Below are 57,671 nucleotides of genomic sequence, written 5' to 3' on the forward strand. Positions count from 1 at the left end.
CGTCTTTTCGGGCGAGTCGTAGTTGAAGATAAAGGCGTTCAGCACCTGGTCCTTGGCGTTCTTCAACTCGGACGGAGTCGGCGGGTCGGTCTTCAGCTTGGCGATCTCGGCCAGCATCGCCTGCGTCGCCGCGACGGTGCTTTCGCTCTTGGTCGCCGCGCCGGTGATGAACATTCCCGGATGGTCGTATCCCGCGCCGAAGCTGCCGCCGACGCTATACGCCAGACCCAGCCGCGTGCGTACGCTCTGGAACACGCGCGAGCCGAAGCCGCCCGAGAAGACCTCGTTCATGACGCTGAGCGCATAGTAGTCGGGATTGCTGCGCTCCGTGCCCAGACCGGCGAGATACACATTCGATTGATCGACGTCCGCCTTGTCGACGAAGTAGACGCCGGGCCTTGCAGGTGGAATCTCGATCTGCGACTTGGGCATGGCCGTGCCGCGGGGCAGAGCGCCGAAGGCCGCGCGCAGTTTGGCCTCCATCGCCGCGCCGTCGAAGTCGCCCTCGACCGAGACGATGATGTCGTTCGGCACGACGGTCTTGTCGTGCCACGCCTGCAGGTCCTCGAGCGTCACCGCGTCGAGCGTTGCGTACTCGACCTGCCGGGCGTACGGGCTGTTCGCGCCGTAGACCAGCTTGACGGCCTCGCGTGAGGCGATGCCCGCGGCGTCGTCGTTGCGGCGGGAGATGCCCGCCGTCGCCTGCCGCTTGGCCAGCGCCAGCTTGTCGGCCTTGAATACGGGATGCAGCAGCAGGTCCATCGCCGAGCCGAAGACCGAGTCGAAGTCGCCCTTCAGGCTCGACCAGGTGAGGGAGGTGATCCCGTTGCCGCCGCTGGTCTCGATCGTCGCAGCCTTCGCGGCGAGCAGATCGTCCAGCTTGTCGCCGCTCATCGCCGCCGTACCGCTGGTGCGCCAGGTGCGGCCATACATCCGCACCAGCCCCACCTTGTTCGCGGGCTCCTCCTGCCCACCGCCCCGAATCAGGATGTTGCCGTCGATGAACGGCAGCTCATGATCCTCCTGCAGGAAGAGGACGAGGCCGTTTTCCAGCTCGATCCGTTTGGGCTGCACCGGCTTGAAGTCGTGCAGCGGGGGGATGGGAATCTTCTTCCACGGCTCGACCGCCGCCGGTCTTTGAGCCGGTTTTGCGGCTGTCTGGGCAACCGCCGTCTGCGAAAAACCACTTACCAGAACTACCGGCGCCAGCCACCACGCAAACTTCGTCATTCCGCTCCTGTCGTTGATGGTCATTGGGCGCCGCCCGTCTTGTCCGCCGGTGCTGCGTCCACATGTTCGAGAACCGCGGTCGTCCGGTTGGTCGCGATGAAGATCTTGTTCGCCACGCGCCGAATGTCGGCCTTCGTGACGGCGTCGACGCGGTCGAGCTCCTTGAACATCTGCCGCCAGTCGCCAAACTTCGTCTGGTACTCGGCAAGCTGGGTCGCCAGACCGTCGTTGTCGGCCAGACCGCGCAGCATATCGGCCTTGGTCCGGCTCTTGAACTGCGCCAGCTCGGCGTCGGTCACGTCCTCGGTCTTCAGCTTTTCCAGTTCTTTGCGGATCGCGATCCGCATCTCGTCCGTCGTGTGTCCGGGCAGGGGAATCGCCTCGAAGGCAAACAGCCCGGGATACTTGTCGCCGGGATAGTTCGTAAATCCATCCGCCTGTGCGGCGATATGCTGATCGCGCACCAGGCTGCGGTAGAGCCGCGAGGTCCGACCGTTTGAGAAGATGTCCGCAATCGCGTCGTAGACCGAGTCGTCCGGGTCGCGGTAGTCCGGCTTGTGGTAGCCCTCAAGGTAGAACGGCTGGGCCGCATCCTGAATGACGACGGTCTTCTCCGCGTTCTGCGGCGGCTCAATCGTCGTCATCGGCTCGGGCTTCGGACCGCCATTCGGGATCGCGCCGAAATATTTTTCGAGCACGGGCATGGTGGTCGACGCCTTCACATCCCCCACGACCGCGACGACGATGTTCGAAGGAACGTAATACTTCTTGTGGAAGGCGTCGGCCTCGGTCGCGCTTACCTGGCTGATCTCGCTCTCCCAGCCGGTGCCGGGACGTCCATACGGATGAGCGACATACGCCGTCGCCGCAAACTGCTCCGCCAACCGGCCGATCGGGGACGAGTCCACCCGCATCCGCCGCTCCTCCTGCACTACGTCGCGCTCCTTATAAAACTCGCGCTCGACAGGGTGCGCGATCCGGCTGCTCTCCATGTAAGCCCACAGCTCCAGCCGGTTGGAGGGCATGCTCCACTCGTACTGCGTCTCGTCCTGCGAGGTGGAGGCGTTCAGCCCCTCGGCGCCGTTCTGCTCAGCGATCTGCGGAAAAGCGTTCGGGATCACATACTTCTCGGCCTCGGCCTGCGCATCGTCGAAGGCCTGCTTCAGCTTTGCGAGCTTCGCCTGATCCTGGCCGACGCGCTTGCGGAACTCCGCATCGTAGGCCGCGTAGGCGACCTCGACCTTCGCCAGCGCGATCTTTTCTGCCGGGTAGTTGGTCGTACCGATCTCGGGCGTGCCCTTGAAGGCCATGTGCTCGAACATGTGAGCCAGGCCGCTCGCGCCGGTTGGGTCGTCCGCCGAACCCGCGTCGACGATCGTGCGGAAGCTGAACACCGGCGCCTCCGGCCGTTCGCAGACGATCAACGTCAGGCCATTCGGCAGCACCTTCACCGTCGTCCGTTTCTCGAAGCTCGCCATGTCCTGCGCCAGCAGACCCGCGGACAGCACCGTCGAGAGCGTAAAGCCTCCCAGCAACCTCACCCAGCTTCGATTCAAGCAAAAACCTCCACACACATCAGACAACATCATATCCAAGCGGCTGCCTCAGCCCGTTAGACTCCGACCAAAGGCTGAAATCTGTGCAAAACCGGTCCCTAACTCGCGATAGAGCACGAGAAACGCAATTGCACCATTTCTACAACAAAAGTAGGATCAATGCGGGTACCCCGAAATCCGCTTTTGAGTTGTAATTAAGGGTGCGCTCTGCAACGATCTCCCTAACTTCTATGAATACTAAAATGCTGGTGGTTCGTCGCGCCGCTCTCTCCGTCCACGTTGCCGTGGCCGCTCTGGTGCTTCTGGCCGGAGCCGTTTTCACCCCGGCGAGGGCCTTCGCCGAGCGCATGACGCTCACGACCAGCGCCACCCGGACCCTTGCGCTTTCGAACCTCACCGACGCCGGCGCCGTTCCCGCATCGCAACCCGTGCATGTCACGTTGGCGTTGAAGCCGGACGCAACCCGCACCGCCGCGCTCGATGCAACGCTCTCCGCGCTCATCGATCCTACCTCCACCAGCTATCACAAGTGGTTGACCCCGGCGCAGTTCGCCGCCAGCTACGGCGCCTCCGACGCGCAGATCGCCGCCGCGACCGCGTGGGCCACGGCGCAGGGTCTGACGGTCGACTCCGTCTCCGCCGGCAAGACGCAGATCGCTGTCTCGGGCTCCGCCGCACAGATCCAGTCCGCCTTCGCCGTCTCGCTGCATGTCTTCCAGACCTCCAGCAGCCTCTACTACGCGAACACCTCCGACCCGTCGCTCACGTCGGATGCCGCAGCGCTCTTCAGCTCCGTCGCCGGTCTGGACAACCTGCCGTCGGGCGTGAAGTTCAACGTCGCAGCCCAAGGTCAGACTGCGACCGCCGCAACCACCACCGCCGGCGCAATCGCCGATACGCTTGCGCTGGTCGACGCCAACACGGCCACGATTCTCACGGTCGACTCCGCGCTTTGCTCCAGCGCGCTCGTCCAGTCGCAGATCGACCAGTACCGCACGCTGCTGCGCCAGGCATCCGCGCAGGGAATCACGGTGCTCGCGACCAGCGGTTGCGGCGCACAGGGAACCGGGAGCTTTCCGGCCAGCCTGCCCGAGGCGACGGCCATCCTCGCTGCCGGCTCGCTCGCCAGCACCGCGATGCTGCCCATCGAGGCGCGTCCGAACTGGCAGTCCGCACCCGGTCTTCCGGCGGACTCGCTGCGCTATGAGCCGGACCTCACCGCATCGAGCCTCACGGCCTTCGCCCAGACCATCGCGAGCATCGTCCAGACCTCCGGTCGCCAGGGCAACATCAACGCCAACCTCTATAAGCTCGCCCCAACCGCCGGGCTTTACACCCAGGCCGACGGCGCCACCGACACGTGGGAGGCCGCGAGCGGTCTCGGCACGATCGACCTGGCGACCCTCGCCAAGGCGTACCCGCGCGGCGCCGGCGCCAGCTTCACCTCCTTTGGCGCAACGAACTACGCGCCTGTCCACGGCCAGAATACGACCTTTACCTCGACCGTCACCTCCGGCACCGGCGGCGCGACGCCCTCGGGCACGGTGTCGTTCGTCACCTCCACCGGAACGAATCTCGGCACCGTCGCGCTCATCAACGGCACCGGCTCGCTGACGATCAACACGCTCGCCGGCGGAACGTACACCATCGGCGCGCAGTACTCCGGCGACGCCACCTATATCGCCTCGTCCAGCCCGACCTCGACCATCCTGATCCAGCCCGAACCCGCGACGCTCTCGGCGACCATCGCCGGGGCGGCGACGATCGGCGGCACGCTCAGCGTCGTTGTCGTCGACACCGCCGCCTCGGGCGTCGGCCTGCCCACGGGCGTCGTCACCGCGTCGCTGCCGTCGAATGGCTCGACCTATAGCGCGACGCTTTCGCCCGCGACCACGCACAGCTCTTCCGCGACCATCACCATTCCGGCCACCACCGTCGGCACCATCACGCTGTCGATCAACTGCACCACCAGCGCCGACTTTAGCTGCTACAACCCCTACACGACGACCTTCACGGTGGCGAAGGCGACTCCGCTGCTCTCGATCAGCTACTCGCCAAGCCCCGTCGTCTCCGGCGCGCAGGTCACGCTGAACGCCAACGTGACCGCAGTGGGCACGGCGCCCGTTCCCACCGGCAACGTTCGCTTCTTCGATAACGGCACGGTCCTGAATGCGGGCGCGCTCTCGAACGGCGCGACCTCGACCACGGGCCTCATCCCCAGCACCGCCACTCACCAGATCACCGCGACCTACGACGGCGACGCGAACTACAACACGGTCTCGACCACCGGCAACTCGACCACCAGCGGGCCCATCGCGACGACCACGACACTGACCGCGTCGGCTACTACCGTCGTCGCCAATCAGGTCATCACCTTCACCGCGACCGTCAACCCGGCCAGCACCGGCTCCACCGCGCCCACCGGCCAGGTGCAGTTCTACGACGGCGCCGTGCTGCTCGGAACCGCCAGCCTGAACGGCACGAGCGCGAGCTACCAGAACAGCCAGCTCTCGGCATCGTCCGCTCACAGCATCACGGCCTACTACGTGGGCGACCAGAACTACAACGCCAGCACCTCGAACGCGGTCGCGCTGAGCCGCAGCACCACGCCGGTCGCCACGACGACAACGCTCAGCTCGTCGGCCAGCCAGGTCGTCCTCGGCCAGACCATCACCTTTACCGCGACCATCGCGCCGACCACCCAGACCACCGGCGCGCCGGCCGCGACCGGCACGGTCCAGTTCTACGACGGCACGACCTCGATCGGTTCGGCCACGGTCAACAACAACGTCGCGCTGCTCTCCACGTCGCTGCTCACCAACACGGTCAATCACAGCATCACCGCCGTTTATCTGGGGGATGGCAATTATGCCGGCAGCACCTCGCAGATCGTGGTGGTGAACAAGGGCTCAGGCCTGACTGCCACCAGCGTGCAACTGACGCTGAGCGCGACGACCGCTGTCGCGGGCACGGCAGTCGTGCTGACCGCTGCAGTCGGACCGACCGTCAACAGCACGCCGCCGTCGGGCACGGTCAACTTCCTCGTCGGCGGTTCGACCATCTGCTCGGCCGTCCTTACCGCCGGCTCCACGAGCTGCTCGGTGACGACGCTGCCCTCCGGTTCGGATATCATCACGGCGTCTTACCTCGGCGACACAAACTACTCCGCCAGCGTCAGCGGCGCGTCGACCATCACGGTCACCGGCTCGACCAGCACCGGTACGGCCAAGACCACCACCACCCTGACCGCCAACCCGACCACGAGTTCGTTGGGAGCACCGATCACCCTGACCGCGGCGGTCGTCCCGACCAGCGGCGCCACCACCCCCGTCGTCACCGGAACCGTGCAATTCATCGCGCCGACCACTGGCGCAACCGTCTGCACGGCAGCGGTCGCCTCGGGCATCGCGACCTGCTCGGTCACCACCTTTACGCTCGGTACGAACTCCGTCCAGGCGACCTACCTCGGCGACGTCAACTATGCGTCCAGCACCAGTTCGGCCATCAGCGTCACCATCTCGGCGACGAGTACCACGACCGCATCGTTGATCGCGCAGTTCGTCCCGAATGTGCCCGTCCTGCCCGGCGCCACCTCGACCATCACCGCATCGGTCGTCGCGCCCACCGGCACGATTCCCGCCGGCACTGTCACGGCGACGATCACCGGCGGCAACGGAACGGTCTTCTCCTCGGCAGCCATCGCTACAACCACCAGCGTTGGCACGGTTTACATTCCCGTCGTCGCGCCGACGACCGTCGGAAGCTACACGGTTGTCGTCGCCTGCGCCACGACGAACGTCACCTGCGCGACCACGGTCAGCCTGCCGCTGGTCGTCAGCGCGACCGCCAAGATCGGCACCGCCACGGTCCTGACGGCGACGGCCTCGACCACCACCACCGGCGCCTACACGCTGTCGAGCGTCACGACCGCGCAGTCCACCGGCTCGGCGGCGCTCTCTGGCTCCGTGGCGTTTTATGACGGCACCACGCTGCTAGGCTCCGGCACGATCAGCAACGGCGCGGCGACCTTCACGGGCGCTCTCGTCACTGGCACGAGCCACAGCCTCACCGCCGTCTACTCCGGCGACACGATCTACGCCAGCAGCACCTCTCCGATCGTCACGGTTGGCAGCGGCGCCGGCACGACGGTCGCGACGATTACCCTCACCTCGAATGTTCAGACCTCGGTCTCGGGTCTCAACGTCGTCCTCACCGCGCAGGTCTCGGGCACGGCAACCACCACTGCGGGCGCAGTCGTTGCGACCGGCAAGGTCAGCTTCTACGACACCTTCGGCGGCGTCACCACGCTGATCGGAACCAGCACCCTGACGGCCTCGGGCGTAAGCATTGCGACCGCGTCGGTCTCGACAACCGGCCTCAAAGCCGGAACGCATGTCATCTACGCGGTCTATGCCGGCGACACGAACTTCGCCTCCGCCACCTCGAACTCGCTTACCCTGGCGGAGACGGACTACAACGCCATCTTCACCCCGGCGACGCTGACCCTGGCGCAGGGAACCACCGGCACCGTGGTCGTCAACACCTCGGCGATCGGCGGATACACCGGCAACGTCAGCTTTACCTGCATCCCGCCGGTCGGCGCCTCCATCGGCTGCTCGTTCAGCTCGCCGACGGTCGGCATCGGCAGCAGCACCATTCTGACCATCGCCACGGTGAAGTCGTCGGCCCAGGTCAGTGAGCATGCGGCCAACACCGGCGGACGGGGCTGGAATCTGGCGGCGGGCATCGCCTGCGCACTGGTCTTCTGCGGTCTGTTCCCGCGGCGTCGTCGCATCCTGCCCACGCTGCTGCTGGCGCTGGTCGCGGCCGGGCTGGTCGGGACAGTCGGCTGCGTCAACGGAACCTTCCCGCAATCGCCGAACACGACAGGTGGAACCACGACCGGCGGAACGCCGATCGGCACCGCGGTCCTCACCATCAACTCGGTCGGCTCGGATGGCACGAACGAGGTCGCACACACCTACTACTACCAGGTCACGGTGCAGTAGCGCGATCCGGTCTATACTTCGAAGGTCGGAACACAGCAGGCTGGGCACATCTCGAAAGGGAAGGCCCAGCCTCTTTTCCTGCCCAGATCGCGCCATTCTCTGGCTCTGCCGCAACTGCAACTTTTTCCTGCCGTTGTGGTCTAACCGTGTGGACTGCAAAGCTGCGAATTCCTTTCTCTTCCGATGACCTCGCAGACGTGCACCCGAAACCGAAACAAGTCAGGACTCCCCATGCGCAGGCAAACTCTCGTCGGTTCCGTCTTCAGTTCGATCCTGTCGGCCTCCATCCTCATCCCATCCCTCCACGCCGCCGTGCAGCCCCGGATCAACACCGCCGTGAACGACCAGGCGCGCGTCTCGCTTGCGGACACCGTCGCGCCCCGCGCCAAGGCGGCTACCGATCTGGGCGCCGCGCCGGCGAACCAGGTGCTATCGTCCGTCACGCTGCGCTTCAGCATGACCGCCGCGCAGTCCGCCGCGCTCGATCAGCTTCTTGCCGATCAGCAGAATCCGAGCTCGCCACGATACCGCCAGTGGCTGACGCCGGAGCAGTTCGCCGCGCAGTTCGGACTCGCCGCGTCGGACCTCGCCCAGGTGAAGACCTGGCTCGCCTCGAAGGGCCTCACCATCACCTCGACCGCGCGCAGTGGAACCTTCGTCACCGTCAGCGGCTCTGTCGCGCAGATCAACGCCGCCTTCGGCACGCAGCTCCATAGCCTCTCGCTCAAGGGCGAGACGCACTTCGGCAACCTCTCCGAACCCACGCTGCCAGCCGCTATCGCGGGCGTCGTCGGCGGCATCACGGGGCTCAACGACTTCAAGTTGAAGTCGCGTGCCCGCATCCAGCATCCGGCGGCCGATCCGGCGAAGCCGCTCTTTACGTCGTCCATCAGCGGCAGCCACTTCATCGCGCCCGGCGACTTCTACACCATCTACGACGTGAACCCGCTGCTCAACTCCAGCATCAATGGCAAGGGAATCACCATCGCCGTCATGGGCCAGACCGACATCAGCCTGACCGACGCGGCCGCCTTCCGTTCCGCCTCCGGCCTCACCGCCAACGCGCCCACCGTTAAGCTCTACGGCACGGACCCCGGCACCAGCTCGGACGATATCGACGAGGCCATGCTCGACGTCGAGTGGTCCGGCGCCGTCGCACCCGCCGCGTCGATCCTCTTCGTCAACTCCACCGACGTCATCGGCATCTCGATGACGCAGGCCATCGACAACGCCCTGGCGCCGATCATCACCGTCAGCTACGGCGACTGCGAGGCCAACTGGGGTTCGAGCTACCTGAATATTTATAATCAGCTCTTCAAGCAGGCGAACGTCCAGGGCCAGACCATCGTCGGTCCGGCCGGAGACTCGGGCGCGACGGACTGCGACTATGACGCCACCACCGCGGTCAACGGACTGGCCGTCGACTTTCCCGCCAGCTCGCCCTATGTCACCGGTCTCGGCGGCACCATGTTCAACGAAGGCTCCGCTACCGGCGCGACCTCTTATTGGAGCGGCACGAATGGAACCACCGGCGGATCGGCCACGGGCTATATTCCGGAGGCGGTCTGGAACGAGACGGCAGCCGACACCGTTCTGCTCGGCTACACCTCCACCTTCGCAGCCGGGGGCGGCGGCGCCAGCGCCTTCTTCACCAAGCCCGCCTACCAGGTCGGCACAGGCGTTCCAAGCGACTCCTCCCGCGACGTGCCGGATGTCTCGCTGAACGCTGCCGCCAGCCACGACGGCTACCTCTTCTGCTCGCAGGGCCTCTGCACCAACGGATTCCGCAACGCGGCCGGCAATCTCGACGTCGTCGGTGGAACCTCGGTCGCGACGCCGTCCTTCGCCGCGCTTCTGGCTCTCGTCGAGCAGAAGACCGCCACGAAGATCGCCAACGCCAACCCGTACATCTACGCCCTCGCCAACAGCACCTACTATGGCAACGTCTTCCACGACGTCACCGTGGGGAACAACTCCAACCCCTGCACCGCCGGCACCGTCAACTGCCCGGGTGGCGGTTCCATTGGCTATAACGCCACCGCCGGCTACGACCTGGCCACGGGCTGGGGTAGCGTCGATGCGACCAACCTGGTCAACTACTGGTCGCAGATCGTTCCCATCGGCACCAGTACGACGGGCGCGAATCTCTCCACCGTCACCCTTACTGAGTCGGCGTTCAACGTGGTCGCCGGCGTCGCCATCAGCCTGAACGCGACCGTCGCCGCTGCATCGTCCGGCACAACGCCCACCGGCACGGTGCAGTTCCTGGTCGATAACGTCGCCACGGGTTCGGCGGTCACGCTGGCCTCGGGCATTGCGACCTACACGCTCGCGACCGCCTCGCTGACCACCGGCCTGCACAACGTCACCGCGGCATACTCCGGCGATACGAACTACACCGGTTCGAAGGCCACGACGCAGATCGACATCACCAGCGCCACCGCCGCGGACTTCACGCTCTCGCCCACGGCCGCGACCATCACGGTCAAGAGCGGGGCCACGGCGACACCGCTTGCCATTACCGTCGCTCCGCTCCACGGCTTTACGGGCTCGGTCGCCTTCACGGCCAGCTCCACCTCCAGCACGCTCTACGCCACGTATGCCTTCTCCACCACGCCGGTCGTCATCTCCTCGACCGCCAACGGCACGACCAACTTCACCTTGTACGCCTACGCAAGCTCCAGCACGACCGGTCAGGCGAAGTTCGGGCCGGTGCAGTCGGCGTCCAACGCCCCGGCGATGCCGGCATGGTATGCGGCAGGCTCCGGTATCTCGGTCGCCGGTCTGCTGCTGCTCACCCTGCCGCGCCGCCGCAAGTGGAGCGCTCTTCTGCTGGCCGTACTCTCGGTCGGCGTACTGGGCGCATCCGGCTGCTCAAGCGGCACCATCCTTTCGAGCGGCGGTTCGACGGGCGGCACGACCACCAGCACGGTCAACACCACTCCCGGAACGTACAACGTCACCGTTACCGCTTATTGCACCCCAACCGGCGGAACGCCCATCGCGCACGACATCAACATTACCTTCGTCGTCCAATAACCGGCCCGGCAAAGCCGGCCACAGCCTGGAGGCCATACCCTGAAAGGGGTGTGGCCTCTTTCTTCGTTTGCTGTTCTGCTTGTCGGTAAGAGTTTCACCCGGGCGGAACCAGGCGAATCCATGTTCACCACACCGAACATGCCGTCTCTCATCCGCCTTATCCACAAACCTTTCCAAGGTTTGCAACCACAACAGTGCAGTACAACCCTACAGTTAATCGTGATCTAATTCTTGCAAAGGTCCAGGCCCCCGCTCATGGCAGTATCGGGTTCGAAATCAGTGCGTAGTCTTCTGGCGTTCATCGTAGTCATGGCGAGCTGCCGGATGCCGCAGGCTCAGGCCCCGAAGCTCCTTTCCAGCCAGGTGGCGACCCGTCCCGCACAGCGCATCGTCTCTCCGATCGATGAGTCCCGCCTGACTACCCTTGCCGGCAACGTCGTTCCGCTGCCCCAGGGTGCGGACGATCTTGGATCCGCCGCACCGGCGACGCCCGTCCGCCGGCTTCAGCTTCTGCTCGCCCGCGGCGCAGATCAGGACGCCGCGCTCACGCAGTTGCTCGACCGCCAGCAGGACAGCCGTTCCACCCTGTATCGCCAGTGGTTGACCCCGAAGCAGTTCGGCGCCAGCTTCGGTCCGTCGGACGCCGATCTCGCCATCGTAACCGCATGGCTCGCCGGACACGGCTTCACCGGCATCCAGCCGAACGCCGGACGAACCCTCATCGAGTTCTCGGGCACTGTCGCAGCCGTCCAGAACGCCTTTCACACCACGCTCCATACCCTCGACCTAGGCGGCGAACTGCACTATGCGAACGTCACCGATCCTGCCATTCCGAGCGCGCTGGCGCCGGTCGTAAGAGGAATCGCGTCACTCAATAATCTGCCGCGTCACGCCGGCGCGCATCTGGCCGGAGATTTCCGCCGCGACAACGCCACCGGTGCGGTCTCGACGCGGAGGGCTGCGCAGGCGGCGAATCCGAACCTTACCATCAACTCCAACAACACGACCTACTACACCATCACGCCGTACGACTTCGCCGCCATCTACGACGTGCTGCCGCTCTGGAGCGCGGGCGTCACCGGTTCGGGACAGACCATCGCGGTTGTCGGCGATACGGACATCAACCCGGCCGATTTCGTCGCCTTCCGCACGCTCTTCAACCTGCCTCTTGGCTCGACCAATACCTCGACCGGCACGCAGTACCTCAACATCATCTACAACGGCCCCAATCCCGGCGTGAAGTCCGACGAGGCCCAGGGCGACATGGACACCCAGTGGGCGGCGGCCGTCGCCAAGGGCGCCGTCATCGACTACGTCGTCTCCGAGAGCACCGAGACGAGCCTTGGCACGGATCTTTCCGCGGCCTACATCGTCGACAACAATCTAGCCGGCATCCTGAGTTACAGCTACAGCCAGTGCGAACTCTCGCTCGGCACAGCCGGCAACCAGTTCTACAAGGCACTCTGGCAGCAGGCCGCGGCGCAGGGAATCACGGTGCTGCTCTCGGCCGGCGACTCCGGCTCGGCCGCCTGCGACACCAACCTCGGGCCGCCCGCAACGCACGGTCTCGCCGTGAACGGCATGGCCAGCACGGCGTACAACGTCGCTGTCGGCGGCACGGACTTCAACGCGCCTTTCGGCCTGTCGTCCTACTTCAACGCAACCAACGACGCCAACCAGGCATCCGCCAAGGGCTATATCCCGGAGACGACCTGGAACGACAGTTGCACGAACGCCTCAGGCCCCGGCTGCAACACATCCGCGGCCGTAACCGCCGGACTGCTGAAGGTCAGCGGCGGCGGCGGGGGCGCCAGCTCCTGCATCTCGTCGGACGGCAAGACGGTCGCCTCCTGCACGGGCGGCTACGCCAAGCCAGCGTGGCAGGCCGGCACGGGCGTCCCGGCCGATGGTGTACGCGATCTGCCCGATGTCTCGCTCTTCTCCTCGCAGGGGCAGAACGGCACCTTCTACGTCGTCTGCCAGCAGAGCCGCAACACGGACGGCAAAGCCTGCAATCTCGCCGCGCCCTACTCCGACTTCGCCGGCTATGGCGGCACCTCCATCTCCACGCCTGCCTTTGCGGGCATGTTGGCGATGGTCTCGCAGCAGACCGGGCTGCGCCTCGGCAATGCCAACTACGTCCTCTATAACCTCGCCGCGCAACAGACGAGCACATGCGCGACCGCGGGAAGCTGCGTCTTCCACGACATCGCCTCCGGCACGAACGCGATGCCGTGCGTCGCCGGCTCGACCAACTGCACCGGCGCCGGCGCCTACGGCTCGCTCAGCGGCTACAGCGCGGGCGTGGGATACGACCAGGCCACGGGCCTTGGCAGCGTCGACGCGGCAAACCTCGTCCACCAGTGGTCGAGCGCCAGCTTCAGTTCGACCAGCGCCGTTCTTACACTCACGCCGCAGACTGCCATCCACGGGGCGGCGATCCAGGCGACGGTGGACGTCACCGCCGCCAGCGGCACGCCCACGGGCGATGTCTCGCTCAACGCCGACTCGGCGAACGGCTCGCTAAACTCCGGCTCGCTCACCGCTGGCGTCTACACCGCGTCGGTGCGCAATCTGCCGGGCGGAACCTACGGCGTCGACGCGCACTACTCCGGAGACGGAACCTACGCGGCCTCCGATTCGAACTTCGTCTCGGTCACGATCAGCCCGGAGAGCAGCACGACCACGCTCGCGGCAATCGTCTACGACGGGATCACCGGAGGCACGACGACCGGCGTCTCCACGGCTCCCTACGGCACGGTCTTCTACCTGCGCAGCGGCGTGGCGGGACTCTCCGGGCAAGGCATCGCCACCGGCAATGTGCTGCTCAACGACAACGGCATCACCCTCGACAGTGGCACCTACCGGTTGAACTCCTTCGGCTACACCGAGGCGCAGCTCAACTCGCTTGCGCCCGGCGTACACGCCTTCAGTGCCTCGTACACGGGCGACGCCAGCTTCAACCCCAGCAGCGCGCCGGGCATCTCGGTCACCGTCACCCGTGCGCCGACGACGCTCACCGTTGCCGCCACGCCCGCCACGGTCTCGGCGGGCGCCACCTTCACTCTGGCCGCAACGGTTGCGACCCAGAGCCTCGGTTACCTCAGCCCATCCGGATTGCTCACCTTCACGACCGGCGGAAAGACGCTCGGAACCAGCCGGCTGATCTCCGGCTCCGATCCCACCACCTTCGACGACCTCGCCACCGCAACGCTCACGATCCCAGCCAGCGCGCTCGCCCTTGGCGCGAATTCGATCACGGCCGGCTTCCCGGGCGATACGAACTACCTGCCGTCAGCCTCGAACGCCGCGACCGTCACCGTTACGCCGACGACGCTCGCCGCAACCGTGACCGCCGCGACGGCCACGCCCCAGACGGTGCAGCCCGGCGGCACGGTGACCTTCGCCGCGACCGTGCAGCCCGCCAGCACCGGCACGATCCAGTTCATCGTCGACGGCCAGAACGTCGGCGCGCCCGTCGCGATGGCGAACAGCTCGGCCCAGTTGACGGAGAGCATCGCCGCGCTGAGCACCCTGCTCTCCGCCACGGGAACGCCGCTGACCGCCGGCCAGCATACCCTCACCGCCGTCTACTCCGGCAGCCAGACCGAGAAGTCGAGCGTCTCCGCGCCCTTCAACTTCGGCATTGTGACGCCCGGTTCGTCCAGCCTGCCCGTCATCACGGTCAATCCATCGCACGCGGTGCAGGGGACCTTCGTCACGGTGCAGACGCAGATTACGCCCAGCTCGCCTGTCGCCACCGGCACGGCGCGTCTCGTGCTGGACGGCGGACTCTATGGCAGCGCCTTCCCGCTGGTCAACGGCGCGGTCGCACTGCCGCTCGTGACCACGACGCTACAGACCGGTACGCACGTCATCAGCGTCTATTACTCCGGCGATACGACCTATTCGCCCTCGTACGCCGCGAACGCCACGCTGGTCATCACCGCTCCGGGCAACACGCCCTCCAGCGTCACGCTCACGGGCGTCCCGGCGGCGATCCAGACCGGTAGCAGCTTCATCTTCCAGGCGAACATCGCCCCCTCGACGCCCACGCCCACCGGCATCCTGCAGCTCATCGTCGACGGCGGCAACCCCGGCACGCCCATCGCACTGACCGGCGCGAGCAACTCCGTCGCATTCCATACCGCCGGCCTCGCGCTCGGCACGCATACCCTTGCGGTCTTCTACTCGGGAGACAGCACCTACGGCTTCTCGACCTCGGCTACCGCAACCTTCAATGTGGTGCAGGCCGTGGCGGGCGCGGACTTTACCCTCACGCCAGCGATGCAGACACTGACGGCGAACCGTCTGGAGGCCACCGACCCAAGTGTCGTCCTCACAGCCACTTCGAATCTTCTCTTCAACGCCAACATTACGTTCTCCTGCGCCGGCCTGCCTTCGCATACCGAGTGCGCGTTCGCGCCGACGACCGCGACGCTCGGCAGCAGCACAGCGCTTTCGACCATCCTGACCTTCGAGCTGAACGATCACTTTGTAGCCATGTCCACACCCGCGCCGGGACTCCCGTGGCTACCGGTAAGCGGCGGGGCCGTGCTCTCGGCGCTGCTGGTCGCAGTCGTGCCGCGTCGCCGTCGCCTGGGAACGCTGCTCGCCCTGATCGTCACGGCTACGGCGCTCACCTCGGCGACCGGCTGCGGCAGTGGCTACCGCGACTTCACTACACCGGCGGGAACGTACAACGTGACCGTTCAAGCCACCGGCGGCGGAGTCACGCATAGTTCCACGGTTACCTTGATCGTTCAGTAGGTCGTGAGCTGTCGGCTCAGCAACTGTAAGCCGACAGCTCACGAAGAACTCACCCGCGCGTGCTCAATCCGCCGCTGAAGACTTCTCCACGCCCAGCCCCATCAGGTAGTCCTGCGAGCTGAACGCAGGCCCGTTGCGCGGCGCGCGGATGTACTCGCCGTCCGGCTGCAGCAGACGCGCCTTCGCATTGTCCTTCAGGTATGAGCCCAGAATCTCCTCGCGCAGACGCTTCACGAGAGCCGCGTCGCGGACGGGGAAGAGCACCTCGCAGCGTTCGTACAGGTTGCGCGGCATCCAGTCGGCGGAGCCGCAGTACATATCCGTCTCGCCCCCGTTTTCGAACTGGAAGATGCGGCTGTGTTCGAGGAACCGGCCCACGACCGAGCGCACGCGAATCCGCTCGCTCAGCCCCTTCACCCCCGGCCGCAGCGAGCACATGCCGCGCACGATCAGGTCGATCTCCACCCCGGCCTGCGAGGCCGCGTAGAGCGCCTCCACCGTCTTGCGGTCGAGCAGGCCGTTCATCTTGGCGACGATTCCGGCCTTGCGGCCCGCGCGGGCGTGGTCGGCCTCGCGGGCGATCAGCGCGAGCAGCGAGTCGGCCAGCGTCAGCGGCGCGACCAGCAGCGGCGGAAAGACCTCTTCTTCGGACTCCGCCGTCAGGTAGTTGAAGACCGCCTGCACCGCGCGCGTGATCTCCGTTCGGCAGGTCAGCAGGCTGATGTCCGTATAAAAGCGCGCCGTCACGGGGTTGTAGTTGCCCGTGCCCAGGTGCGCGTAGCGCCGGACCGTGCCGTCGGGGTCGCGCCGCACGAGCAGCGAGAGCTTGCAGTGCGTCTTCAGTCCGAAGATGCCATGAAAGACGCCGACGCCGGCGTCTTCCAGCTCGCGCGCCCAGCGAATGTTCGAGTCCTCGTCGAAGCGAGCCATCAGCTCGACGACGACGGTCACATCCTTGCTCTGCGCCGCCTCGATCAGCGACCGGAAGATCGGCGAGTCCTTGCTGGTGCGGTAGAGCGTCTGCTTCATGGTGATGACATGTTCGTCGAGCGCGCCAGCCTCGATGAAGTCCTCGACCGTCGAGTAGCTGTCGAACGGATGATGCAGCAACACATCGTGTCTGCGAATCTCGGCGAAGAGGTCTTCGGACTTCGGCGACAGGCGATAGGGCTTGCCCGAGAAGCTGGGGTACTTCAACTCCGGCAGCTTCACCAGCGAGTAGAGATTCATCAGCCGCGAGAGATTCACCGGGCCATCTGTCTGGAAGACCTGCGCCTCGTCGAGCTCGAAGTTCACCCGCAGCCGCTCGATCATCTCGGCCGGGGCGGAGCACTCGATCTCCATGCGGACGACGTCGCCCTTGCGCCGGTTGTGCAGCTCCGCGCGGACGCTTTCGAGCACGCTGCGCGACTCTTCTTCCTGCAGGTACAGGTTGCTGTTGCGCGTCACGCGGAAGGCAGACTTCGCCAGCACCTCGTAGCCGCGGAACATGCGCTCCACCTGCGATTCGATCAGTTCGTGCAGGAAGATGAAGTCCACCTTGCCCTCGGGTGAAGGCAGCGGCACCAGCCGCGACAGGCTACGCGGCACCGTCACCACGCCCAGCACCGACGGCGGCTTGGCCCCGCCCGCGCCGCGACGCTTGTGCCGCAGCAGCAGCGAGATGCAGAGCGCCTTGTTCAGCACGCGCGGAAACGGATGCGAGGGATCGATCGTCACCGGAGTCAGCAGCGGGTCGACCTCGTTCTCGTAGAACTCGAGCGCGTGCGCCCGCGCCTCATCGCTCAGGTCCTTCCAGCGCAGCACGCGGACGCCGGCGGCATCGAGCGCGGGCAGCAACTGCTTGTTCCAGCAGCGATACTGCGCGGCGACGAACTTCGCCATGCGCTTGCTCAGCAGGTCCAACCGCTCGACGAGATTCAGTCCGCCCTCGTCCGCCTGCTGGGGCTCGTTGAATCCGTCCTCGATCCGCTGCAGGATGCCGGCGACGCGGATCTCGACGAACTCGTCCAGATTGCTGGCCGTGATGGCGAGGAACTTCACCCGCTCGAGCAGCGGGTTGGTGGTATCTTCGGCCTCTTCGAGCACGCGCTGGTTGAAGCGCAGCCAGCTCTCGTCGCGGCTGAAGAAGAGATTCTCCACCACCGGCTCGGGCGTCGTCGTCTTGGCGGCCCTCTTCGCAACCGTCTTCTTCGCAGCCGGAGCGGGAAGAGCTGCCGGCAACGCGGGCCCTTCCTTGGGGGAAATCGCCGCCTGCTTCACCGCACTTCGCTTGGTCGTAGTCATAGGTATTCGAAGACTAACGCGCGCAGATGAACAGACCGCAAACGCGCGCCGAGTCTCGTTCAAGATACCTTACAAGCCCGGCTTCTTCGAATCTCGATTTCGATACAACGAAGTGATGCTTCGCGGCATCTACAGTGGTAGGGTAATCCCTCAAGGACAACGACCGCATGCGCATCTCCAGCCTTACCGGACTTTTTCTGGCCGCCACACTCTCCGTCTCCACCGCCTGCATCGCCCAGACCGCCGGTCAGGACATGAAGGCCGCCGGACATGACACCAAAGACGCGGCGAAGGACACCGGCCACGCCACCGACAAGGCCGCCCATGCGACCGTACACGGAACCAAGAAGGTCGCCCACAAGACCGCTCACGGTACGAAGGTAGCCGCCAAGGATACCGCGCACGGAACCAAGGTAGCGGCCAAGGACACCGCTCACGGAACCGAGGTCGCGGCGAAGGACACGGCCCATGGAACAAAGGTAGGCGCGGAGAAGGTCGGCCACGGCACGAAGGTTGCCGCGAAGGATACCGCCCACACCACCGAGAACGTCGGCGACAAGATCGTCGGCAAACCAGCCGATCACTAGACTGATCGCACGACTGCATAGGCCCGGCATTCATCTCGCCGGGCCTTTCTCGTTGCATTTTATCTTCGAAGAGGATCTGCTTCTATCTTTTCGGGCCAAACTGCATCCGCCGAGAAGGCCACCAGCGCAATCCAGTACAGGTCCGCCCCGAGCAGATGCACCACCTGCAGCCAGGTTGGCGCGAGCAGCAGCACATCGAGCCCGCCCAGCGCGAACTGCAGTGCAATCGTCCCCAGCAGGATAGCCCGGTAGCGCGCCGTCAGCCGCATCGCCAGCAGCACGACGAAGACTGTCGCCACGACCGTCGCCGCCGGATGCAGCCAGCGCATCCGAACCAGCGTCGGGGAACTGGCGGCGAAGTCCTCACGCAGGCCGGTCATCAGGTCGGTCGTGGGAAAGATCGTGTCCGCCAGCGCGGCCAGCGCGCCCATGGCGCCGACGAGGATGGTCGCCCAGACCGCAAGCCAGGCCAGCAGCCGGCCGTCCCGCACCGGAGCCACACCCCTGCGATCGCGGCCCAGAAACCACGCCGTCAGCGTCAACGCGCCCAGTAGCAGCAGGGTATTGGTAAAGTGGATCGCCTGCATGACCACGCGCATGGCCGAGGTATTTTTTTCAACCCACCCGCCCAGCACAAGCGCCGCGCCCAGCAGCGCCTCCATCAGCAGCAGCAAGCCGGACGCCGTTGCAGCCTTACGCGCCAGGTGCCCCCGGGGCGTCCCTTTGAACGTCCACACGGCGAGCGCGATCACAAGAAACGTACAGATGCCGCTCATCGAGCGATGGGTAAACTCGACGATCGTCGTCAGCAGCGGATGATGCAGCGGCCACACCATGCCGTTGCACAGCGGCCAGTTCTTACCGCAACCGGCGCCCGAACCGGTCGCTCGCACCACCGCGCCCCATAGCGCGACCAGCACCATGAAACCCAGCACACCCCACGCAAAGCCGGTCAGCGCCCGCGAGGCCTGCCGCTGCGATCTGCCCGCTATCGTTGCCGTCGTCATGAATCCATTCTATCGACGCGAGCTGCCTCATGCTTGACGGAATCAGACCGCGTCGAAGGTGACTTCGATGGCGAGTGTGACGCGCACGGGCTTGCCATCCTTTTCCGCCGGTTTGAACTGATACTTCCTCACCGCGTCGAGCGCCTTCTGATCCAGCCCGTACCCGAGCGGCCGCAACAGCCAGAGGGCATCGGGCTTCCCAGCCGGAGACACCTGAAAGACGACCCCCACATGCCCGTGGATGTTCTCGCGATTCGCCGCCTCCGTGGACTCGGGCGGAACGCTGAGGCTCAACTTCGGCGCCGTCACCCCAGGCGTCTTCGGGTCGATGCTGACAGGATCGCTATCGGCCGCCTGCGACCCGGTCTCAACCCGAGGCGTGGTGATGCCATAGAATCCCCGGATCCAGTTCGGCAGACCCGCCAGACCGGCGGCGCGATCCGGATAAAAGAGCGCATCCTGCAAGGCAGGGAAGACGGTCGCGGGGTCGGCGGCGCCCAGTTCGATCTCCAGCCGCATCTCGATCGGCGCGGCTGGCGTGAAGGTGCTCGATTTTTTGTCGTACACGAGCACGTTGCGAATGCCTTCGACGATCAGATGGCCCTTCTTGAACCGTACCGACTTCGTCGAAAACTCCCCCAGCGTCTGCCCATGCGGCGCGGTCACGGCGAGCTTTCCGTCCGCCCAGGTGTAGTTCGCAACGGCATCCGCGGAGTAGCTCCGAAGCTCCAGCGGATGCGCCTTCAGCGCCTTCTCCAAATCGGGCGCGTTCGTCTGCGCCACACTCATGCGGGTCAACAAGAGCCCGCAGGCGATCAACCATCCAGCCATCGGTTTCATGGTCGATAGACTAACATCTTTCCCGCAGCGTCAACCCGCCAGCTCGGCCGCTCGCTCGGCCGAACGCTTCACCGCGTTGATCAGCGTCGCGCGCAGGCTGCCCTCTTCAAGGGCCAGGATGCCCGCAACTGTTGTGCCATTTGGAGTTGTCACCATATCCTTCAACGCGGCCGGGTGCAGGCCGGTTTCGAGCACCATCTTCGCCGCGCCTTCCACCGTCTGCGCCGCCAGTACGGTCGCGACATCGCGCGGCAGGCCGACGTTCACGCCGCCCTCGGCCAGCGCCTCGATCATGATGAAGACATAGGCCGGCCCGGAACCCGAGAGTCCCGTAACGGCGTTCATCAGGCGCTCCGCCACGACCACCGTGCGACCAACCGCGCCGAAGAGCCGCTCCGCCACGGCAACCTGTTCGTCCTGCACAAAGCGGCCGGCGCATAACGCCGTCACGCCCGCCAGCACCTGCGAGGGCGTGTTGGGCATGGCGCGGATCACCGCAACCTCGCCGCCCGCCGCTCCTTCGATCGCCGCCGTCGTAATGGAGGCCGCCACCGAGACCAGCAGCGCGCCGGGCTTCAACACCGGCGCGATCTGCTTGACCACGCTAAGGATGAACATCGGCTTTACACCCAGCAGGATCACGTCGGCGTTGCGCGCGGCCTCGACGTTGTCGGTCGTCACGGTGACGCCGTACTTTGCCGAAAGCTCCTCCGTGCGGCTCTCGTGCAGCACCGTCGCGGTCACATCCGTCGCGTCCAGCAGCCCGCTCTTCACGAACGCCTGCAGCAGGATTCCGCCCATCTTACCCGCGCCCAGCACTGCGACGCGCAGCTTCAACTTGTTCTCGCTCATGCTGAACACCTTACCACTGGGCTACTTTGCGGGGGCAAGCTGCGCGCTCAGAAAGCGTCCCAGCCGTGCGTAGGCGGGCAGCACATCGTCCTGAATGGCGGCGAGCGTCTCCTCCGAGATGCGGCTCTTCTGCGCCGGGGGGAAACTCGCCGGAAAGCGCTTCAGCGGCGCGGCAAAGACGCTGGCCTCGGGCTTCTGCGCGGCCACGGCGTTCACCTGGGCGAGCACTTTTTCGACCAGCGTGGCCTCGATGCCATGCCCCTCGTCCGAACTCAGTTGCAGGTTCGTCACCGCCTGGCGCAGCTCGTCGGGAATCTTCTTCAACCGTGCGATGTAGTCGTCGTAGTCCTTCGCGGTCTCGAGTGGAATGTGGCTGGGCAGCTCGGCCAGGCGAACCTGTACGCCGGTCTCGGGGTCGATCGGCATCTGCCAGCTCTTGCGCGCGCCCGCGCTCTGCTCCGCGATGAGCGCCTGCTGCAGCTTGTCGGCGGCGGCCTTATCCTGCGGGTTCAGAGTCGCGGGATCGATGCCTGCAAGCCGGACGAGGAAGTTGCGCCCGCGCTCCAGCTTCGCGTTGGCCTCGCGCGGAGAGAGGTCCGAGAGCTGATCGTTATATCGCCTGTCGCCGAGCGACGAGGCCAGCTCGGGCGAGTGCTTCAGCTCATCCTCGCGGTAGTCGCGCAGGAGACCCGCAAGCTCTTTATTCTGGACGGCGGGAGCGCCGGTCTGGATACTGCTTTGGGCGCCAGCCAGGCCCATCGTGGAAACACACAACGCAAACGACAAAACGAGAGGCAGACGACGAGACAAGAACATGCCCCAGTCTACCGCCTCCGTGGGCTACGACGCCGCGTCCAGCATCCGGTAGAGCGTCGAACGGCTGATCCCCAGCAGCTCGGCCGCGCGCACCTTGTTGCCCGCGCAGCGCGAGAGCACATCCACTACATGCCGCCGCAGCACATCCTCCAGCCGCTCGACCGCCGGCGACGCGGCGAGTTCGAGGCCGGCCTGAATCCGCTCCTCGCGCTGGGCCAGCTCGGGCAGATGCTGCACCAGTACCGCGCCTGCTCCGTCGCCGCCTTCGCGCGCCGCGGTGAAGAGCGCCTGCTCGACGACCTCGCGCAACTCTTCGAAGTTCCCCGGCCACGCATGCGCCATCATCCGGTCGATGGCGTCTTCGGCGATGTGGCTGATTTCCCGGCCCTTGCCTGAGTCCTGATAGCGTTTCAGCAGCGCCGCACACGAAGCCTGCAGATCCTCGGTCCGTTCTCGGAGCGGCGTCAGCCGAATCTCCACCACCGAGATTCGCCCGTAGAGATCCTGCCGAAACTGCCCGGTCGAGGTCAGCGTGCGCAGGTCGCTCAGACTCGATGCAATCACCCGCGTCTCCGCCGTGCGCGCCTTCACCATGCCGTCGAGCTTCTGCAGCCGGACCAGCATCTGCGCCTGCAGGGGCAGGGGCAGGCGCTCGATCTCCTGGATAAACAGCGTGCCGCGCTGCGCGGACTCCATCAGATCCTTGTATTCGTCCCCGGCGCTCATCCACTCCAGCGCAGGACAGAGCACGAACGGCCCGGCCGCAACGGGACTGAGCGAGTGCAGCCGCCGCGCCGCAGCCTCCCGGCCCGTGCCGCGTTCGCCGATCAGCAGGGCAGTGCGGAAGTAGGGCGCCAGCCGTTGAAGCTGAGAGCGCAACCGCTGGACGGCCAGCCCGTCGCCAAGCAGGGCCAGATCCTTCCAATCCTCGCGAACCGCCGCGGCGCGGGCGGATTCGGGGAAGACAATATCGCTGGGTACGGGGATGGATAAGAGGTTCGCCATGGGCCTGTCACTTACATCGGCAGAGAGCCGCTAGCAGTTGAAGGTCCAAACCGAAATTCCCGCGCAAAAAGAGAAGGGCGGAGGCCCGTTTGAGCCTCCGCCACGGAGCATTCTTTGTTTACCGTAATTTACGCGGTAGTCTTCGTGCAGTAGGTGTCGAAGGCGCGCGCCAGCTCCTGCGCGATCGCCGGCGCGGTCGAGGTCTCGATCGCCGAGCGCTGCATCAGGTAGACCAACTGGCCGTCGCGCAGAATCGCAATCGCCGGCGAGGTGGGCGGATGACCCGCAAAGTAGCCGCGCGCACGCTCGGTGGCCTCACGATCCTGACCCGCGAACACCGTGACCGCATGATCCGGCTTGGTGGTGTGCTGCATCGCCAGACGCACGCCCGGACGCATCTTGCCCGCCGCGCAGCCGCAGATCGAGTTCACCACCAGCATCGTCGTACCCGGCTGTGCGATGGCGGTATCGACCTCCGCCGCCGTGCGAGCTTCCTTCACACCGGCGCGACCAAGCTCCTCGCGCATCGGAATCACCATAATCTCTGGATACATCGTGCTACCTCCTCGGCGCCGCAAAGCGCGGCCGTCCAACCGATTGTAACTGTTTCGCCAACATCGCGCCCAGTCGCCCTTCGCGTACTCTGGAACGAGATGCAGATCGAAGAACAAATTCCGCTGGCGCCCTATACGACGCTGCGCATTGGCGGCCCGGCACGCTTCTTCTGCCATGCCGCCACGCCCGAGGAGCTGCTCGACGCCGTCGCCTTCGCCCGGAAGCGCCATGTCGGCATCTTTGTGCTGGGCGGGGGCAGCAATCTGCTTGTCTCGGACGCGGGCTTCGACGGACTGGTCATTCATCTGCAGTTCAACGGTCCTATCGTCTTTATCCCGGATGGCGACGCCGTGCTGTGCGATGTCGACGCGGGTACGCCGTGGAACGACTTCGTCCAGGAGGTCTGCGCGGTCGGGCTGGGCGGTGTCGAGTGCCTCGCCGGAATCCCCGGACTGACCGGCGGCACGCCCGTCCAGAATGTCGGCGCCTACGGACAGGAGGTCGCGCAGACGATCGTGCGCGTGACGGTTCTCGACCTCGAAACCCTTCATTTTGAGGAGCTTGGCTCAGAACACTGCGGCTTCGCTTATCGCACGAGCATCTTCAACACCACGCATCGCGGCCGTTATATCGTCACCTCGGTGCGCTTCCGCCTGACTCCCGGCGCCCGGCCCAACCTGACCTATGCCGACCTGAAGCGCCACTTTGGCGACGATCAGCCGACGCTGGTTGAAACCTACGATGCCGTCCGCCAGATTCGCCGGTCCAAGGGCATGCTGCTAGTCGACGAAGAGCCGGACAGTCGCAGCGCTGGATCGTTCTTCAAGAATCCCGTCGTCCCTCTGGCTGCCTTGTCCGCGATCGCCGAGCGACTCAACATGACCGAGGAGGCGATCCCGAACTGGCCGGCAGGCGGGGGAAGGACGAAGCTGCCGGCAGCCTGGCTGCTCGACCAGGCTGGCTTCCACCGGGGGTACGAGATGGGGCATGCCGGCATCTCCAGCCGCCACACACTCGCACTCATCAACCGCACGGGGCTTGCGACATGCGCCGACATCTGCCAACTGCGCGACGCCATCGTCGCCGAGGTTGCTGCGCGATTCGGCATCCAGCTCGAACAGGAGCCGGTCTACCTGCGTTAAGCGTTCCTGTCTTTCTTGGTTGTCATCCTTGCAGAGGATCTGCTGTCCGTCCGAGCAAGCCCAGCAGCCGCTCCCGCTCCGCGGCCAGCACAATCTCCGCCGGACCAACGGCGACGATCCTTCCGTTCTCCATCCGCATCACCTCGGCGCCGGTGGCGAATACCTCGCCGATGTCGTGGGTCACCATCAGGATCGGAGCACCCTGTTTTGCCTGCCACTCCTTCAATCCGGCGATCAACTCGTCCCGCAGGACGCCGTCCATGCCGGTGAAGGGTTCGTCCAGCATCAACAGGCGACCGAAGCCGGCGGCGATAGCGCGCGCGATCGCCACGCGCTGACTCTCTCCGCCTGAGAGCTGACTTGGCATTTTGTAGAGCAGCGGCGAGATGCGGCAGAGCTCGACGACCGAGTCAAGAAGGGCAAAATGCTTATCCAACGACTGCCGGTTACGTTCTGGAGTCGGCATGCCATATTGAAGATTGAGAATCACGCTCCGGTTCGGAAACAAGGCAGGCCGTTGCGCGACCAGTCGTACCGCCCGAAGGTGCGGCGGAATCATGATGCGCCGTGAGGTGTCCGTGAGGACGACCTTCTGCTCGCCGTAGCGCAGGGCGACCCGGCCAGTGTTCGGCGCCGCCAACCCGGCGATCATACGCAGAATCGTGCTCTTGCCTGCGCCGGAGGGTGCGAACAGGACCGTCCACGGCTTGGTCAGCTCGAAGCGCACGTCGAGCGAGAGTGGCCCTGTCCGGTGGCTAAGTTCGACCTCATGGTGAAAGCTCGTTTCAGGAGCCTGACTCAACGCCCCTCCAGCCTCGTCGCGTGTAGATTGCCAGTAATGCGACGACCGAAAACGCCACGAGCACCAGCGCCGTCCGGCTGGCATCCGCGTACTGCGCGTCCTGCACCTGGTCGAAGATCGCGACCGACAGCGTCCGCGTTCGGCCGGGAATATTGCCGCCCAGCATCAGCACCACGCCGAACTCGCCGACCGTGTGGGTGAAGCTGAGCACCGCGGCGGTCACCAGCGCAGGACGCGACATCGGCAGCACGACGTCGAAGAACGAACGCAGCGGCGACGCGCCCAGCATGCTCGCCGCTTCGACATACTCCCGGCCGATCGACTGAAATCCAGCAACCAGCGGCTGCACAGCGAAGGGAAGCGAGTACAGAATCGACCCCAGCAGCAGCCCCGCAAAACTGAACGCCAGCGAATGCCCCAGCATGCGGGTGACGGCTCGACCGACCGGCGTCAGCGGTCCCAATCCCACCAGCAGGTAGAAGCCGATCACCGTCGGCGGTAAAACCAGCGGCAGCGCCACCACCGCCTGCACCAGCGCCCGCGCTACGCCGGAGCCCGAGGCGATCCACCAGGCCAGCGGCAGCGCCACGGCCAGCAGCACGACCGTCGTCGTCCCCGCCAGCCGCAACGTCAACCAGAGCGCCTCAGTATCCATCTCGGCAGTCTACTTCACCGGCGAGATCCCGAAATCCTTCAGCCGGCCCTGCACCTTGTCGGAAAGCACCCAATCCAGAAACAGCTTCGCATCCGCCGCATGGTCCGAGCCCTTCACGACCACGGCGCACTGCCGGATCTCCGGGTAGACGAACGGCATGAGCACGAACTGGCCCACCTGCCTGTAATGCTCCGAACTCGCGAGCGTGAGCGAGATGAGCCCCACCTGCGCGTTGCCCGACTCGACGAACTGCCCGGTCTGGGCGACGTTCTCCGCCACCACCAGCTTCGGCTTTACGGCGTCGTAGATCTTCAGCTTCTCAAGCGCCGCGACGGCCGCACGGCCATACGGCGCATGCTCGGCGTTGGCGATTGCCACGGTCTTGATACGTGGGTCCGTCAGCAGTTCGACATGCAGCGGAGCGATGCCCAGGTCCTTCCGGGCCCAGAGCACGAGCGTGCCCTTCGCGTAGGCCACCGGCGCAGCCTCCGCCTTGCCCGCCGCGACGACCTTCTCCGGAAAGGTAAAGTCCGCTCCAAGGAACACATCGAACGGCGCGCCGTTCACAATCTGCGTCGCCAGCGTGCCGGACGAACCGAGCGAGACCACCAGCTTGATGCCCGTCTCCTTCTCGAACTCCTGCGCGAAGATCAGCATCACCGGCTGCAGGTCGGCCGCCGCCGCCACCCGCACGACGCGGGAATTCTGCGCCTGCATGGCAAAAGGGAACAAAATACCGAGACAAAGCGCAAGGAACGACGGCAGGAGCTTGGGTGGTCGCATGAAGTTACGGTACCCTAGAAGAGATCATGATCGCCACACATCAGCTTCGATGCACCGATTGCAATACCGAGATCTCCGGCGACGCCGTTAGCGCAAACTTCCGCTGCCCGCTCTGCTCCGGCCTCTACGAGGTCGTCTACCCGTGGAGTGCGTCCACCAAGACCGGCGAGCCGGCGAACAAGACGCTGCTGCCGAACCCCAGCGCACTGCGCTACCTCTGGACCGAGCGCCGGTCGTCGACGCTCGCCGAAGACCAGTCCGGCGTGTGGCGCTTCCGCAACCTGCTGCCCATCGTGCAGGACAAGAACATCACCACGCTGCGCGAGGGCAATACGCCGCTCTACGATCTGCCGCGCTGCGCCAAGGCTCTTGGCCTGCACTGGCTGCTGGCCAAGCACCAGGGCATGAATCCGACCGGCTCGTTCAAGGACACCGGCATGACCGCCGCGCTCTCGGTCGCGGTCGAACGCGGCTTTGAGTGGGTCGCCTGTGCGTCGACCGGCAACACCTCCGCCGCGATGGCTGCGTATGCCGCGCGCGCCGGCCTGCGCTCGATCGTCTTCATCCCCGAGGGCAAGATCGCCTGGGGCAAGCTCTCGCAGTCGATGGACTACGGCGCGCTGACCGTGCAGCTCAAGACGGACTTCGACGGTTGCGTCCGGCTTGTCAACGAACTCGTCAAGGCCCACCCGATCTACCTGCTCAACTCCGTGAACCCGTACCGGCTCGAAGGCCAAAAGACGCCCGCCTTCGAGATGGTCGAGCAGATGGACTGGCAGGTGCCCGAACATGTCATCGTCCCCGGCGGCAACCTCGCCAACTCCGCCGCGCTCGCCAAGGGCTTCGCGGAGATGAAGCTGCTCGGCCTCATCCCGCGCGTGCCGAAGATCAGCATCATCCAGGCGCAGGGAGCCAACCCGCTCTACCTGTCCATGCAGGCCAACGGCGGCAGGGAACTCATCCCCGTCGTCGCCGAGACCCGCGCCTCCGCCATCCGTATCGGCCATCCCGCGTCGTTCGGCAAGGCCGTGCGCGCGCTGGCGACTCACGGCGGCTGGTGCGAGGAGGTCTCCGAGCAGGAGATTGCGCTCGCGAAGGCGCAGATCGGCGCCGAGGGCGTGGGCTGCGAACCCGCCTCCGCCGTCACGCTGGCCGGGTTGAAGAAGCTGGTTGCGCAGGGCAAGGTCGGGCCGGAGGAGCGCGTCGTGCTCATCCTCACCGGCCACACGCTCAAGGATTCGGACTACACGATCCACTATCACAAGGGCGACCTGCTGACCGCCGAAGAAAAGGCAGCGATCTCGCCCGCGGACGCGGAGCTGAACTCGCTGCTCCAGAAGCCGCCGATCGTACTCGAAGCCAACCGCGACGTCGTGCTGCGTACGCTCGACGAGCACATGGCTCGCACCCTGCAGGTTCAGCCCGCATGAGCCGGTACCACCTCCGCATCCCGGCAACGTCGGCCAACCTCGGCCCAGGTTTCGATGCACTCGGACTCGCCATGGGGCTCTACCTTGACATCGAGGCGGAGCCCGCAGCGGAGTTCGTCATCGAGGCGACGGGTCGCGACGCCGAACTCTGCGCGAAACTCGATCGCAACCTCATCCTCACCACCTACCATCATCTGCTGGGTCTGAAGCATAGGCCGATCGTGAAGCTGCGTCTCATCCTGCGCAACGAGATCCCGCTTGGCATGGGCTGCGGATCAAGCGCGGCAGCGCTGCTGGCGGGGGTGCTGCTGGCGAATCATTACGGCCAGCTTCGCATGACCGGGCAGCAGATTCTCGAAGAAGCCTGCCGCCGCGAAGGCCACCCGGACAACGTCGCCGCCGCCTGGCTGGGTGGCATGACCGCCTCCGCCATGACCGGAACTCACGTGATTGCAACGGCTTGCGGTGAAAACCTGACGTGGAAGCTATTGATCGCCATGCCGAAGGCCTCGCTCGCGACCGAGAAGGCGCGTGCGTTGCTGCCGGAGAGCTACAGCCGCGCCGATGCCGTCGCCAATGTGCAATCGACCGCGCTCCTGGTGGCTGCCTTCGCGCTCGACCGGCCGGAGCTGCTGCGTACCGCCATGCAGGATCGTATCCACCAGCCGTATCGCATGGCCGCCTGTCCGCTGCTGCCGAAGCTGCTGCCGATGCACCGCGCCAAAGGCGTTTATGGCGTGGCGCTGAGCGGCGCCGGTCCGTCGGTGCTGGTCATCGCGGATCCATCCGCGTCCACTGAGGCGCTGGTCGCCTCGATGCGGGAGCTATCCGGCGACGCCGCGCTGGAGGTGGTGGAGACCCAGGTCTCTGCCGGTGGAGCAGGCTTTTCCGGGTTCTAGCCGCGCTGTTCGGGTAACATTACTAAAGATACCTTTACAGCGGATAACGAAACACTTAGGGTTACGACGTGGGCAGTTCTGGGGAGGGCTGCTTCGCCGCCCGTTGACCTCGTTCGCGAGGTCCGGGCGTTTACTCTTTAAGTGGCAGGCCCGTTCCGATCGCAAGACCCGATTGAATCGTCAGCCGCGCGTTTGCATCTACTAAATGACACATGACGCTGGCGGGTTCTAACGCAGCGGGAGGAATGAAAGATGGCTGGACAGTTTGTAACCGAAGTGAACGATGGCAACTTTGAGAAGGATGTTCTGCAGTCGGAGCAGCCCGTCCTGGTGGACTTCTGGGCGGCCTGGTGCGGTCCTTGTCGCGCGCTCGCTCCGGTCGTCGACGAGGTCGCAACGCAGTACAACGGCCAGTTGAAGGTCATGAAGATGGACGTCGACAAGAATAGCGCGACGCCCTCGCGTTACGGCATCCGCGGCATTCCCGCGCTTCTGATCTTTAAGGACGGCAAGGTTGCGGACCAGATCGTCGGATTCGTTCCCAAGGATACGATCGACAAGTCCATCACGAAGATCCTCGCGTAACTTCAGATTGCAGCAAGGCCCGGCTCGCCCATCGCGGAGAGCCGGGCCTTTTGCTTTTCGCCAATAGCGTCGCAACTGCTAGCATCGAAACATGCTCGAATGGATGCTGATCCGGGGAACCATGGTGGCCTTTTTCATTCTGGCCAACAGCTTCTTCGTTGCGGCGGAGTTCGCCCTCGTCAGCATTCGCGAGACCCGCATCGAGCAGCTCATCGCAGCCGGACGACCAGGCGCGCGTACGGTTCTGCAACTCAAACACACGATGGACGATTTCCTGCCCGCCGTGCAGTTCGGCGTCACGCTGGCGGCGCTGGCGCTTGGATGGGTTGGCGAGCCGGCGATCGCGGAGATCCTGCTTACCGCCGCCTCGGGCATCCTGCACATGCTGCCGCCGCACGCAAGCGTCTATGCGAATGCCATTGCGATTGCGCTCGCGTTCGCGATCATCACGTACTTCGAGGTTCTTCTGGGCGAGCTGGTGCCGAAGTCGCTGGCGCTGCAACGTGCTGAACGCATTGCACTTGCGGTCGCCGGGCCCATGGAGGTCTTCATTCGCATGACGCGACCGGCGGTCCGGCTGATGAACGGCTCGGCGGCGCTGGTGCTCAAGGTCTTCCGCGCGCCGCTCTCGGGCGAGGGTGGAGCCGTCCACTCGCCGGAGGAGCTGAAGCTGATCGCCACGGCCACGCGTCGCATGGGGCTTCTGCCGGTCTTCCAGGAGGAGATCATTCACCGGGCGATCGAGCTGAACCATGTGGTCGTGCGCGAGATCATGACGCCGCGCGGCAAGATCTTCTCGCTCCCGGCCGACATGCCGGTCGAGCGGGCGAGCGCGCGCATCGTCGACGAGCAGCACTCGCGCGTGCCGGTCTACGACCCCGTGGAGGGAACCGAGCACATTGTCGGCATCGTCTACTCGAAGGACATCTCGCGCCTGATGCACTTCCGTTCCACCGCATTGGCGCTTGGCGCGACCGGGCCTTCCGGCCTGACGCTGCGGCAGGTGATGCGTGACGTCATCTTCGTTCCGGAGACGAAGCTGGCCGTGGAACTGCTGCAGGACTTCCAGGAGCGCCGCCGCCAGATCGCCGTCGTCGTGGATGAGTTTGGCTCGACCGTCGGCCTCGTGACTGCGGAGGACGCGGTTGAGCAGGTCGTCGGCGAATTGAACGACGAGTTCGACATCGCCGCGCGCACCACGCCCTTCAGCAATGCGGGCGTAGCCTCGCTCGACGGCAGCACCAGCCTGCGCGACCTGAACACGCAGCTCCACTGGAGCTTTCCGCGCGAGCCCGGCATCGAGACGCTCGCCGGGTTCATGCTCGCCGAGCTGGGTCATATTCCGACAGCGGGAGAAAGCGTCACGCACGCCGGACGCCGGTACACCGTGGCCGAGATGGACGGCCGCCGCATCGCGCGCGTGCGCGTCGAGGTCGTCGCGCCGCCGCTGCCGACCGAGGACGACGGGCTGGAGGCCTCCGCGTGAGGCCTTTTCTCGCGACCTTCAAGCGGCTCGCCCTCGCGTTGCCGGTACTCTGGGTGGTCATCTCGGTCGTCTTCCTGCTGATCCATCTGGTGCCGGGAGACCCGGTCGCGCAGATGCTCGGCGAGGGCGCCACGGCGGCGGACCTCTCCACGCTGCGGCACGCGAACGGGTTGGACGCGCCGCTGCCGACGCAGTACGCGCGGTACTTGCGCGGAGTCGTCCACGCCGATCTTGGGCAGTCGCTGCGGCTGCACGATTCGGTGATGCACCTGATTCTGCAGCGCTACCCTTACACGTTGTCGCTGTCGCTGGCGGCGTTGCTGCTGGGCGTGGCGGTGGCGGCTCCGGCGGGCATCTGGTCGGCGCTGCGTCGAGGCGGCTGGCAGGATCGCACGGTTGGCGTGGTCTCGCTGGTCGGGCTGTCGTTTCCGAACTTCGCGCTGGGGCCGATCCTGATCGTGGTCTTTTCGATTGGCCTCGGCTGGCTGCCGGTCTCGGGCGCCGGGAATCGGGGTACCGTGCAGGATTTTCTGCTGCATCTCATCCTGCCCGCAGTCACGCTCGGCAGCGGGCTAGCGGCGATCCTGACGCGCATGGTCCGGACGGCGATGCTCGAGGAACTGAGCCAGGACTACATCCGCACCGCGCGCGCCAAGGGGCTGACCGAGCGCCAGGTCGTCTACCGGCATGCGCTGCGCAACGCGCTGGTCCCGGTGCTGACGGTGATCGGGCTGCAGTTCGGCTCGCTGCTCGCCGGCGCCATTGTCACGGAGACGATCTTCAGCCTGCCGGGCATCGGCCGTTTGACTCTTTCCGCCATCTCGAATCGCGATTATGCTCTGGTACAGGGCTGCATCCTCGCCATTGGGCTCACGTATGTCGCGGTCAACATGCTCACCGATATCGCCTATACCCTGGCTAACCCACGCATGCGCTCGTGAAGCCACCGAGGAGACACCTGAACCGATGAACAAATGCCTCCGCCTGCTCCCGCTTCTTGCAGCGCTGCCGTCCTTCGCGCAGGATCTGCAGATTCCCAGGATCACGCCGCACATCACGCTGCCGGCGCCGACGCCCGCGCCCAGGGAGCCGACCAATCCGCCGGCGCGTGACGTACGCGATCCTCGCGCCGGTATCCAGTTTCATCTCCCGGCTGGTTGGAACACCTCGCGCACGGACGGCGAACTGAGCACCTTCCGGACCGACGCTCGCACTGCGCCCGCCGCGACGCGGTTCAGCATGGTCGCTGCGCTTGGCTTCAACCCTTATCCGTCTTCGACCTTCGCCAGCGCGCTGGTCTACGTCAGCACGACGCCGCGCGTCACGCCCGAGGCATGCGCCGCGCAGGCCACCGCCGCGCCCGCACAGCCGGCGCCGAAGACCATGGTCGCCGGTCAGCCCTTCGACCGCGGACACGACGAGTACGGCAAGATCTGCACCGAGGCGCGCGACGATATCTTCACCGCCATGCACGCCGGGACGTGCGTCCGCTTCGACCTTGCCATCAACACCTTCTGCGGCGGAGAGGTGAGTGGCGCACGGGACATGACCGAGAGGGAACTAGAAAACATCCATCTGAGGATGGAGTCGATTCTTGCTACGGTGAAGTTTGCCGGGTCGAAGTGATGCTCCCAGTGGCAAAGACCAAAGCAGATCCTCCGCTGCGCGAAGGCTGATAATCGATGCTGGCCGCCCAAGGGGCATTTGCTTCAGAGATCGGGCAGCACCTTTACGATTCGCGCGCGCAGGCCGGCGGGTTCGCTTTCGACGATGGCTATCGTTACCGGCAGCCGGAACCGTCTCGGCCCTGCGCTGCCGGGATTGAGGTAGAGCACCGAACCGCGTATCTCAAGCTCCGGCTTATGCGAGTGCCCGCTCACGACTACGTCGATCCCGCCTGCGACCGGGTCGACATCCAGGTCGCGGACGGAGTGTACGAGGTAGAAGACCCGGCCGTCGAGTTCGACGACCTCGGTCGGGGGCAGCTCCGCGCAGGGGCCGTAGGTGTCGACGTTGCCCGAAATCGCTGTCACGGGAGCGATCCCACGCAGGGTGTCGAGGATCTTCGGGTCGCCGACGTCGCCCGCGTGCAGGATGTGGTCGACGCCAGCCAGCGCCGCCAGCGCCTCCGGGCGCAGCAGGCCGTGCGTGTCCGAGATGACGCCGATACGCACCGTTACAGCCCCGCCGAAAGCCGCGTGCGCGGGTCGAGCAGATCGCGCAGCGCGTCGCCGATGAAGTTGAACGAAAGCACGCACAACATGACTGCAACTGCTGGGAAAAAGACGAGATGCGGGGACTCGAACAGGTGAGACCGGCCGTCGTTCAGCATCGATCCCCAGGACGCCGCGGGTGCCGCGATGCCAAGGCCCAGAAAGCTGAGCGTCGCCTCCGCCAGCACCGCGCCGGCCATGCCGATCGCCGCCTGCACGATCAGCGGCTGCAGGATATTGGGCAGGATGTGCCGGCCCAGAATCCGCGCGTCGGAGGCGCCGAGCGCACGCGCCGCCTCGACGAACTCGCGCCCTTTCACGGTCATCACCTGCGCCCGGACCAGACGCGCATAGCCCACCCAGCCCGAGATCGCAAGCGCCAGGATCAGGTTGAACAGCCCCGGCCCGAGGAAGGCGACGAAGGCGATGGCCAGCAGGATGCCAGGCAGCGCGAGGAAGGCGTTGCTGAGGTAGTCGTTCACGATGGCGTCGGTGATGCCGCCGTAGAAGCCCGCCAGACCGCCAGCGACGACGCCGATCGCGAGCGACAGAGCCACGACCGAGATCGCCACCGTCAGCGAGATGCGCGCCCCGTAGAGCGTGCGGGAGAGGATGTCGCGGCCAAGCTCGTCCGTGCCGAACCAGTGGCCGAGGCCGGGTCTCAGCAGGCGTCCGTCGAGGTTGAGCTGGTTCGGATCGTGCGGCGCGAGCCACGGCGCGAAGACCGCGCAGAGGACGAAGAACGCGAGCAACGCGATGCCAAGCGAGGCCAGGGGCTGGCTTCGGATCGTACGCGCGATGCTGGCTGAGTGGACCATCGATCTTCAGGATGGCGTATGCGGTCTGGTTGTGCAAGTCGTTGTTATGATGGTCCGAAGACAGAGGCAGAAGCAGATCCGCTGCGGGAATGGCAAAGAGAAGCAGGGACGAAGGAACATTGCGCATGAAGGCAGTCATTCTCGCCGGCGGCTACGGCACACGCATCGCCGAAGAGACCAGCCTGCGGCCCAAGCCGATGGTCGAGATCGGTGGACGGCCGATTCTGTGGCATATCCTCAAGATCTACTCGCAGCACGGCATCACCGACTTTGTCATCTGTTGTGGTTACAAGGGTTACGTCATCAAGGAGTTCTTCGCGAACTACTTTCTGCACACCGCCGACGTGACCTTCGACATGGTCGAGAACCGCATGACCGTGCATAACTCCGTCGCAGAGCCGTGGCGGGTGACGCTGGTCGACACGGGCGAGGCGACCGGCACGGGCGGCCGTCTGCGCCGCGTCGCCCATCACCTCAACCCCGGCGAGCCCTTCTGCATGACCTACGGGGACGGCGTCGCGGACGTCGACATCACCGCGACGATCGCCTTCCACAAGGCGCATGGCAAGGCCGCGACCCTGACGAGTGTGCAGCCCGCCGCGCGCTTCGGAGCGCTCGGCCTGAACGACACGCAGATCTACAGCTTTCGCGAGAAGCCGTCGGACGAGGGCGGTTGGGTGAACGGCGGCTTCTTCGTCCTGTCGCCCTCGGCCATCGACGCCGTCACGGACGACGCCCAGATGTTCGAGCAGCAGCCTATCGAGACGCTGGTCGCACAGGGCGAGGTACACGCGTTTTTCCACCGCGGATTCTGGCAGCCGATGGACACGCTCCGCGACAAGCAGCAGCTCGAGGCACTCTGGAGCAGCGGAAAGGCGCCATGGAAGGTCTGGTAACTGCATCCTTATGGCGCGGCCGCCGCGTCTTCGTGACCGGGCATACCGGCTTCAAGGGCGGTTGGCTGGCGCTGTATTTGACGCATCTGGGTGCGCAGGTTCGGGGGTATGCGCTCGATCCAGACACGACGCCGAATTTTTTCGACGCCGTTCAGCTTGGCGACCGCGTCGAAGATATTCGCGGGGATATCCGCGATGCGGCAAAGCTGGACGCCGCGATGCACAGCTTTCAGCCGGAGGTGATCTTTCACCTGGCCGCGCAGCCGCTGGTGCGTTTGTCTTATGCCGATCCGATCGGCACGTACGAGACGAATGTGATCGGTACGGCGCGCGTGCTGGACGCGGTCCGGCGGACGCCGTCGGTCCGGGCGGTCGTCTCGGTCACGACCGACAAGGTCTACGAGAACAGGGAATGGTCGTGGCCGTACCGCGAGACAGACCGGCTCGGCGGTTACGATCCATACTCGTCGTCGAAGGCGTGCGCGGAGCTCGTGACTGCCGCCTATCGATCTTCTTATTTTTCCAGTGGCGAGGTACGGATCGCTACGGCTCGTGCGGGCAACGTCATCGGCGGAGGAGACTGGTCGGACGACCGCCTGCTGCCGGACCTCGTGCGCGGCTTTCTGGCGGGCGAGCCGGTGAGAATTCGCCATCCTCACGCGGTGCGCCCGTGGCAGCACGTGCTGGAGCCGATCCACGGCTATCTGCTGCTGGCCGAGAGTCTTCTGGCGAGCAAGAAATGTGCCGCGGCTTACAACTTCGGGCCACCGGACGAAGATGCAAGACCAGTGGAGTGGATCGCCGCACACATGGCCGAGCTATGGGGCGACGGGGCGTCGTGGGTGCTCGATCCGGAGCCTGGCGTGCATGAGGCGGGGCGCCTGCGGCTGGACGCCAGCCTTGCCCGCAACGAACTTTCGTGGACTCCGCAACTTCGGCTCGCATCTGCGTTAGACTGGCTCGTCCAGTGGCGCCGGGCGCATGCCGCCGGGCAGCCAATGCAGCCGTTTTCACTGGATCAGATTGCAATGTATGAAGCGTTGGTGCAGCGGCTTTGAAGCCATCGCACAACACCCATTTTCGGGCGCGAGCATCTTTCCCAGCCCGCACGCTCTCCAACCAGCAAGGTAGTACTGTAATGTGGGCGACGATATTCTCAACCTGAATCCGCAGGCTGAGCGAGAATCGATTCAAGGCATATCAGCAAGAGGCGTCCAGGCATGGAATTTCATATCGCGCGGATCGTTCGGGAACGGTACAACGTCGACGGAGCACTGTTCAGCTATACCGGAAATGTAGTCTTCGGCAATCTGGCCGCGAGCCGTGCGCTCGCCGCCCGCATCCACGAGGTGCGCGAGCGAGAGGGCGCGTCCGCGTTGGAGTCGGAGCAGATCAACGCCGGCGCGCTCTTCGCGATGGGGTTGATCGATGAACTCAGCCACGCGCTGATGGCGCGCTATCGCGCGACGAAGGATCCGCAGGTGCTCTCGGCCGCGCTGGCGTGGTTCAGCGCGGAGGCCAACGCTGAAAAGGTCGGCGAGCTGCTCGCGACCTTCACCGCTCAGTTTCCGAACTCGGCGATCTACCAGGGCAAGCAGACGGTCGCCGAATGGCTGACCCAGACGGTCGAGGATCTGCCCAATCGCGAGGCGGCGGTCGAGGAGCTTTTGCTGCTCTGGCTGGCGAATATCAATCCGGCGTACAAGCCGTTCAAGGAGTTCTTCGACGACCGCGGGCTGAAGTCGCGGACCGTCTACGAGAAGATCACGCAACAGTTCGCGCCGTTTTTCGCGACGCGTCCGCTGGTGGACCCGGAGCAGGGAACGCTGCTGGACGTGTTGATCGCGCCGATGCTCGCATCGCCCGACTCGCTGACCGGCCAACTGGAGTTCATTCAGCAGCACTGGGCGGAGCACATCGGTGAGGAGCTGCGGCGCATCCTGCTCGCCATCGACGTGCTGAAGGAAGAGGACATCGCCATCTGGATGCGCTTTCACCCGTCGTCGAGGCATAAGCACCACGACTACGAAGACCCGAAGTGGGGCAGCGGCGGCTTCGAGGGCGATGAGTTCGTCGGCTTCGGGCCGGGCGGCAAGGGCGGGGTCTTCGGCCCGCCGACCGAAGCTCCCGTCAACGAGTACGAGGCCTTTAGCCCCGACCAGGCATGGATGCCGACCGTCGTGCTGATGGCGAAGAGCACCTACGTGTGGCTCGAGCAGCTCTCGAAGAAGTACCAGCGACACATCCATCGGCTCGACCAGATTCCGGACGAGGAGCTGCGCCTGCTGGCCAGCCGCGGGATCAACGGTCTGTGGCTGATCGGGCTCTGGGAGCGGTCGAACGCCTCGCAGACGATCAAGCGGCTGCGCGGCCAGCACGACGCCGTCGCCTCGGCCTACTCGCTGAAGGACTATCACATTGCGACCGACCTGGGCGGCGAGCATGCCTACGCCCATCTGCGCGACCGCTCCGCCGCGGCTGGCATCCGGCTCGCAAGCGATATGGTGCCGAACCACATGGGAATCGACTCCAACTGGCTGATCGAGCATCCGGAGTGGTTTCTCTCGCGCCCCGACAGCCCGTTTCCGTCCTACCGGTTCGACGGCCCGGACGTCTCGAGCGACCATCGCGTCGAGATCAAGATCGAGGACAAGTACTACGACCAGACCGACGCGGCCGTGGTCTTCCGCCGTCGCGACCGGCACTCGGGCCACACGGACTATGTCTACCACGGCAACGACGGCACCACCTTCGCATGGAACGACACCGCGCAACTGAATTACTCAAAGGCCGAGGTGCGCGAGGTGGTCATGCAGACCATCCTGCAGGTCGCGCGGCTGTTTCCGATCATCCGCTTCGACGCCGCGATGACGCTGGCGAAGAAACATGTGCAGCGCCTCTGGTTTCCGCTGCCGGGCGCCGGGGGAGCGATCCCGTCGCGCGCCGAATCCGCGATTCCGCAGGCCGAGTTCGACGCGCTGATGCCGAACGAGTTCTGGCGCGAAGTGGTCGACCGCGTCGCCGTGGAGGTGCCCGGCACGCTGCTGCTGGCCGAGGCGTTCTGGCTGCTGGAGGGCTACTTCGTCCGCACGCTGGGCATGCACCGCGTCTACAACTCCGCCTTCATGCATATGCTGCGGGATGAGGAGAACGCGAAGTATCGCTCGTATCTGAAGAAAACAATCGACTTCGACCCCGACATCCTGAAGCGGTACGTCAACTTCATGAGCAATCCGGACGAGCGGACGGCCATCGATCAGTTCGGCGACGGCGACAAATACTTCGGCGTGGCGACCATGCTCGCGACGATTCCGGGTCTGCCGATGTTCGGCCACGGGCAGATCGAGGGCTTCACCGAGAAATACGGCATGGAGTACAAACGCGCCCGCATGGACGAGTGGCCGAACGAGGGTCTCGCCGCCAGGCACCAGCGCGAGATCGCTCCGCTGCTCAAGAACCGCGCGCTCTTCGCCGAGTCGGTCAACTTCGCCATGTACGACTTCTGGGCCGGCTCGACGGTGGACGAAAACGTATTCGCCTACTCAAACCGCCTGGGGCATCAGCGCGCCATCGTGCTCTTCAACAATCGCTACGAGAGCACGCACGGCACGATTCACGGCTCGGTGGAGTATATGGACAAGGGCGCCGGCGCGCTGCGGACTCGTCAGCTTGCCGACGCGCTTGCCCTGCCGCACGAAGACTCGCGCATTCTTGCCTATCGCGATACGGTGACCAATCTCGAATATCTGCGGCGGCCGTCCGCCTTCCACGAGCATGGCCTGACCGTCAGCCTGCGCGGATACCAGTACGTCGTGCTGCAGGACTGGCGCGAGTTCACCTCGACCGCCGAGCAGCCGTGGGACGCTCTGTGCGACGCGCTGCGCGGGGAGGGCGTCCACGATCTGTGGGATGCGCTCACCACCATGCGGCTCCGCCCGCTGCATGAGTCTGTCCGTAAGCTCATCAGCCACGCGACGCTCTTCCACCTGAGCAGGTCTGCCGCGGAAGAGGCGGTGAAGCCGGTCGCGGCCGGGATCGAAGCGGCCGCCCAGGTCGATGCAAAGCCCGTTGCCGAGGATGCTGCGTCGGCGCCCGAGCCAGCCCAGGCCGCCGAAGCGGCCGATTCTGGGGTAGCGAACGATCTTGAGATGGTCACACGCGCGGCGACGGCCGTGCTCTCGATCAGCGATAAGCTGGGCGAACGTACCTCAAAGGCCGATCTAAAGGCCGACATGGAGGCGCTGGCTCTTCTGCCCGCCCACACGGCGGCGTTCACGGCGGCATGGCCGCCTGCGGCGCGCGCATTCTTTCCAACCGCCGCGACCCTCTACGATAACCGCGTTTGGGCTCCGGTGCTTGCGTGGAGTACGCTGCGGCGTCTGGCGTCGAAGCCAGCCGATGCGACCGCCGGATTCGACCGGTTGCGTTTACGGACGGTGCTGGCGGAGTGCTTCTCCGAACGCGGCCTGCATGGCGAAGATAGCTGGCGGGCCGCCGCGCGCGTCCGTCTGCTGCTCTCCGGCATGACGCCCATCTCGAAGGAATTCTGGCGCGATCCCGACGTTCGCTGGCTGGCCGGTGTGACCGAGTACAAATCGGTCACTTACTTCGCCAAGGAGTCGTTCGAGCAGTTGATCTGCTGGCTGCACCTGCCGGTCCTGCTGGTGGTGAAACCCGGCGGCGCCGAGATGCAGGGTATCTTCTCCATGCTGGAGAAGGTCTGGGCCATGGCGGCCGAGGCCGGTTACGAGGTGGACAAGTTCGACGCAGCCGTCCATGCAAAGCCCGTCCCGAGCGCACCGGGACCGGTTGCCGAACTCGAGCTCGAGGTCGCGAAGTCCAGTCGTTGAAACGCGTCATGGGGAGAGACGTTTGCCGGCCTTCGGGATGTCGTCGAATGGGGAAGAGGGCGTTACTCCGCCTCCGGGCCGGTATCGGAATGATCTCCCAGGTCGCCATCGATCGGCAGCAGCAGGGAAAAGGTGGTGCCCCGTTGCGCCGCTCGCTGGCTGGACCTCAACAGCAGGAGACCGCCGTGTTTTTCGACGATCTGCTTCGAGATCCATAGCCCCAATCCGGTTCCGTCGATGCCCTTGGTGGTGAAGAAGGCGCTGAAAAGCCGGGTGAGGGTATCGGCGGACATGCCCACCCCGTTGTCCGATACGGTGATGCGGATGCCCGGTCGGCCGGTGTGCCACAGTGTCGCCTTGCGTACGCGGATCGCCAGCTTGCCGCCGTCCGGCATGGCGTCGATGGCGTTGCCGACGAGGTTGTTCAGCACCTGGCGAATCTCGCCCTCGTAGCAGACGAAGTGGATCGATTCGCCCAGATCGGGCTGAATCCGGACTCGGTGGCGGCTCGCCTTGTCCTCGTAGATCAGGATCAGGCCGCGCAGCAGGTCGTCGGACCCGACGCGCGTGGGCTTATTCGACTTCTTGTTCACGCGCAATGTCTGGCGCGTGATCGCGGTGATCCGGTCGAGCTCTGTCCGCGCCATCTCCACGTAGCTGTTCGCCTCGGCCGTATCTTCGCTGCCGAGCGCGAGATAGAGCGCGTTCTGCGCCGTCTCCAGCGGATTGTTGATCTCATGCGCGATCACCGCCGAAAGCCGTCCCAGCGCAGCCAGCTTCTCGTTCGAGACCAGGCTGGCCGTCATGCGCTTCTGCAGCGTCGTATTCCGGGTGAAGAGGATGATGCCCATCGCCGTGGGCCGGACCTGCACATGAAACCAGAGATCGAGCGGCGGGGGATAGTAGGCCTCGATGTCGCCGGGCACTCCCTCATCCATCGCCTTGTAGTAGGCCGCGAGATAGGGCGAACCGGGATAGACGGCGTCCGGAAAGCAGGTCCAGAACTCGCGCCCGATCGGGCTGTAGCCGATCGGATTGGTGATCTCCAGAGCCGGCGCATTCATATATACGGTGATCCAGTCGCGGTTGATCACCATGATGGCGTCGGTGATTGCGGTCAGGATCTCCTGCAGCAACACCTTATCCTGGAATACATCGATCATGCAGCGGACTCCATGCCTCTTTCATCGGCCGAAGGGAAGGCTACGCCAAGTCTAAGCGATGCCGGGGCGCGCGTTCGTCTTTCCGCGCACAATTACACTGGACAGATGTTACGAACGATACGCGCGACACGCTACGTGCTTCCGCTGCGAGAGGGCGGCTCGTTGCCCGGTCTGATCGAGGCGGACGACGAGGGCATGTATGTGCTCAAATTTCGCGGCGCCGGGCAGGGCGCGCTGGCCCTGGTGGCCGAACTCGTCGCGGGCGAGATTGGCCGTGTGCTGGGCCTTGCCGTGCCGGAGCTGGTCTTCGTCGAGGTCGATCCGGCGCTGGGACGCAACGAGCCGGACGCCGAGATACGCCACCTGCTGAAGGCAAGCGCAGGCCTCAACCTCGCGCTCGACTACCTGCCCGGGTCGACGATGTTCGATCCCGCCGCGGGAGACGTCGCCGACGCGGCCACGGCCTCCACGGCGGTCTGGTTCGACGCATTCGTCCAGAACGTCGACCGGACCGCGCGGAACGCGAACCTGCTCGTCTGGCAGCGGCGTCTGTATTTCATCGATCACGGCGCGGCGTTATTCTTCCACCACAACTGGCCGACCGCCGGGTTGAAGGCCGCATCGGCCTTTCCTGAAAGCCAGCACCACGTCCTGCTGCGCTGGGCGAGCGCCATCGCCGAAGCAGGCGCCAGAGCGCGTCAGCTTCTGACGCCTGCGGTGCTGCATGAGATTCTGGAGGGTGTGCCGGACGATTGGCTCGTCGCCGAAGACGCCACCGCCGAAGACCGGCGAGCAGCTTATCTGGCATACCTGACCCAGCGGCTCGCCGCCGCAGGAACGTTCGAAGAGGAGGCCCAGCGTGCATACCAGCGCCTCCTATGACTACGCCGTCCTGCGCGTCGTGCCCAGGGTCGACCGGCAGGAGTTCGTCAACATCGGGGTGATCGTGCTCTGCCGCGAACGGCGATACCTCGCCGCCAGGATCCACGTCGACGAGGCCCGGCTGCGCGCCCTATGGCCTCAGCTCGACATCGACGCCGTACGCCGGCATGCCGACGCCGTGCTGCTCATCTGCGCCGGCGAGGATGCCGGCGGCCCGATCGCACGCCTCTCCCAGAGCGAACGCTTTCACTGGCTGACCTCACCCAGAAGCACAATCATGCAGACTTCGCCGGTCCACACCGGACTGTGTGTCGAGACGGGGGAGCTGTTGGAACGACTGTATCGGGGGCTGGTAGCTTTAATCGCGAGATTCTAAAAGACGGAATATGTGTTATCGGACATATTCATCGTCGAATATGGATATAAACAAAGAACCCTGCGATCAACGCAGGGCTTTGCAAAATTTATGGCGGAGAGACAGGGATTCGCCGAGTATCTCCACTTATGGGCATAACTTTGACAAATAGATCATTTAGTCATACGTTAGTCATACATTCGGGTCTGTAGCTCACGGGTGTGGTGGAGAGACTACGGATGATTTCGGCGAAGAAAACCGCCCTCGTTTGGTACTGCAAAACAGCTAAAGGCTGGAGAAGACTACCGGTTACGCTCGGTGCCAACAACAGGATTAAGCATGGCTACGTGACTCTCGACGGAGTGCTCACATACTGCCCTGAGGGACGCTACGAGATCCGTACCTACGTGGACCGCAAAGCCGTCTACAAGCCCGCTGGAACCAATGCGGCTGACGCTATGGCGGCGCGGGACCGTGAGGCGAACCTGGTAGCTGCCAAGGGATACGCAGAAGCAGCAGGTGTCAAAGTTGAGGAAGATCCTGGCCGCGTGGTCCTTCGGAAGGCTGCTCTGAGGTTTGAGAATGATGCCAAAGAACGCGGCGCGTTGGAGGCAGCCGAAGTCAATCGGAATGTGACAGATGAGTTCCTAGCAGTTACGGGCAGAACGTATGCGGATGAAGTCACCCGAGACGACGTGTTCAAGTTTTACCGGGCGCTGAAGAATCGGGGCTGTGGCAGCCGGACCGTGAGCAACAAACACAAACGGCTCCGCAGCTTCTTCCGGTTCTGCAAACTAGACTACAGCGAGATCCTGCCCCCGACCCCCAAGTATGACGCGACCGTTCCCAATACATACGGAGCCGACGACAGAGGCGACATTCTCAAGGTGGCAGACCTCTATATGCGCTTGGTCATCGAACTCGGGATGATGTGCGGTCTCCGCGATCAGGAGATTCAACATCTCGAATGGGGAGACATCCGCTGGGACGATTCAACACTGAGGGTCACCAGCAAGCCTCACTGGAACTTCAAAATCAAGGACTCGGAAGAACGAGACATCCCGATTCCCTCTGTTCTCTTGGCGCACCTGAAGGAACGCAAGGCAGAATTTCCAGACGGCCGGCTGGTGGTCCCCACGGCCGCAGGCAAGCCCAACGGCAAGCTGCTCCGTTCCCTCAAACGGTTGGCAAAGGCCAAAGGATTGAATTGCGGACTCTGCAAAGGCTGCCAGTCTTCCCTCGCCGAATGCCAGCAGTGGACATTACACAAGTTGCGGCGAACATACGGAACTACGCTGCTCCGCTCGGGCTTGGACCTGAGCACGGTTCAGAAGTTCATGGGGCATTCTGACCTCGCCTCCACCATGCGCTATTTGCAGCCTGCGACCTCCGCAGCATCGCAGGCTGCTATCAACGCCATCCATTGGGGCTAGGCGACTGCCCTGTCCTCCAACCAGTCAGCCGTCGCCTGAGGATCGAATCTGACTGCTCCACCTACGCGGTAGCTGGGCATCCTTCCTTGTTTGGCCAGCCTGTATATATGTTTCTTGCTCAAGCTAAGGAGTTCCGCGAGATTCTCCGCTGTCCATGCCGAACGTCGGCAACGGATGTGAGAAACGATATTTCCTTCCTGTTTACCCTCAAGAGCCACGATCACAGGGACACCCCCGCATTGTTCTTGCGGATGTCTGAGTGAGAGACAAACGTGGTTTCACGCATCGTCTTGAGTTTCTCGAAGAATTTGTCTGCCCCACGCTTCGACAGTCCAGAGACTTCGATGGCCTGCCCCTTGGTCTTGCCTTGGACGAGTGCCCGAATGATTGCTTTGCCCGATTCGGACAGCTTGCCCCATTCGGAGTCAGGATCATTTAGCTGGCTCATCATCCTCTCAATGCGCCTGTCAGGTGCGTTCCAATCCTCCCGGTCACGGTTTGCGATCTCCCGCTCAACGTCAATCCAATAGAGCACCCCTGGCTCTCTCTCTTCCGTCTCGGCTTCATCGTTGTCAAACTCGTCATTGCTGACACGCGATTCCAAATTGTGTGTTTCGTGAAACTCGGTGACCCGCTCTGGGAAGAACCACCTCTTCCAGAGCATCTTTATCCAGCTAGACAGGTTGCGCTCGGGGTCGCAATGTTGGCCTTTCTTCAGCCGGTCTGCAACATCAATAACGAAGTCTCCAAGGATGTCATCAGGCTCAAGGTCCGTCTCATAGCGCTTTAGCAAGTTCTCACAGTCGGAGTATCGACCGGCAAGAGGAGCAAAGGCATACAAGGCAGCTTGCAGGTTCCCGATCTCTGCCTCGGGATCAATGACGTAAGCCCGGTAGACCTGTTCCAAGGTGTGCTTATCGACCTTGTTGGTGGCCTTCAGGGACATCTTCTTGTAATCCGTGACGGCATCTCGGGACTGAAGACGGATGGCATCTGTGAGCCATACACTGACCTCAGGTGCGGTCTCTCGATAGTCCTCAGACTCAACCCTAGCTGTAGTTGCCACGGGGGCAGGCTGGTCCGCTATGGACTCCCAATGACCGTCATCCTCGGTAGTCTTGATCCAAATCTTCTCGCCATAGACAAAGCCCTTCCACGGACTCCACTTCCAAGACGCTAGGGCAGCGCGGGCTTCCCTGGCATTCTCCATGTCGACGGCTTCGGCTTCATCCGTGGCACGCTGGTACGCGATCTCATCAAAGGACTCAGACTGACGTGCAATAGCGAGTTGCTCAGGTGTGAGTCCGAAGCGGCCACTAAGAACCGCAAGGATGAATTTCTCGGCTGGTTCCTTGCTCTTCCAGTCACGGCGAGGGCTGACCTCATTGCGGTTGCCGTCGAAGTCGTGCGTCCTCGACTTTCCTTCCATCCCATAGGCAGACAGGGTCGTCGTGATTATGGCTTTGACCGTCTCAGTTTTGGCTTGCAGGCGGGCAGCAGTCGCAACTTTTTTGGCTTTCCAAGTCGTTACCTGAGGGCTGGTCTCTGCACTTTGAGGCGCAAGAATCCACTCATCGACGGGCTGGCCGTCTTTGTTAATGGTGTGAAGTGGTTGAGGGTTAAGTTCGTTTTGGTCTGGTCCGATAGCTGAAAAAGGCACAAATCTCCAAGAGCCCGAGAGGCTCAAAGAGTCGATTTATGGATTTTTCCCGCTCATGCCCGGGCCGGCTCTCCCGAAACTGACAACCCCGACATTGGGTGTCGTTCCGGCTGGGGATGAATCTTTTGGGGACCGCTGTCCCCTTCTCTGCCCCTTCAGCTACCCCACGTCTGTCATAAATCCGCGTGGGTTCCGATTCTCACGGCCAAGTAACATCCTGTCCCCGAAGGGCAGACACCGGCTTTCATCAAGCCTTACACTTAGGAGAACACATGAATACCCTTGCGTCAAGAGAAATCTTGAAGTATTATGCGTTTCTTGTGAAAAGGCTGTCAAACGGCCCTGTTAAAGAGATTAGGAAAGCAAATGCTGTGAGGGGGACACTTCTCATGGCTGTCGGGATGCTTGCACACTCTGCAAGCGTCTCAAGTCTCTGCCTGATAAACAGAGCACATGTCACGTTCTTGAGGGTGACAGAATCCAGCCGGTAACGGTTGGCGGGTGTGGCTAGGTTCCAAGTTTAAAACCTCGTCCTGGGCTCGATAGACCAATCAACCTTGTGACAGCGAGGTTGTCAAACAAGCCGGGCGCTACTTGGCTCCATGCTCAAGATTTTTTGAGAGTTGGCGGAAGATAGGTTAACTATAGCTCCGTCTCAAGATAAGTAACACCTCGATAAGATCGCTAGAGCTTTATAGAAACAGTCTGTTCACAGGCTGTATATATGGGCGCGATTCACATAAAACACCGAGATAGAAAATATCTTTGAGTATTTGTGAAAAGCCTGTCAAACAGACCTGTTAAAGAGACTAGAGGGGACATGTTGCCTTTCTCCGATAGCGGGGTGTGCCCTGGTCCGGTACACCCCACCTTTACAGAAAGCGAGTCCTGATGATTTCCCTTCCCCAGATTGAATTGAACGTTGTCCGTGCATACATCCAGCACGTACAGGCCCGATTCCCTGCCGGTCATTACCTGAATGATCGTTATGTTCAGATTCTCAAGATTCGAGAGTGGCAACTCCGACGGAGACTCCTAAATGAAACCGGCACCCTGGCCGACCTTGAGCCTCTGAATACGGGGCACAGAGAGGCAGAACGCTTCCTGTTCGATGTCGACAAGGGCAGCCGCAAGGATGTCATTAGAGAGATCAACGACATTCTGCAACTCATCGCCATGGAGTTCTTCGCAGAGATCACCACCATCGAAGCACAACACCCGCACTTGGGGCAGGAGTTCGCCCGCGAACAAGAGGCCTACCGCTTGATGTGGAACAGCTATGTAGAAGAGGCAGAAGCATGAAGTTTGAAGAACCAGCACTAAGTCACAATGCCAAGCGCCTATTCTGGATCGTGGTTCGCATCGCCACTGACAGAGGAACGGAAAGCGTCAGCATCAGAGACCAAGAGGTTGCCAGTCGCGCTGGCTTCCCATTGAAGTATCTCAAGGACGCACAGCTTGAACTCAAGACCGCAGACCTCTTAACCATTCGGCAGGGCGGTACGCGGGCAACGTATGAACTCATTCCGGTAGATCCCTCACCCATTTAGACATGCGTAGACGCCCTTCCTGTGCGTCTATGAGCAGGGCTGCACACTCTGCAACAGTTGGCCGCGATCCTTCTGTTGCTGCTGTGCAGTCCGACTGACGATGGATGGTGACGCACAACTGCTCCCATCCATCACTCACCTTGCACACTCTGCAAGACACATTGCCAGCGGCCCCTACACCGCTGGCATGGGCACGGCTTCAGCAGACGCTCAGTAACTCAGCAAAGTGAATGAAGCTTCCCTCCTAGCCGTGCCCTAAAAAGATTGCTGATGGCCACGCACCCATCAGCAGTAACCGGTTGGCCTCACTCCCTTTAGACTCCAACCTAAGGTGTGCCAACCTCATGGCGTCGTGGTGCGTCGAGCCATCGCTCCGCACCCGGACCCTCACCCTTTGACCTCCAATGGCCCACAACTCCCTATGCAGCATGAAAGCCCACACACATGGAAGTGACATGCACCGTCAACCTCAACGGTATCGCTGAGAAGCTCCAAGAACTAGGTCCAAAACTCGCGCGCAGAGCCCTACGCAAGGCTGTAGCAGCCTCAGGTGACATGTGGGTTGATGAGATGAAGTCTCGCGTACCTGTAGACACTGGTGGCCTCAGAGACTCTATCAAGGCCAAAGTGAGCTCAAGAGGTGGCAAGAACTCTGCCTCTGCCAAGGTAAGCGTTGGCCCTACCTACGACACAAAGACCGCAAAGAAGAATGGTGCACCTTCCCAGCAGCCTGGCGTCTACGGAATGTTCGTTGAGTTCGGGACCAAAGACGCCAAAGCCACACCGTTCATGCGTCCGACCTTTGACGCGACTACAGACAAGGCAGTTGAGATCTTCGCCAACGTGATACGCGAAGACCTGGGCCTCTAACTGTAAAGAGTTTGGGTCAAACCAGCCTGACCAAGCGACGAAAGAAAGCCCCGAAGGGGGTATGGGCCTCTTCAAACAGGCGATTATTCCCCTTGCAGACCGACTGGGGAACCAAATTTTTATGTCCACAAATCAATAAAACGGTGTCAAACGTGACCATTTCCGCTTGCACAGTGTGCGTGTGTGAGTTGAGGGGCAGCCGTAGTCAGGCGCTTACCAGACTTACCAGCCGCTCTGCCTCAGTTTAGCAGCGATATCCAATCAATTCAGCAGGCTCTAGCGATCAGTGAGTTTACTTGGTGGCCCTGCCCTCCACATGAAAGAACCCTATGAATCTACGAAGTCTTTTCTCCCTTGGGCCTTCCCAGCCTGAGCAGCGGAGCACTGCCGGCCCGTTTGTTGGTCTCGGCTCCTCTACCCCGTGGCAAATCTTCAGTGGGGGCAGACAGTCTGATGCTGGTGAAGTTGTTAATTCCATCACCGCAATGCAGCAATCCAGCGTGAACTCCTGCGTTCGGCTGATTAGTGAATCGGTGGCGAGTATGAGTCCAATCCTCTATGTGAAGTCTGGAGAGGGACGGGCTGAGGCGTTCAGCAATCCTTTGCATGACATCCTCTGCCTACAGCCGAACCCCGACTGTAGCGCGTTCACCATGTGGGATTCCTTTGTTGGTTCCATCGCCCTGACCGGCAATGGCTACCTAGAGATAACTCGCAACGGTAGCGGCACGATCAACGGACTCTGGTACCTTCATCCCCTTCAGACCACGGCATACAGAGCAACAGACGGCTCTCTCTTCTATCGAACCACTGATGGTCTATCGGCTCGTGAGAGTAGAGAGCTACCAGCCAAAGACGTGATTCATGTGCCTTGGCACAGCACCAACGGCGTAACGGGCATGAGCGTCATTGAGCAGAACCGCAATGCAATCGGCGGCGCTATCGCAATGGATAAGCACGCTGGCAGGTTCTTTGCGAACAATGCTACGCCTTCCGGTGTCCTGACTACGGATAAACAGGTCAAGCCTGAAGTAAAGCTCCAGATGCGGAATGACTGGGAGGAAATGCAGTCAGGCACCAACCAGCATCGTGTTGCGGTGCTGGATCAGGATTTGAAATTTCAGCAGATCACTATCAGCAACGAGGACAGCCAGTTCCTTGAGAGTCGCAACATGAGCAGGCAGGAAATCTGTGGCCTGTTCCGTATAAACCCTTCGCAGATAGGTGACACATCCCGCGTAGCTGGCGAGACATTCGCCGCGCAGCAGTTGACCTTCCTTGTGGATTGTTTGCGTCCGTGGCTCAACAGGATCTCTCAGGAGCTTCATAGAAAGCTCTTGGTTGGTTTGCCTGGCTACACCATCGAGCACGACATCAGCGACCGCCTCCGCGTTGACTTCAAGACTCAGATGGACGGCTTTGCTGTGGCCCGTCAGTGGGGCTTTGCAACCGCCAATGAAGTACGCAAGGAACTCGGGCAGAATCCGTTTCCTGGTGAAGAGGCCAACGTCCTGCTCTCGCCCGTGAACATGATGGATGCGAAGAAATTGCTTCTGCCTCCCGCACCAGCAACACAGGTAACCCTCAATGAATAGACGTGAACAGCTTTACCTTCCCGCAAAGGAACTGCGCGTGCAGACGGGGGCAGACGGGTCTAAGACTTTGGGCGGTTATGCCCTCGTCTACAACAGCCGCTCTGTCGACCTTGGTGGCTTCACCGAGTTGATTGCACCTGGTGCAGTGACAGAAAGCCTGAAACAGAATCCTGATGTCCTTATGCTCCGCGATCACAAGCAAGAGTTACTGATGGGCAGGACTAAGGCAGGCACGCTGACGCTCATAGATGACCCTGTGGGGCTTCGGTTCAGTTGTAAGCTACCTGACACTCAACAGGCTATCGACCTTGCCACCTCGGTCACCAGAGGCGATCTAGACGGCGTTTCCTTCGGCTTCCAGACCATTGAAGACAGTTGGACTTCTGACGGTGAAGGCAATGTCATTCGGACCCTGCTCAAGATCAACTTGTTTGAGATCAGCCCAACATCGTTTGCGGCGTACCCGGCAGCCAATGTCTCGGTTCGCTCCTGCCCGCCCGAACTCCGCAGTCTGCTTCGTTCCAAGCGGGACGATCAAGACGAGGATGAATGCGACTGTGAAAAGAACCCTGACGGAACACATGTGGACCCTGATTGCACATGTGACGACGAGGATGAGCAGGACCGCTCCACGCTCTTGAACTGGTCTGAACGAACGCTGTTGCGCATTGAAGTAGCCCGCCGCAAGTAGTACCCAACCCCACCTTCCGCACTTGAAGAACACACCTCCCGCAATGGGGGGATGGCGGCCCCGTGCCCCAAAGAAAAGAGAACCAATGACTTTTGCAGAACTCTCCGAACGTCGCAATAAGCTGATGAACGATGCAACCACCCTGGCCCGCACGAAGGACATCACCATCGAGCAGAGACAGCAGGTTAAGCGGATGCTTGCCGACGTTGACGACCTTGAGGAACAGCGCAGCGTTGCACAGCGCATCGAGGCATTTGAAGCTGAACAGCGTGCGTTCACTCGCCCGCCCCGTGGCAATCTTTCGGAGACTGTTGTAGACGCGGAAGCGCAGAAGCGTGCACTCCGTAACTTCATCTGTGGTGAAAAGCGTGACCTTGGCGTTGGTGCTGTCGCTGGCAACATCACTGGTGGCAGCCAGCTTGTAGCCCCTGCGTTCTATCCGCTCTTGACGGCCGCACAGCAGGCTTATGGCGGCCTGGTGAACATCGTCAATCAGCGCACGACGGACACTGGCGCGAGTATGAAGGTTGGGTTCGTCAATGACGTGACCGACGGCCTTCAGAGTTGGGCAGAGGATTCGGCTGCGTCGACCGTTGATCCTACCCTGTCGACCGAGACCAGCAATACCGAGATGTACAACACGGGTGTCATCCTGGTGACGTTGGAAGAGCTTCAGGATAGCTTCTTCGATCTTGACGCATTCATCCGTGATGCCTTCGGCCAGCGTCTCTATCGTGGCCTTGCCAAGTACATCTCGCAGGGCAGCACGTCTGGAAACTACATCAGCTATCTGACCGGCGCAACGTCTGGTGCAACTTCGGCAAATCCCACCGCTATTGGATACGTGGATATCGCTGCCCTGTATGCTTCGCTCGATCCCGCATACGTCAGCAATGCAACGTGGGTGATGAACTCGGCAACCCGTGGCGCACTCATTGGAGTGACTGACACGCTTGGCCGTCCGCTGTTCATCCCGTCGCCGAACGCGGGTGCATTCGATACACTGCTTGGCCGTCCTGTGGTTCTGGACCAGTTCGCCCCGAACATCGGTGCGGGCAATAAGGCACTCGCATTCGGTGACTTCAAGGCAGGCTATACGCTCCGCAGCGTTGGTCAATTTGAGATTGCGAAAGATCCTTACACTTACCTGATTAGCAAGGGTGCCGTTGCCTTCATCGGTTATGGCCGTGGTGGTTCGTTCGTTACGGATGCTGGCACCCACCCCATCAAGGTACTGACGCAGCACGCATAAGCAACAGCAACAAAGAACCCCACACTCAAATCAACGAGTGTGGGGCTTTTCGTCGTTTACGGGTAATCTACTTAGAAATAGACGCAGAGACCAGAATTTGGCCCAGCGGGTAAACCCAGCGCAGTATCTAACCCAATATTGTTGCGTAGATCAGCTAAGAGTGATGCTGCGTTAACCGTTGTGCCGATCTTCGGTTCAGAATCCGGTCGCGGATTTTCTACAGCTTTAGCTCTGTAAACCGTAACGTCTGCATGACCTAATTCTATTGCTCTCAAGCACACTCCCCGAATGTAGTATCGGTTAAACTCACCTTCCGCTAACATTTCATGAGCATTAGACCGCATTATGGGAGGTTTGGAGAGTGCTCCAGACTTGAGTTGACGTGGTTTTTCATGAGAGTTGAGGCGCGGCAAAATCTGCGCGGCCAGCGTGCTGTCTGTACCATTGGCGGCAGCGCCTTTGAGAAGATCCGGATAGTCCACCTGCCCCTGAGGGCTCAAGTTTCCGCTCTTATAGAGTGTGTTTTTGGCTAGATCGCCGTCAATTTCGGTAGTCATCAACTGCCGAACCTCAGGAACAAGGTTCTTGTAATCGAGCGCCATGAGAATCCTCAAGTTATGGTCAAGTTTGATCCAAGTTGGAGATAGACCGATATCGCGGGCAAGTCTATAAAAAAGAATACCTAAGCAGCACTCTCATTGAGAGAGTCGAGAGCGGCGCACAGAGAGCCAAGTTGCGATTCCTGGCAGTCTATCCTGCTACTGCGTAAAGGACATGCCCTAGAGGGCACCACCCGGTCTCTTCTTCGCTTCTTCAACTTCTTTCGTCTTGTCTGAACTCTCATCCGCCTGACCGTTGAAGTCCCTTGGACCGATATACTCCGCTTTTTGCTTTTCTATTTCTTCAGTACGTTGTGTAGATTCGAATAGCTGGTCAGTTGTACGCGACTTCATGTCAATCTCCTGGGAGAACTTGAGGTGTGACTGTTGCTTTTTCTATGCCTTTCTCTCGCAAAATACAACTAGCATTCCATTCAACACCTTTCGAGACAACTCGCAAACCGAGCCGTAGGCCCACAAAGGTTGCGGGATCAGGAACCCGCAGGATCAAAGACTCATCTATCTGTTCCCCGGGCTCGATCCAAGCATGATCTTTGAAGATTTCTGCGCCTGGGATAGACTCACGCCCTGACCGCCTGAGGCAGGCTGCGCTAAGGTATGTTCCCTTCTGCTTGATGATGTATTTGGACTGACCAAGGTTCTTGAGACGACATAGAAGCCTCTAGCTGATTGCCTTTTGCCACCAATGCAGCGATGTCCTTGGTGTATCTCTCAATAGAAGAACTCATCTGGACCTCATGCGCGAATTCTAGCAGCCCGTGTGAGGAATTCGAGTGCTAATAGTCAAAGAACGGCATGGCCTACCCCAGTGTCACGACCGCTACGCTTTTCCCGTTGAAAGATTCCTCTTCCGTTCCCGACACATACGGTGCTATCCTCCCCGTGATTCTTCAGCGAGGGCTGACACGATGGCGACAAAAAAGGCGGCAAAGAAGCATGTCGTAAAGTTCACCGATACGACGACGGTGAAGAAGAAAGTAGAAGTAAAGTTCCCAACCAAGGACGGCACAGTCGACTTCATCGCAAAAAAGCCAGTCAAGGTTAAAGAGAAAGTTAAGTTCTTGGCCAAAGAAAGGTAGACGTAGGCAGCAAAAGAGCCCCACCTGTCCAAAACATCGGAACAGGTCGGGCTCTTTTTGCGTTTGAGCGGTGATACCTTATCAAGATGCACACCGACTATGTAGCCCCACAACTTAGGGGTGATGCTTTCAATTGTCCCGCCTGCTATGCCTACGCGCAGCAGCTTTGGCTTAACTATGGCCAGCAGCTTCCGCCATACCACAGCCATACAGAGTGGTCGGGGGATCTGATGGGAGCCTTTTGTACGCACTGCAAGAAAGTGTCTCTCTGGTTGAATCAGAAGATGATCTACCCAGCCACTTTGACGGCTCCCGCAGCCCATGCGGATACGCCAACGGACATCGCGAAAGATTTTGACGAGGCAAGAAGCGTCCTAGCCTCATCTCCGCGATCTGCCGCAGCCTTATTACGCCTATGTGTTCAAAAGCTGTGCATCGTGTTGGGGGAGCCTGGCCAAAACATCAACGCGGACATAGGCAGTTTGGTCGCGAAAGGTCTCTCCCCTCACATTCAACAGGCCCTCGATATCGTTCGAGTGGTTGGGAATGAACAGGTTCATCCTGGCACCTTAGATGTCCGAGACAATCCAGAGATCGCGCTGAGACTCTTCGCACTGGTCAACTTTATTGTTGACGACCAGATCAGCAAGCCCAAAGCTATCGCAGAACTGTACGCTCAGTTGCCACCTTCAAAGTTGAACGGTATAGCAAACCGAGACAAGACAAAGCCCTGAGTTTCTGTTGATATCAAAATCGTGAAGCCCGACACCAAAGTCTACTTGAGGGGTGTCGGGCTCTTTTGCGACTGAACCTGCCATTTGAGCTACTCAATCCAGCCAAGTTCTCTCGCACATTCATCGGACAGCGGGATCTCTCGTCCCCGAAGATCACAGATGCCATCCTCATCCGCCATCTTTATCACCTCGTTCACGAGGATGTCTTTGGAGAGGCACTTTGACAGAACTTGCCGCAGAACGTCTGCCTCGGTGAAGTTTGTTTCCCGAACGCGTGCTCCACCTCCCCCGTTTGGAAAAATATGTAGAGTGAAATGCTTGACTGGGTCTGGCGGTGATGTGATCCAAATGCTGTATGTCTTCATGATTGCTCCTCTTTTATGGGTGTCATCTGAGTCTAGGTGCTTTCCACGCGACTAGGCTGCTCTCTGTGCCCTGGTGATGTAAGCGGCAGATGGAAGCTGCCCCAGATCCCGCATATAGACCTCGTACGTGTCCAAGCTGCTATTCAGGTCGCACAGACGCAGGCGCTCGACTTCGGATAGTCCACAAGGCTGTGAGGCACGGAGGGAGAGCAGGACAGACCGCTCATCGTTCCATTTCTGGAGCGTGTGAGCAATGGTCCATGCCTGGTCGGCTAAGGGCTGGTAGGGGTTTGGGGTGTTTGAACCAAGCGGAGATGCTGCAATCAAAACGTTCATAGGTGGTGCCTCATCCGGTCCATGTTTTCTGACCTGAGGCAACACTACATCACATTCCGGTTGGAAACCGAAAAATATTATTAATTTAGATGTGGTACCATGCCCTAAAATATCGTGACGATACACATAAGGAACTTTCTGATGATGCGCTTACAGAGCCGGCATGTCAATGTTTTTAATGCTGCATCAGAGGTTTTTCTTACTGCTTGCTTTTCACGCGCTGTTGAGCATGTTTGGCCCGTTGTTCCTGACGTTCCCAACCAGCGGATTCGCAGCCGTCATCTCCATGTCCTCAGCCTCATACGGCCGCAGGAGATCTAAGGGCAGTTGCTCCGTCACCTCGCGGGACAACCAGCGGTCGTAATCCCGGCTGTGGAGAATGACCGGCATTCGGGTATGAACCCGCTGCATGAGCTCGTTAGCCTCTGTGGTCACGATGCTAAAGGACTGAAGCCAGTGCCCCTGGCCGTCCTTCCATGCGTCCCAGAGCCCCGCAAACGCGAATAGCGGGCTGCCCCTGACCGTGAACGCATACGGCTGTTTCGTCTTGGCGTCGATCTTTTTCCACTCATAGAACGCTGAGGCAGGAATGAGGCAGGAATGAGGCAGGAATGAGGCAGCGGCGCTTCTTGAACGGTTCACGCCATTTAGGGCTGGTGCGGACGTTCTCGGCCTTGGCATTGATAGTCGAGATGCCCTTGATATCGGATAGCTGCTTTGTGAATATATTCGCCTTTGTTTCGCCTATGATCTGCTGATGCGTGAACTCTCACCTTGTCCAAGTGCTCACTATCATTCTTCAGCGGCTAGAGAAGAGGGCAGAGATCCTGGAAGGAGTTCGATTGCCAGCGTTCGACATGGCAATCCTGGACCTCAGGATGTTTGCAGTGATGGTGCGGAAGGCAAGAGACTACCTGCAATCGAAGCAGATATCAGGGCGAGGGTGATTCTGCCTGATTAGTTGTATACCTTCGCATCGGTCGGGATGCTAGAATCGCAATCTATGAAAAACAATCTGTCCCGTTTGTTCGTTGTAGTCCTTTGTGCGCCGTTAACCGTTCTCGCACAAAACGCTCCACCAGCGTGTCCGGTGGCAACGGGGGCATATTTCCTGAAGGGTGCAGATTGGATTTCGATGGACCCCAGCCACTCGATAGGATTCAAGACAACGAACGTGGCTGGAGCAGCGTTCAGCTACGGGGCTGCGAAGGCGCGTATCAAAGCTCAGTTCCGCGACGCCAAATCCCCCTATCAACTAAGAGACAGTTCGTTGGCCATGTGCCTGGTGGGACTCTTGGATAGTGGGCGAGATCTCACGCTTGCTCGCTTTCAGGAAGAAAAGGACAGAAGAGAACTGCCGATGGCCAGCATGCGCTTGTGGACTGGCATCAATTCTCAGATGGATCCCAAGGTTGTGATTCCCATTCAGGTAGATAAAAAAGGAGACAAGGTTTATCTGCTGACGAGCAAAGAGCCGTTGCCTCTTGGAGAATATATCTTGTTCACGATCATTCCAGACGTAGCAGCGATGGTAAAAGCGAACCAAGGGACATCACTTGGTGGTTACGACTTCGGAAACCACGCTAAGTAGCAGCATCCTACGTGTGAACTTCGCCTCCAAATGCCGTAAATTGGCTTCTGAGCACGAAAGAGCCACACCGTAGTGTGGCCTGGTCATTTGCAGTGGGCTGGGCTTGATACCAGCTTGCGGAGCTTCCCCAACAATTTTCGGAATTGATCCCCCGCGTATCGAAGGGCTGTTCTTCGCGGGGTCGTTGGTTGTGACCTCTAAACCCTTGTCCGGTAATCCGGTAGGCGTCCCTTACCGCTCTGCTCTCGCTGTCACTCTAACCTTTCGGCCACCTGTATGGTTGCGTGTCCTTCCACGCCGCCACTGCCCTACCAGCCTACCGGGTAACAGTTCAGATTAGCAACCGTCACGACGCGGTCAATCTGGATTATCCGGGAACATCGGATATTGGTCTATAGTCTCGAAAGCAACTTCCTCTCCCTTATGCGCCTTGCGCCAGTTCTTTTTCCAGAACCCTTCAAGGGCGATAGTGTTTTCAAAGCCCTGCCGGAGTCCCACGCCGTGATTCGTTCCGCCACAGATGCACGTGCACTGATCTGAGCGGATTGTCCGTGCGTTGTAGCAGTTGGCGTCACACCGGACGATCTTATCGTTGTGACGTGCGGTGATGAGTGCGGCCATGCCCTAAAGCATACTGCGTCGTCAATCTGTGGAATGCGAGGTACAAATTAGCCGACACGAATTGTGAAGCCGGGCTATTTCGCGGCTAGGCATAATCTGGGTATCTTGTAGACGAAATAGACTTGACACGACCTATAAGGCCACCTAACCTGTCAACAGGTGGCTGCCATGAGAAGACATCATGCCCGACGTGTTGCCCACCATACGGAAGGCGAAATATAGTGCGAGGGGACCCGGTAGCCCTAGTCAGGAACGGGTCCACCCGTGGGAACAACTTACGCTGTTCAACCATGAGGCTTCCGTTCACGCGGAGGCCTCAATCTTTTGCAATCGGTCCGTGCAATCAATTGCACGTATGAACTTTTGAAAGTTCTCCGTTGCAACTACAAATTTATGTGACTACACATTTAGAGTCAAGTTCAAAGCGTGTTTTTGACGCACATTTTGTAGCGCGTCACAAAATGACTCTCTAAAGATGCGTTCTAAAAAGACTTCATCAAACCAAGCGTCGTATTTAGGACGAACATTAGTGATCCTCTATAACGAAGTTGAAACGAGCAACAACATAATCTGAGCGCGTTTCTAAACAGTGCGTGAGATGAGCACTGTTTAGAACGGCTGAATTTAGTACAACGAATCTGGATCACGTGTAGACCCGACGCAGATATGTACTTGTCGTAATTGACTGGATGGTGCTGTAGTCATACATTTTCTCCGTAGTCATACAAACGGGAGGCAGTATGGGGAATCAAGGAGACAGAGG

General features: G+C 62.1%; 50 protein-coding genes (1 of these 50 cut by a window edge). 26 read left to right on the forward strand and 24 right to left on the reverse strand.

Features of this window, described 5'->3' with window-relative positions:
- Together CHB87_RS07280 and CHB87_RS07285 are read right to left on the reverse strand one after the other, a co-directional pair.
- Positions 1–1,230, reverse strand: the 5' portion of a protein-coding gene (locus tag CHB87_RS07280) for a M16 family metallopeptidase (protein ID WP_089408120.1). 249 nt of this gene lie to the left of the window's left edge; only the first 1,230 of its 1,479 coding nucleotides appear in the window; the start codon lies at positions 1,228–1,230; the stop codon falls past the left edge of the window.
- 20 nt (positions 1,231–1,250) lie between these two features.
- Positions 1,251–2,786 (reverse strand): M16 family metallopeptidase, encoded by a 1,536-nt coding sequence (locus tag CHB87_RS07285; RefSeq protein WP_245817869.1) that lies wholly within the window; start codon positions 2,784–2,786, stop codon positions 1,251–1,253.
- A 230-nt stretch (positions 2,787–3,016) separates the two neighbouring features.
- Between CHB87_RS07285 and CHB87_RS07290 the strand changes: the two genes are divergently transcribed.
- From CHB87_RS07290 to CHB87_RS07300, 3 genes are all read left to right on the forward strand, one after another.
- Positions 3,017–7,795 carry a beta strand repeat-containing protein gene (locus CHB87_RS07290; RefSeq protein ID WP_089407752.1) on the forward strand — a complete coding sequence of 1,593 codons (4,779 nt, stop codon included), beginning with the start codon at positions 3,017–3,019 and terminating at the stop codon, positions 7,793–7,795.
- Positions 7,796–8,026: 231 nt separating this feature from the next.
- On the forward strand, positions 8,027–10,834 hold the full coding sequence (locus CHB87_RS07295; RefSeq protein ID WP_176441642.1) for a protease pro-enzyme activation domain-containing protein: 2,808 nt from the start codon (positions 8,027–8,029) through the stop codon (positions 10,832–10,834).
- Between the two features lie 324 nt (positions 10,835–11,158).
- Positions 11,159–15,604 carry an Ig-like domain repeat protein gene (locus CHB87_RS07300; protein WP_176441643.1) on the forward strand — a complete coding sequence of 1,482 codons (4,446 nt, stop codon included), beginning with the start codon at positions 11,159–11,161 and terminating at the stop codon, positions 15,602–15,604.
- A 63-nt stretch (positions 15,605–15,667) separates the two neighbouring features.
- On the opposite strand, the gene ppk1 is transcribed toward CHB87_RS07300, so the two are convergent.
- Positions 15,668–17,890, reverse strand: coding sequence for a polyphosphate kinase 1 (gene ppk1, locus CHB87_RS07305; RefSeq protein WP_089407755.1), 2,223 nt, complete (start codon positions 17,888–17,890; stop codon positions 15,668–15,670).
- Between the two features lie 167 nt (positions 17,891–18,057).
- Between ppk1 and CHB87_RS07310 the strand changes: the two genes are divergently transcribed.
- Positions 18,058–18,477, forward strand: a complete 420-nt coding sequence (locus CHB87_RS07310) for a hypothetical protein (RefSeq protein ID WP_089407756.1) — start codon at positions 18,058–18,060, stop codon at positions 18,475–18,477.
- 59 nt (positions 18,478–18,536) lie between these two features.
- On the opposite strand, the gene CHB87_RS07315 is transcribed toward CHB87_RS07310, so the two are convergent.
- The 6 genes from CHB87_RS07315 to CHB87_RS07340 form a co-directional block, all read right to left on the reverse strand.
- Positions 18,537–19,484 carry a COX15/CtaA family protein gene (locus CHB87_RS07315; protein WP_089407757.1) on the reverse strand — a complete coding sequence of 316 codons (948 nt, stop codon included), beginning with the start codon at positions 19,482–19,484 and terminating at the stop codon, positions 18,537–18,539.
- A gap of 42 nt (positions 19,485–19,526) precedes the next feature.
- Positions 19,527–20,315 carry an energy transducer TonB gene (locus CHB87_RS07320; RefSeq protein WP_176441644.1) on the reverse strand — a complete coding sequence of 263 codons (789 nt, stop codon included), beginning with the start codon at positions 20,313–20,315 and terminating at the stop codon, positions 19,527–19,529.
- A 39-nt stretch (positions 20,316–20,354) separates the two neighbouring features.
- A complete protein-coding gene (gene proC, locus CHB87_RS07325; protein WP_089407759.1) occupies positions 20,355–21,176 on the reverse strand; it encodes a pyrroline-5-carboxylate reductase in 822 nt (273 codons plus the stop codon).
- A gap of 21 nt (positions 21,177–21,197) precedes the next feature.
- Entirely contained in the window at positions 21,198–21,935 is a 738-nt protein-coding gene (locus CHB87_RS07330; RefSeq protein ID WP_176441645.1) for a DUF885 family protein, read from the reverse strand.
- A gap of 81 nt (positions 21,936–22,016) precedes the next feature.
- Positions 22,017–22,997 (reverse strand): sigma-54-dependent transcriptional regulator, encoded by a 981-nt coding sequence (locus CHB87_RS07335; protein ID WP_089407761.1) that lies wholly within the window; start codon positions 22,995–22,997, stop codon positions 22,017–22,019.
- Positions 22,998–23,125: 128 nt separating this feature from the next.
- Positions 23,126–23,551 carry a BrxA/BrxB family bacilliredoxin gene (locus CHB87_RS07340; RefSeq protein ID WP_089407762.1) on the reverse strand — a complete coding sequence of 142 codons (426 nt, stop codon included), beginning with the start codon at positions 23,549–23,551 and terminating at the stop codon, positions 23,126–23,128.
- Positions 23,552–23,650: 99 nt separating this feature from the next.
- On the opposite strand from CHB87_RS07340, the gene CHB87_RS07345 reads away from it, so the two are divergent.
- A complete protein-coding gene (locus CHB87_RS07345) occupies positions 23,651–24,694 on the forward strand; it encodes a UDP-N-acetylmuramate dehydrogenase (protein ID WP_089407763.1) in 1,044 nt (347 codons plus the stop codon).
- A 22-nt stretch (positions 24,695–24,716) separates the two neighbouring features.
- On the opposite strand, the gene CHB87_RS07350 is transcribed toward CHB87_RS07345, so the two are convergent.
- The 3 genes from CHB87_RS07350 to modA are packed head-to-tail and all read right to left on the reverse strand — an operon-like array spanning position 24,717 to position 26,934.
- Positions 24,717–25,496 carry an ATP-binding cassette domain-containing protein gene (locus CHB87_RS07350; protein ID WP_245817870.1) on the reverse strand — a complete coding sequence of 260 codons (780 nt, stop codon included), beginning with the start codon at positions 25,494–25,496 and terminating at the stop codon, positions 24,717–24,719.
- Entirely contained in the window at positions 25,480–26,151 is a 672-nt protein-coding gene (gene modB / locus CHB87_RS07355; RefSeq protein ID WP_089407765.1) for a molybdate ABC transporter permease subunit, read from the reverse strand. Before modB ends, CHB87_RS07350 begins: the two co-directional genes overlap by 17 nt.
- Positions 26,152–26,160: 9 nt before the next feature.
- The gene (modA, locus tag CHB87_RS07360; RefSeq protein WP_245817871.1) at positions 26,161–26,934 is read right to left on the reverse strand and encodes a molybdate ABC transporter substrate-binding protein; all 774 of its coding nucleotides are present in this window, start codon (positions 26,932–26,934) and stop codon (positions 26,161–26,163) included.
- Positions 26,935–26,957: 23 nt separating this feature from the next.
- On the opposite strand from modA, the gene thrC reads away from it, so the two are divergent.
- From thrC to CHB87_RS07390, 6 genes are all read left to right on the forward strand, one after another.
- Complete coding sequence (gene thrC, locus CHB87_RS07365) at positions 26,958–28,364, forward strand: threonine synthase (RefSeq protein ID WP_483866699.1); 1,407 nt, start codon at positions 26,958–26,960, stop codon at positions 28,362–28,364.
- Entirely contained in the window at positions 28,361–29,263 is a 903-nt protein-coding gene (thrB, locus tag CHB87_RS07370) for a homoserine kinase (protein WP_089407768.1), read from the forward strand. Before thrC ends, thrB begins: the two co-directional genes overlap by 4 nt.
- Positions 29,264–29,515: 252 nt before the next feature.
- Entirely contained in the window at positions 29,516–29,848 is a 333-nt protein-coding gene (gene trxA / locus CHB87_RS07375; protein ID WP_089407769.1) for a thioredoxin, read from the forward strand.
- A gap of 91 nt (positions 29,849–29,939) precedes the next feature.
- Positions 29,940–31,334 carry a hemolysin family protein gene (locus tag CHB87_RS07380; protein ID WP_089407770.1) on the forward strand — a complete coding sequence of 465 codons (1,395 nt, stop codon included), beginning with the start codon at positions 29,940–29,942 and terminating at the stop codon, positions 31,332–31,334.
- Positions 31,331–32,275, forward strand: a complete 945-nt coding sequence (locus tag CHB87_RS07385) for an ABC transporter permease (RefSeq protein WP_089407771.1) — start codon at positions 31,331–31,333, stop codon at positions 32,273–32,275. Before CHB87_RS07380 ends, CHB87_RS07385 begins: the two co-directional genes overlap by 4 nt.
- Positions 32,276–32,300: 25 nt before the next feature.
- Positions 32,301–32,960, forward strand: coding sequence for a hypothetical protein (locus CHB87_RS07390; protein ID WP_089407772.1), 660 nt, complete (start codon positions 32,301–32,303; stop codon positions 32,958–32,960).
- Between the two features lie 83 nt (positions 32,961–33,043).
- Here the strand turns inward: CHB87_RS07390 and CHB87_RS07395 are convergent, their stop codons facing one another.
- Both CHB87_RS07395 and CHB87_RS07400 read right to left on the reverse strand, forming a co-directional pair.
- Positions 33,044–33,508: a metallophosphoesterase family protein gene (locus CHB87_RS07395; RefSeq protein WP_089407773.1), complete on the reverse strand. Its 465-nt coding sequence runs from the start codon at positions 33,506–33,508 to the stop codon at positions 33,044–33,046.
- Positions 33,509–33,510: 2 nt separating this feature from the next.
- Positions 33,511–34,365 (reverse strand): ABC transporter permease, encoded by an 855-nt coding sequence (locus tag CHB87_RS07400; protein WP_089407774.1) that lies wholly within the window; start codon positions 34,363–34,365, stop codon positions 33,511–33,513.
- A 125-nt stretch (positions 34,366–34,490) separates the two neighbouring features.
- On the opposite strand from CHB87_RS07400, the gene rfbF reads away from it, so the two are divergent.
- From rfbF to CHB87_RS07415, 3 genes are all read left to right on the forward strand, one after another.
- Positions 34,491–35,261, forward strand: a complete 771-nt coding sequence (rfbF, locus tag CHB87_RS07405) for a glucose-1-phosphate cytidylyltransferase (RefSeq protein WP_089407775.1) — start codon at positions 34,491–34,493, stop codon at positions 35,259–35,261.
- On the forward strand, positions 35,246–36,319 hold the full coding sequence (gene rfbG, locus CHB87_RS07410) for a CDP-glucose 4,6-dehydratase (protein ID WP_089407776.1): 1,074 nt from the start codon (positions 35,246–35,248) through the stop codon (positions 36,317–36,319). Before rfbF ends, rfbG begins: the two co-directional genes overlap by 16 nt.
- A gap of 162 nt (positions 36,320–36,481) precedes the next feature.
- Positions 36,482–40,111, forward strand: coding sequence for an alpha-amylase family protein (locus tag CHB87_RS07415; protein WP_142988258.1), 3,630 nt, complete (start codon positions 36,482–36,484; stop codon positions 40,109–40,111).
- A 62-nt stretch (positions 40,112–40,173) separates the two neighbouring features.
- Here CHB87_RS07415 and CHB87_RS07420 read toward each other — a convergent pair whose 3' ends face one another.
- Entirely contained in the window at positions 40,174–41,274 is a 1,101-nt protein-coding gene (locus tag CHB87_RS07420) for a two-component system sensor histidine kinase NtrB (RefSeq protein ID WP_089407777.1), read from the reverse strand.
- A 105-nt stretch (positions 41,275–41,379) separates the two neighbouring features.
- Here CHB87_RS07420 and CHB87_RS07425 point away from each other — a divergent pair, with 105 nt between their 5' ends.
- The 3 genes from CHB87_RS07425 (at position 41,380) to CHB87_RS07435 (ending at position 43,944) form a co-directional block, all read left to right on the forward strand.
- A complete protein-coding gene (locus CHB87_RS07425; protein WP_089407778.1) occupies positions 41,380–42,156 on the forward strand; it encodes a HipA family kinase in 777 nt (258 codons plus the stop codon).
- A complete protein-coding gene (locus CHB87_RS07430; protein ID WP_089407779.1) occupies positions 42,134–42,532 on the forward strand; it encodes a DUF3037 domain-containing protein in 399 nt (132 codons plus the stop codon). The genes CHB87_RS07425 and CHB87_RS07430 overlap by 23 nt, the downstream gene beginning before the upstream one ends.
- Before the next feature lie 218 nt (positions 42,533–42,750).
- Positions 42,751–43,944: a tyrosine-type recombinase/integrase gene (locus CHB87_RS07435; RefSeq protein WP_089407780.1), complete on the forward strand. Its 1,194-nt coding sequence runs from the start codon at positions 42,751–42,753 to the stop codon at positions 43,942–43,944.
- Here the strand turns inward: CHB87_RS07435 and CHB87_RS22855 are convergent.
- Positions 43,941–44,168 (reverse strand): helix-turn-helix domain-containing protein, encoded by a 228-nt coding sequence (locus CHB87_RS22855; protein ID WP_089407781.1) that lies wholly within the window; start codon positions 44,166–44,168, stop codon positions 43,941–43,943. The two genes, CHB87_RS07435 and CHB87_RS22855, sit on opposite strands and share 4 nt — an antisense overlap.
- Entirely contained in the window at positions 44,165–45,604 is a 1,440-nt protein-coding gene (locus tag CHB87_RS07445) for a hypothetical protein (protein WP_089407782.1), read from the reverse strand. Before CHB87_RS07445 ends, CHB87_RS22855 begins: the two co-directional genes overlap by 4 nt.
- A 272-nt stretch (positions 45,605–45,876) precedes the next feature.
- Here CHB87_RS07445 and CHB87_RS21840 point away from each other — a divergent pair, with 272 nt between their 5' ends.
- From CHB87_RS21840 to CHB87_RS07480, 7 genes are all read left to right on the forward strand, one after another.
- Positions 45,877–46,095: a hypothetical protein gene (locus tag CHB87_RS21840; RefSeq protein WP_142988259.1), complete on the forward strand. Its 219-nt coding sequence runs from the start codon at positions 45,877–45,879 to the stop codon at positions 46,093–46,095.
- Positions 46,096–46,495: 400 nt separating this feature from the next.
- Positions 46,496–46,906, forward strand: a complete 411-nt coding sequence (locus CHB87_RS07450) for a hypothetical protein (protein ID WP_089407783.1) — start codon at positions 46,496–46,498, stop codon at positions 46,904–46,906.
- On the forward strand, positions 46,903–47,154 hold the full coding sequence (locus CHB87_RS07455) for a hypothetical protein (protein WP_089407784.1): 252 nt from the start codon (positions 46,903–46,905) through the stop codon (positions 47,152–47,154). Before CHB87_RS07450 ends, CHB87_RS07455 begins: the two co-directional genes overlap by 4 nt.
- A 444-nt stretch (positions 47,155–47,598) precedes the next feature.
- Positions 47,599–48,024: an HK97-gp10 family putative phage morphogenesis protein gene (locus CHB87_RS07465; RefSeq protein WP_089407786.1), complete on the forward strand. Its 426-nt coding sequence runs from the start codon at positions 47,599–47,601 to the stop codon at positions 48,022–48,024.
- A 329-nt stretch (positions 48,025–48,353) separates the two neighbouring features.
- Positions 48,354–49,619: a phage portal protein gene (locus CHB87_RS07470; protein WP_089407787.1), complete on the forward strand. Its 1,266-nt coding sequence runs from the start codon at positions 48,354–48,356 to the stop codon at positions 49,617–49,619.
- Complete coding sequence (locus CHB87_RS07475) at positions 49,612–50,310, forward strand: HK97 family phage prohead protease (protein WP_089407788.1); 699 nt, start codon at positions 49,612–49,614, stop codon at positions 50,308–50,310. The genes CHB87_RS07470 and CHB87_RS07475 overlap by 8 nt, the downstream gene beginning before the upstream one ends.
- An 85-nt stretch (positions 50,311–50,395) precedes the next feature.
- Positions 50,396–51,562, forward strand: a complete 1,167-nt coding sequence (locus tag CHB87_RS07480; RefSeq protein ID WP_176441646.1) for a phage major capsid protein — start codon at positions 50,396–50,398, stop codon at positions 51,560–51,562.
- Between the two features lie 71 nt (positions 51,563–51,633).
- Here CHB87_RS07480 and CHB87_RS21845 read toward each other — a convergent pair whose 3' ends face one another.
- The 3 genes from CHB87_RS21845 to CHB87_RS22455 all read right to left on the reverse strand — a co-directional run bounded on the left by CHB87_RS21845 (position 51,634) and on the right by CHB87_RS22455 (position 53,470).
- Positions 51,634–52,164: a hypothetical protein gene (locus CHB87_RS21845; protein ID WP_142988260.1), complete on the reverse strand. Its 531-nt coding sequence runs from the start codon at positions 52,162–52,164 to the stop codon at positions 51,634–51,636.
- 177 nt (positions 52,165–52,341) lie between these two features.
- A complete protein-coding gene (locus tag CHB87_RS22200) occupies positions 52,342–52,515 on the reverse strand; it encodes a hypothetical protein (RefSeq protein WP_176441647.1) in 174 nt (57 codons plus the stop codon).
- Positions 52,516–53,053: 538 nt separating this feature from the next.
- Positions 53,054–53,470, reverse strand: a complete 417-nt coding sequence (locus tag CHB87_RS22455; RefSeq protein ID WP_217897017.1) for a hypothetical protein — start codon at positions 53,468–53,470, stop codon at positions 53,054–53,056.
- Between the two features lie 63 nt (positions 53,471–53,533).
- Between CHB87_RS22455 and CHB87_RS07485 the strand changes: the two genes are divergently transcribed.
- Positions 53,534–53,995, forward strand: coding sequence for a DUF4145 domain-containing protein (locus CHB87_RS07485; RefSeq protein ID WP_217897018.1), 462 nt, complete (start codon positions 53,534–53,536; stop codon positions 53,993–53,995).
- A gap of 89 nt (positions 53,996–54,084) precedes the next feature.
- Here the strand turns inward: CHB87_RS07485 and CHB87_RS21850 are convergent, their stop codons facing one another.
- From CHB87_RS21850 to CHB87_RS22860, 3 genes are all read right to left on the reverse strand, one after another.
- Entirely contained in the window at positions 54,085–54,360 is a 276-nt protein-coding gene (locus CHB87_RS21850) for a hypothetical protein (RefSeq protein ID WP_142988261.1), read from the reverse strand.
- Between the two features lie 549 nt (positions 54,361–54,909).
- On the reverse strand, positions 54,910–55,338 hold the full coding sequence (locus CHB87_RS07495; protein ID WP_245817872.1) for an SOS response-associated peptidase: 429 nt from the start codon (positions 55,336–55,338) through the stop codon (positions 54,910–54,912).
- The gene (locus tag CHB87_RS22860) at positions 55,265–55,447 is read right to left on the reverse strand and encodes an SOS response-associated peptidase family protein (RefSeq protein WP_425432471.1); all 183 of its coding nucleotides are present in this window, start codon (positions 55,445–55,447) and stop codon (positions 55,265–55,267) included. The genes CHB87_RS07495 and CHB87_RS22860 overlap by 74 nt, the downstream gene beginning before the upstream one ends.
- 252 nt (positions 55,448–55,699) lie before the next feature.
- On the opposite strand from CHB87_RS22860, the gene CHB87_RS07500 reads away from it, so the two are divergent.
- Entirely contained in the window at positions 55,700–56,287 is a 588-nt protein-coding gene (locus CHB87_RS07500) for a hypothetical protein (protein ID WP_142988262.1), read from the forward strand.
- 357 nt (positions 56,288–56,644) lie between these two features.
- Here the strand turns inward: CHB87_RS07500 and CHB87_RS21855 are convergent, their stop codons facing one another.
- Positions 56,645–56,908: a hypothetical protein gene (locus tag CHB87_RS21855; RefSeq protein WP_142988263.1), complete on the reverse strand. Its 264-nt coding sequence runs from the start codon at positions 56,906–56,908 to the stop codon at positions 56,645–56,647.
- Between the last annotated feature and the right edge of the window lie 763 nt (positions 56,909–57,671).

It is taken from the genome of Granulicella rosea, assembly GCF_900188085.1.
Lineage (GTDB): Bacteria > Acidobacteriota > Terriglobia > Terriglobales > Acidobacteriaceae > Edaphobacter > Edaphobacter rosea.

What these genes read in the sequence shown, in the direction of transcription:
- CHB87_RS07290 (WP_089407752.1), top strand. Translation starts at nt 3,017, where the DNA reads ATGAATACTAAAATGCTGGTGGTTCGTCGCGCCGCTCTCTCCGTCCAC.
- CHB87_RS07295 (WP_176441642.1), top strand. Translation starts at nt 8,027, where the DNA reads ATGCGCAGGCAAACTCTCGTCGGTTCCGTCTTCAGTTCGATCCTGTCG.
- CHB87_RS07300 (WP_176441643.1), top strand. Translation starts at nt 11,159, where the DNA reads ATGCCGCAGGCTCAGGCCCCGAAGCTCCTTTCCAGCCAGGTGGCGACC.
- ppk1 (WP_089407755.1), bottom strand. Translation starts at nt 17,890, where the DNA reads ATGACTACGACCAAGCGAAGTGCGGTGAAGCAGGCGGCGATTTCCCCC.
- CHB87_RS07310 (WP_089407756.1), top strand. Translation starts at nt 18,058, where the DNA reads ATGCGCATCTCCAGCCTTACCGGACTTTTTCTGGCCGCCACACTCTCC.
- CHB87_RS07315 (WP_089407757.1), bottom strand. Translation starts at nt 19,484, where the DNA reads ATGACGACGGCAACGATAGCGGGCAGATCGCAGCGGCAGGCCTCGCGG.
- CHB87_RS07320 (WP_176441644.1), bottom strand. Translation starts at nt 20,315, where the DNA reads ATGGCTGGATGGTTGATCGCCTGCGGGCTCTTGTTGACCCGCATGAGT.
- proC (WP_089407759.1), bottom strand. Translation starts at nt 21,176, where the DNA reads ATGAGCGAGAACAAGTTGAAGCTGCGCGTCGCAGTGCTGGGCGCGGGT.
- CHB87_RS07330 (WP_176441645.1), bottom strand. Translation starts at nt 21,935, where the DNA reads ATGGGCCTGGCTGGCGCCCAAAGCAGTATCCAGACCGGCGCTCCCGCC.
- CHB87_RS07335 (WP_089407761.1), bottom strand. Translation starts at nt 22,997, where the DNA reads ATGGCGAACCTCTTATCCATCCCCGTACCCAGCGATATTGTCTTCCCC.
- CHB87_RS07340 (WP_089407762.1), bottom strand. Translation starts at nt 23,551, where the DNA reads ATGTATCCAGAGATTATGGTGATTCCGATGCGCGAGGAGCTTGGTCGC.
- CHB87_RS07345 (WP_089407763.1), top strand. Translation starts at nt 23,651, where the DNA reads ATGCAGATCGAAGAACAAATTCCGCTGGCGCCCTATACGACGCTGCGC.
- modB (WP_089407765.1), bottom strand. Translation starts at nt 26,151, where the DNA reads ATGGATACTGAGGCGCTCTGGTTGACGTTGCGGCTGGCGGGGACGACG.
- modA (WP_245817871.1), bottom strand. Translation starts at nt 26,934, where the DNA reads ATGCGACCACCCAAGCTCCTGCCGTCGTTCCTTGCGCTTTGTCTCGGT.
- thrB (WP_089407768.1), top strand. Translation starts at nt 28,361, where the DNA reads ATGAGCCGGTACCACCTCCGCATCCCGGCAACGTCGGCCAACCTCGGC.
- trxA (WP_089407769.1), top strand. Translation starts at nt 29,516, where the DNA reads ATGGCTGGACAGTTTGTAACCGAAGTGAACGATGGCAACTTTGAGAAG.
- CHB87_RS07380 (WP_089407770.1), top strand. Translation starts at nt 29,940, where the DNA reads ATGCTCGAATGGATGCTGATCCGGGGAACCATGGTGGCCTTTTTCATT.
- CHB87_RS07390 (WP_089407772.1), top strand. Translation starts at nt 32,301, where the DNA reads ATGAACAAATGCCTCCGCCTGCTCCCGCTTCTTGCAGCGCTGCCGTCC.
- CHB87_RS07400 (WP_089407774.1), bottom strand. Translation starts at nt 34,365, where the DNA reads ATGGTCCACTCAGCCAGCATCGCGCGTACGATCCGAAGCCAGCCCCTG.
- rfbF (WP_089407775.1), top strand. Translation starts at nt 34,491, where the DNA reads ATGAAGGCAGTCATTCTCGCCGGCGGCTACGGCACACGCATCGCCGAA.
- rfbG (WP_089407776.1), top strand. Translation starts at nt 35,246, where the DNA reads ATGGAAGGTCTGGTAACTGCATCCTTATGGCGCGGCCGCCGCGTCTTC.
- CHB87_RS07415 (WP_142988258.1), top strand. Translation starts at nt 36,482, where the DNA reads ATGGAATTTCATATCGCGCGGATCGTTCGGGAACGGTACAACGTCGAC.
- CHB87_RS07420 (WP_089407777.1), bottom strand. Translation starts at nt 41,274, where the DNA reads ATGATCGATGTATTCCAGGATAAGGTGTTGCTGCAGGAGATCCTGACC.
- CHB87_RS07425 (WP_089407778.1), top strand. Translation starts at nt 41,380, where the DNA reads ATGTTACGAACGATACGCGCGACACGCTACGTGCTTCCGCTGCGAGAG.
- CHB87_RS07435 (WP_089407780.1), top strand. Translation starts at nt 42,751, where the DNA reads ATGATTTCGGCGAAGAAAACCGCCCTCGTTTGGTACTGCAAAACAGCT.
- CHB87_RS21840 (WP_142988259.1), top strand. Translation starts at nt 45,877, where the DNA reads ATGAATACCCTTGCGTCAAGAGAAATCTTGAAGTATTATGCGTTTCTT.
- CHB87_RS07450 (WP_089407783.1), top strand. Translation starts at nt 46,496, where the DNA reads ATGATTTCCCTTCCCCAGATTGAATTGAACGTTGTCCGTGCATACATC.
- CHB87_RS07455 (WP_089407784.1), top strand. Translation starts at nt 46,903, where the DNA reads ATGAAGTTTGAAGAACCAGCACTAAGTCACAATGCCAAGCGCCTATTC.
- CHB87_RS07465 (WP_089407786.1), top strand. Translation starts at nt 47,599, where the DNA reads ATGGAAGTGACATGCACCGTCAACCTCAACGGTATCGCTGAGAAGCTC.
- CHB87_RS07470 (WP_089407787.1), top strand. Translation starts at nt 48,354, where the DNA reads ATGAATCTACGAAGTCTTTTCTCCCTTGGGCCTTCCCAGCCTGAGCAG.
- CHB87_RS07475 (WP_089407788.1), top strand. Translation starts at nt 49,612, where the DNA reads ATGAATAGACGTGAACAGCTTTACCTTCCCGCAAAGGAACTGCGCGTG.
- CHB87_RS07480 (WP_176441646.1), top strand. Translation starts at nt 50,396, where the DNA reads ATGACTTTTGCAGAACTCTCCGAACGTCGCAATAAGCTGATGAACGAT.
- CHB87_RS21845 (WP_142988260.1), bottom strand. Translation starts at nt 52,164, where the DNA reads ATGGCGCTCGATTACAAGAACCTTGTTCCTGAGGTTCGGCAGTTGATG.
- CHB87_RS22200 (WP_176441647.1), bottom strand. Translation starts at nt 52,515, where the DNA reads ATGAAGTCGCGTACAACTGACCAGCTATTCGAATCTACACAACGTACT.
- CHB87_RS22455 (WP_217897017.1), bottom strand. Translation starts at nt 53,470, where the DNA reads ATGGCTGTGGTATGGCGGAAGCTGCTGGCCATAGTTAAGCCAAAGCTG.
- CHB87_RS21850 (WP_142988261.1), bottom strand. Translation starts at nt 54,360, where the DNA reads ATGAAGACATACAGCATTTGGATCACATCACCGCCAGACCCAGTCAAG.
- CHB87_RS07500 (WP_142988262.1), top strand. Translation starts at nt 55,700, where the DNA reads ATGAAAAACAATCTGTCCCGTTTGTTCGTTGTAGTCCTTTGTGCGCCG.
- CHB87_RS21855 (WP_142988263.1), bottom strand. Translation starts at nt 56,908, where the DNA reads ATGGCCGCACTCATCACCGCACGTCACAACGATAAGATCGTCCGGTGT.